This is a genomic window from Paenibacillus sp. FW126-R14, assembly GCF_058789495.1.
Window position 1 is genome coordinate 1 of the sequence record NZ_JBYTBS010000035.1, and the last position, 57,671, is coordinate 57,671.

Genomic DNA, 57,671 nt, shown 5'->3' on the forward strand with positions numbered 1-57,671 from the left:
AATTACAGATTCTCAATTAATTTTACCCGTTACCTTTTATTTAGATTTCACTATTTTATCTATTTTGCTTGTAATCCAAGTATCATCCCTTTTCTCGATTGTTTGTCTTATTTGAATTGTGCCTAAAAAAGTTTTCCTGCTAGTTAGTATTGCTTTCCCATCTGTTCTGAAAATTACATTTTCTAATTCAATCGCCATACCACCAAATTTGTTTTTCGCTAAATTGGTCTCTATATCCGAATTTCGTAGAATTATTATAGAAATTGGCTTCTTGTTCAAAAATTGTTTTGATAGCAATTATATATATCTAAATACTCACTAGTGTCAATTTTTTGTGGTTTAGCAATCTGGGAAAATATCTATGTAGTACCCACCTGAATTACCTGCTTTATCAGCTCTCTCTAAAAGTCCTTGTAGTGTCTCCTGTGATTCACCAAATCTCCTCTTAATAGCTTCTTTAAAATAATCCATATCACGACCTTCAAAAACGTAATCTAATGTACAGTAACTATCACCAATATAAATTGAAAAGTTGAAACCAAAGCAATCAGCAATCTCTTTGCAGATATTTCTAAGTTCTTGTTGTAAGTCAGAATTAACTAAAAAACTGTACCACCTATAACCCGGAGTAAATTCACATATATTTTTATTAAAAATGAAGTTAAAGCCTCCAGGACCATAGACTTCAATATATTCATCATCTCCAACTATGATTGGATCCATTGGACCGAAGTTCATTGACTCAATTATTCGTTCACGATTTATTGACCAGTCTCTTCTAAGGTGTGAGTTATGTTCATTCACTCGCTCAATACATTGAATTGTCTTAGGAAACCTGGCACCTTTAACGAGTTCTTCTTTAAATTGCTCAATAGATTTGAAGTCAAATGAATGTTGAAAAGTTGCTGTAAAATTTACCCCCATCTTTCCGCCCCCATATATTATGAAATTGTAAGGTATACATCTCAACCTATATGTATGTTCCTACTTATTATTCCAATCATCAACATAATAAGCGGACCTACAATTGTAATACCTATAATTACCGCAACAAATTTAAGAGGAGTTGATATTCCTCTTCGTTCTCCAATTGTATCTAATTTTAGATTTATTTTCTTAAGTTCATCAAGTATTTCCTGATTTAACTCTTCCGACATTTCCTTTAACCTCCTCCATCTCCGTTTCAAGAGCATTCAACTTATAGGGAAAACACTATTGCGAAACTTTTTGCCTGTAAGCCTATTCGCTAGCCTAATGTGGAATATCTTACCACAATTTACTTAATCATTAAATACATCAACAACCATGCTCTACTGCTAATTTGATGAACAGGCTACTAAGAAGTAAATCTAGATTCAAGAGTTATACCTATCTTACCGAACAGTAAAATTGCTTCAAATATGGGACTATTTCTAGAGGCATTCAGCAGTCACAAGGTTGGAACTCTCACCACATAGAGTCCTTTTCTGTTTGCATAAAATGCTTAATCTGTTTCTTTTCGGTTTTATAGCGTTATTGTCATCGAAATTGTACTTGATCAATACTAAGCTAACCTACCTGTCCTTGATCCCTAAGGCCTGCTAATTGGTTTTGAAAAGGACCTTATCACATCAAACATAATAGTCGCGATTTTCGCAAAGCTTAATGTGATAATCTACTTGTCACCGACTCTTGTTGACATCATATTAGTTCATTATGTAAAATTTACCCGCAGTGGCATTAAAGTCACTCATCTACTAATAATGCTTACGATGCGATTACTTAATATCCCTAAACGGCGAAAGGACGGTTGATTGATTTAATGAATACTCGTATTGAAAAACTAGTAGCATATATGGATCGGCAGGCGATCGATGCCGTACTGATTACGATGCCGAAGCATGTGTATTATTTGACCGGGTTTGCGAGCGACCCGCATGAGCGTTTTCTCGGTCTGCTGATTCCGCGTGGAGCCGAACCGCTGCTAATCGTACCGGCTCTGGATCTAGAAGCGGCGCAAGCCGCATCGTCCGTTAAGAATATCCATACCCATACGGATACCGATAACCCTTACGAAGTTCTCAGCAAGCTTATGCCGGCGGGCATCCAGACGCTTGGATTGGAGAAGGACTACATGACCGTTAGCCGCTTCGAGGCAATTAGCCAAGCGGTCGGTGCAACCGTCTATGCGGATATCGACGCGCCGCTGCGCGAGATGCGCGTCATTAAGACTCCGGACGAAGTGCTGCGCATGAAGCATGCGGTGCAGATCATCGAGGATGTGCTGCACGCAGGCATTGCGCAAGTGAAGCCTGGCGTTACCGAGATTGAGCTTGTGGCGGAACTGGAGTACCAGATGAAGAAGCTCGGTGCGAGCGGACCTTCCTTCTCGACGATGGTGCTGGCTGGCGAGAAATCTGCGCTGCCGCATGGCGTTCCGGGCTCACGGGCCGTTCGCGAAGGAGAGCTGCTCTTGTTCGACCTTGGAGTCTATGCAGACGGATATGCATCAGATATTACGCGAACGTTCGCGGTAGGCGATATTTCGGAAGAGCAGACGAAAATTTATGAGACGGTGCTGCAGGCGAACCTGCTGGCCATTGAAGCGACGCGCCCCGGCGCTACGCTGGCCAGCTTGGACTACGCGGCGCGCAAGCACATAACCGAAGCCGGCTACGGGACGTATTTCATGCACCGACTCGGACATGGCCTTGGCATGGATGTACACGAGTATCCGTCCGTGCATGGCAATAACCAAGAGCTGCTGCGCAGCGGGATGGTCTTCACGATCGAGCCGGGCATCTACGTACCGGGCATCGGCGGCGTGCGGATCGAGGACGATGTGCTCGTCACGGACAGCGGCGTCGAGGTGCTGACGTCGTTCCCGAAGGGACTTACCGTTATCGGATAACGCTTCTATTCAAAAGACAAAGGCCAGCATATGCTGGCCTTTGCCTTTTCGGAGCTGTCTTGCGGTTCGCCGTGGAATCGGGTTGACACCATCCTCCTTCGCGTTGAATTCCGATCGATAAAAAGATAGCCTGACTTAAATTGATGATAATGCGCAGTAAGCTCAAAACAACTCACAATTTTCTTCTAATAATTCTTAGTAACTTCTTAAATATGCTGGGTTTAAATGTGTTTTTCCCTTCTCGCATATCATCACTCACGATACTCTGCTTGGATTTGAAGTTTGAAAATATCTTAATTCCTAAATCATACACTTTTAGCATATTCTCTTCTTTTATATTTGTTCTTCTGCTATTAATTTCAATAATAATCTCGTCAATATCTATACCAGTTAACTCCGCTGCTAATGTGGAACAATAAGTATCGAAACTTAATGAAGCAGATTTTAATAAATCGTCTAAGTAAATAGTTCCTGTTTGTCTTACCAGGTTCTCAACCAGTAAATTATAATGACGATATATCCCCCATGCCTCTTTGGCATACTGTGATTCTGCTACTAATAGATCTCTAAGCAACTCAGCATGTATGTTCTTATAATTAATAGATTCTAAGTATTTAATAACCTCTCGCCTAAAGTGCAAATTGTCATCAATCATTTCATTCGCATGTTTACCATTCCACTTGAAAGAAATAAACTCCACGCTGTCAGTAGCGTATGCTACTATGAATTCACTCGCATTCATTATTTTAGTCCTTTGCTGTGAATTGGGTTATTTGTTTCTCGATTTGTATTGACTGTCCTTCGCTAAACCTTTAGAAAAGCTGAGAGGCAGCACGATAATTGGAAATAAATACTTGCAAACAGTAAATATCCAGCAACAACAGGAATACATAATCTCGTGTTTGCGCTATTTTTCTTATATCGTTTTTTTGTGAGTTGATAAAATATTATGCTATTTATTATTCGAGAACTTCGTAATATTTCCTTTTATTGATAATTTCATGAAACGAGAGGCATTACTCCCGTCCTTAATAAAACAACATGTCGCTAGCAATTCTCCAATTTCTTTCACTGAATCGATACTCCGTACATATTATTGGCCTCATTCAGCAATATTCTTGGCACTCATCAGTTACTTCTTGCGGCTTTTCCATTCCCTTTCTCATACGCATTTCGGTTGAAGGAGTCATATGGGTTCATCACTTATCGGACACAGCAGCCGTTGTATTCGCGAAAACCATCGTGTCTCTCTGCTGACGGACATCAGAGTCCTTATTTGCCAAATTCGGGGAGAAATCAGTCCCAAAGTGAGTACATAACAGCGCTTATGTCCGTTACATGTTCGAAGAGGTTCTTGTCTTTCGAATAAGAGCCTCTCAGTCCGTTAGCGAGGACAAACTGTGTTAACGCCATTACGTCTACTCGACCAACTGAGCAGACAGCCTTCCAAAGCTTTTCGTTAGCTAAGGTGTTCTGACGTTTTCGCTGACTTAGTAAGCTCTTCTCTTCCCTAAAAACATATAAAAAATCCCGGCAACTATTACACAGTCACCGGGATTTACATTAATGTGCATTTTCACATCCATTCTTGCGAAAAACCTTCAGAGCTCTCCAAACGTTCCTTGTTAAGTATAAATTTATTTACTAAGAAGCTTAATAGCATCATCAATCTGTGCACTAATCGACATCACATCATAAGAGAACCAAAGACCCTCGTCAAGGATATATACTTTGTTATTCTTCACAGCAGGAAGGTTGTTCCATAGCTTGCTATTGTCAACCTCTTTGACAAAGTCGGGGTCATTATTGAACTTGACCAGAAACAGCCGGTCTGCTGAGGCAAATTCAGGCAGCTGCTCGAGCGAGATACTATCCCCCACCTCCTTACCATTTCTCTCCAGCTCCTGCTTGACTTTCTCCGTCATAGGGAATTTCAACGCATTGAACAACGTATATCCGACGTTACTGCCACCGTAAATCCGCAGCTGCCCTTTCGCGTACCCTCCGACGACCACGACGCCGAACGTTTCCCCTTCCTTTACATAAGACGCGAGCTTTGTCCGTGCATCTTGGGCTTTTTGATCGAAGGCTCGAATCCATTCTTCCGCTTTCTCATTTTTACCCAGGACGTCGGCGACTGCTTTAAAATGCTGGAAGGCATCCTGACCTTCCCACTTCACCACAACGGTCGGAGCGATTTTACTCAGCGAATCCAGTTTGTCTTTGTTGTATTCGTTGGCGATGATAAGCTCGGGCTGGAGCGCAAGCACCTTTTCCAAGTTGAGCTCGCTGACGGATCCGATATCCTCGATTCCGCCGATCTGGTCTTTAATGGACGTGAAACTCGTTAGCAGATGCGTAACCGCACCGAGCGGCTTGACGCCAGCAGCCAACATTTCGGGCAAATATTGCGTCGTCACGACCCGCTGGGCATGCGCCGGAATGGTAACTTCCCGGCCCAGCGCATCTTTATATACTCTAGTTTTACTCTCAGCTGCTGCCGATTCCGTTTTTGCTGCCTGTGACGTCGCATTGGGCTCAGACTGAGCTGCTTTACCGCACGCGGAAAGCATAACGATAATTAATAGAAGTACAAATGATCGCATAAATCTGTTTTTTAAGTTAAACATGTTCATAATCTCTCCTCAAAATATGATATTTGTTCATTAATTCCATTGTTCAATAAGAACCGAATTGCATTTCATGCAGCTTGCTGTATACGCCTCCTGCAGCCACCAATTCCTGATGCTTCCCTTGCTCGGTGATGCCCTGCTCTGTGACGACGACGATACGGTCGGCGTTCTTGATCGTAGCAAGCCGGTGCGCAATGACCAGCGTCGTCCGGCCCTCCGATAGCTCGCTCAGCGATTGCAGTATGGCCTTCTCGGTTCCCGTATCGAGGGCGGATGTCGCTTCATCCAGGATGAGGATCGGCGGATTTTTGAGGAACATCCGGGCGATCGCAAGCCGCTGCTTCTGTCCGCCGGACAGCTTGACTCCGCGTTCGCCAATGACAGCCTCCAAACCATCTGGCTGCGATCGGATGAAATCGTCCAAACGCGCGCGCCTCACCGCGTCCCATATGTCCGCGTCCGAGGCATGCAAATGGCCGTATGCGATATTTTCGCGGATCGTGCCGGAGAACAGGAAAACATCCTGCTGAACGATCCCGATTTGCCCTCGCAGCGAAGCCAACTTCATTCGCGTTATATCAATGCCGTCGATGGCGATGGTTCCGGAATTCGCTTCATAAAAGCGCGGCAGCAAGCTGCACAGCGTCGTTTTGCCCGCACCCGAAGGACCGACGAAGGCAACGGTTTCTCCCGCAGGGATTCTAAGATCGATATCCTTCAGCACTTTGGCTTCATTTTCATAACCGAACGAAACCTTGCTGAACTGAATGTCGCCACGCAGATCATCCACATCCATAGCATCCGGTGCATCGGCGATATCGGGATCGGTTTCGAGCAGCTCCAGATAACTTTTGAAGCCTGCCATGCCTTTGGGGTAGCTTTCGATAACGGCGTTGATTTTGTTGATCGGTCCCAGGAACACGTTGGACAACAGCAGGAATCCCACGAATTCCCCGCTCGTCATTTCCCCTTGAATGACAAACCAGGTGCCGCAAACGAGCACGAATAAAATGATCAGTCGCATCAGGAAATAGCTGATGGACAGATTTTGGGCTTGAATTTTGTAAGAGATGAACTTGGTTTGGCGGTACCGCTCATTATTTTTGGCAAAACGCTCCGCTTCAAATTTCTCGTTAGTGAACGCCTGCACGACGCGGATGCCGCCAATGCTGTCCTCCACCCTCGCGTTGAATTCGCCGATGTCTTTGAACATTCGCTGAAAGGCACGAATCATTTTCCGGTTGAAATACAAGGATAGGTACACCAATCCCGGTATAATAACAACCGCAAGCAGCGCCAGCTTCCAGTTGATCATCAGCATGAGCACGAAGGCGCCGACCAGGGTCATCGCAGCGATGAACAGATCCTCAGGTCCATGATGCGCCATTTCGCCGATTTCCATCAGGTTGCTCGTCATACGGGCCATCAAATGTCCGGTTTTGTTATTATCGAAGAAACGGAACGACAGCTTTTGCACGTGATTGAAAAGTTTGCTCCTCATGTCTGTTTCGATGTTAATGCCGAGCTGATGCCCCCAATAGGTAACGACATACTGCAGCAGGCTGTTAAAGGCATACACCGCAAGCAGGCCCACGCAGGCCCAGAAAATGACCGACCAGTTCCCGCTCGGCAGCAGATTGTCGACGAATTTATTGACCACGAGCGGAAAGCCTAATTCCAGCAATCCTGAGAAAACGGCGCAGCAAAAATCAACCAGAAACAGCGTTTTGTAAGGCTTGTAATAAGAAAAAAACTTCCACAGCACGAAACTCCGCACTCCTTCCTTTTTAAACGGCGGCTTTTACCGCTATTACATATAGTCCAACTCAAGCCCGTGAACGGGCGAGCAAGTACAGAAAATACGGCGCGCCAATGATGGCAACGATAATCCCCGCCGGAATTTCCGACGGCTGCAGAATCAAACGGCCGAGCATGTCGGCGATGATAATCATCAGCGAGCCCGTCAGTGCGGAGGCAGGGAGCAGTACTTGATGCTTCGGTCCAACGAGCCTTCTTGCCACGTGAGGCCCGATCAAGCCAACGAATCCTATGCCTCCGCTCACCGCAACGCAGGACCCGGCAAGTCCGACCGCTGCCGCAAGCAGGACCAGCTGCTCCCTCGACACCTGTGCACCCAGACCTGTCGCTGTCGTTTCACCCAAATTCAGCACATTCATCGTTCTCGCTTTGTAGAAAACAAAGGGAAGAAGGATCACTAGGAACGGCAGCAAGGCCAAAACGAACTTCCAGTTCGTTCCCCAGATGCTGCCAGCCATCCATGTCGCAACGAATTGATATTTCTCCGGGCTGATCCGAAGCGTGATGACGATCGTTGCAGCACTAATGCCCGCGGCGACGGCGACGCCGGACAAAAGCAATCTTGTCGGAAGCAATCCGCGATGGCGTTTGTACGACAGCGAAAACACAATCGCAGCGGTCAACCCCGCTCCGATCCAAGCCAGCACGGGAAGTATAAATACCGGAGCGGCGCCCGGAGTCGGGTAAAAGGCAACAAACAGCAATACCATGAGTCCCGCACCGGCATTGATGCCAAGGATTCCCGGATCCGCCAACGCGTTTCGCGATATCCCTTGCAGAATGCATCCGGACACTGCAAGTCCCGCGCCGATCAGAATTGAAATGACGATCCGAGGCAGACGGAAATCGAACAGGATCAGATTTTCTTTGGCTGTTCCTCCGCCAAATAACGTCCGCAGCGTGTCCATCGGCGAAAGACGTATGAATCCGATGTTCATGCTCATCACGAAGGCGAAGATAATCATTACGGCGAGAACGAGAATTACGAGAATTTCTTTCCTCTGCTTTCTCTTGTCTTCGAGCATCATTACATTTCTCTCCCTTCCTTACGCGAAATGTACAGGAAGAAAGGGACACCGATGAGAGCGATCAATGCACCGAGCGGTGTTTCGTGAGGCGGATTCACCATCCGTGCCGCCAGATCGGCGTAAACGACGAGCAATGCGCCTAGCACCGCAGAACAAGGAATAATGTGACGATAATCGACTCCGACCAGCTTCCGCGTCAAATGCGGAATCAACAGTCCGACGAAACCTACGGCTCCGACGACCGAAACAGCAGCGCCGGCCAGGACTAAGACGATGACGGTACCCGCAAGCTTTACCCTGCCGTTTCTTAAGCCAAGACCTTTGGCGACTTCATCGCCCAAACTGAGCATCGTGATGGATCGCGACAGTATGATCGCGCCGATCACGGCGGCAAGCATCCAGGGGAACATGATTTTCAACTGGAGCCAGCTGGTGCCGGCGATTCCGCCGGCATACCAGAATGCGAGGTCCTGACCGATGCGAAAATAAAGGGCAATGCCTTCGCTAAGGGCAGTAAACAAACCGGACAAAGCCGCTCCCGCCAAAACCAATCGCAGCGGCGTCAGTCCCCCTCTGGCCATGGAACCGATCCCGTATACGAGTCCGGCACCCAAGCCTGCTCCTAAAAAGGCATACAGAATTAAGGACATAAACGGCAATCCCGGGAAAAACGCAAAGCACAGCGCCAAAGCAAATCCTGCGCCTGCATTCAATCCAAGCAAGCCCGAATCCGCGAGCGGATTGCGCGTCATCCCCTGCATAATCGCTCCGGCCACGGCGAGTGAAGTTCCGACCATGGCGCCGCCAAGCACACGAGGCAGCCGAAGCTCCTGGATGATCTGATGCTGCGTCAAGTCCGAGTTATAATGAAAAATGGCTTGCCAAACGGTCATAAAGTGAATATCCGCTGCCCCAAACGATACAGAGACTCCGAGGCTCAAAATAAGAGCAACTATTCCGCCGACAAGAATGACCGCTGCCACCCAGGGTCGTGAACTCAGCGGAATATTCGTTTCTTCCTGCTGATGGAGGTTTATTTCGATCTTGCTTAAACGCATAGGAAGCCACCTTTATTCAAAATGAACATCAATTGAAAAGGGCCGCTTCAACTTAAGCGGCCCTGGGTATGCATAGGTGGTTGCAGGTCATCGTTAATGCTTACCGGTAACTGCGCTCACCACATCGTCAACCTCTCTGCTTTCCGCAATCGGACCCGAAGACATCCAGTGTCTGGACGTGACTTTAAAAACCTGATTCTTTCTCACAGCAGGAATGGACTTCCAGAGCTGTAGATTTTCGATCTGAATGGATGCCTGAATCGCTTTTTGGAATGCGTCTTCCGTATCCAACGATCCTCCATAAATGGCGAATATATAGTCGGCGGTGATCGAAGGCAGATCTTCCAGTGACAAATTGATTCCCCAATCATCCTTTGCCGTCTTCTGGAATGCCGCAACGCTTGTATCAGGCTTCAAACCAAGAGTGGTATAAACCAGATTGAAGCTTGGAAAGAAAAGCTGCAAGCCTTTATCCGAAGGGCGGATGAAGGCGACGGTTTTATCCGCTCCTACCGCTTGAATGATTTTTTCTTTAGCCTGCTTCAGCATGGCCTCGTGACTTTGAATGACGGCTTTGGCTTTATCTTCAATCCTCAAAGCTTTGCCGATTTCAACGATGGAGGATTTCCAATCATCCGGCGCAAAGGCTAGCGTTGGAGCGATTTTGCTTAATTCGTCATATACTTTTTGATCGATGGAATACTGCTGAACGATAATCAAATCCGGTGCCGCCGCCAAAATGGCTTCCAAGCTTGGCTTGAAACTAGCGCTCTCTGATACCGGGATGTTCAATTTGCGTATTTGACTGTCCAAATAATAGCCTTTGAAATCATAGGCATACACCATTGGGACATCCAGCGACAGCATGAGATCTTCCAGACCGAACACCGCAATCCGCTTCGGATGCGCCGGAACGACCGTTTCGCCGAAGCCATGCTTGATCTTAATCGGCTGCTGCCCTTCGCTGCCGGGCTTGGATGTCTCGGCTGCAGCTTGCTGAGCGTTAGACTTCACTTCTGCCTTTCCGCTCGTTTCTTCGGAAGCTCCTTTATTACCACATGCGCTGAACAATGCGGCAATCAGCAGCACCGCCAGCAACATGGTATAACCTCTAAGTTTGCCTCGCCCTTTTATCGCGCGGGATGCTGCGAATTGGGGTCTATCTGTATGAATCATTACTTCCCCTCCATAATTGATAGTGATTTTCATTATCGCTAGTAAGAATTATATATCGCTATCACATCGATAGGAATATGAAAAGATGCTGAATTTTTCGAACTACAGAGCACGAAATACCTGCTGCAGTTCATCAAGCAAATGATCATGCCTGTATGCGGTGTACTCCATAATTGGCTCGGCTACCCAAGCCGGGCTTGAAGTCAGATAAACATGGCCGTTTCGGACGGCTTTGAGACTTTGCCAAGCAGCTGACAACTGCGTTGTTCTCCATAACTCTGCCGACACCTGGTCCTTCATCACATGTATGAGCAACAAGTCAGCCTCGAATGCCTCCAACTGGTCGGCTGATACGAATTCGGTAAACCGGATCTGCTCCACGCCTTTCGCACAGGCAATTTCCAAATCATCATAGAGGACAGTTCCCGCTCTTCTTCCCCAAACTTTGATTCCTTTGGAGCTAAAATTGACTATCAGCAGCGAGCCTCGCTTAAATGCGGCTGGAATGGATATTCGGGCGGCTGCCGCCTTCTCGTGATAACGGGACAGCCACTTGTTCCCTTCCTTCTCCCGATCGAGAAATTGTGCGGTCATCTGCAGATGAACTTTCCATGTTTCTTGCTGCCAAGGCAAGAACAAGACAGGAGCTATCTCGCGCAGCTTCGCTTTCTCCTCGTCCGTAATCATTTCTTCCAAAGCGACAATCTTATCCGGACGTGCACGCCATAGCGCTTCACGGTTAAAATCATAATCGTGGCTTAAAGGGACTTTCACATCAAAATGATATTTTTTGCGGTATTCATCTGTCCAGGAGTGATCGATCGGAGCTGCGTAAGGAATGATCTGCAGCGCCAGCAAATGTCCGATGTTAGGCCAGCTGTAGGCGGCGATTTTGTTGCTGCGATTAGCCGAATAAATGCTCGGGGACACTCCGACATGCTTAGTGAATTGGCTGCTGAGGTACTGTGAGTCCTTATAGCCCACCTTTTCCGCAATTTCGCGCAGCAGCCCCCCTTCCTCCATATACTGCTTTGCACGGTTGATTCGAATTTCGGTGAGATACTCCATGGCGCTTTGACCAAACCGATCTTTAAAAGATCTCATGAAATAATAACGGCTCATGCCCGCTAATCTCGCCAAGTCTTCGACCGTAATGACCTCCTGATAATATTGCTCCATATATTGGCGAACCTGATTCAACGCATTTTCGTGTTGTTCAGGCTTTTTCAACAGCATATGAAGCAAATCTTGAAATCCGCCCTGGCTGGCGAAGCGGTCAGCAAGATCATCCGTGTGCCAGTGATCGATTATTCTCTCGCAAAGCGCCAGCAGTCGATCGGAGGAAGGTACGTTGCCAGACATCAGTTCAAGGCGCGAATGATCCAGTTCGGCGTTCGCATGGCTTGGCATCCACATATCGAACTGAAACAGGAACAGGGACTGCTCTTCATCGGAAGGATAGTAGATTTCTACCCTTGGTCCGGGCGGAATGACATAGACTTTCTCCGGCGACAAAGCATGTACGATTCCATCAATGACGAGATGTCCATGCCGGTTCATCACAGCAATGAGCATATGTAACGGACATTCGCTGAATAACAAGCGATAACCATGTCCATGATCGAATCTCTTAACCGCACAGGTCAAGCTGAAGCGGGCTTGCAGGAGCAAGTTTTTACTTATAGATTCATTAGAAAACGAATGGGGATCCATCATGAGGCCGTCCTCCTTCTTTTATTTGTAAATAAAGTTATTGTTGGGTTAGAAATGAATATTTCGATAATGAGAATCATTATCAATTTAGCATGGATTAATCATATAATCAATTCAAATAAATACTGTCCTACAGTCATCTCTTGACCGCAGGACAGTATGGATGTTTTTTACTTCAGTTTTTTCAGCATACCTAGAATAAATATCGTAGCTTCCGCTCTTGTTGCTTCATCGTTAGGTGCAAACACATGATTGTCTCTGCCTTGAATAAGACCAGCTGCATAAGCGGTTGCAACGTAAGGACGCGCCCATTGAGGCACCTGCTCGGAATCACTGAAGGATAGTCCATCGTCCGAGATAAGCTTAAGTCCAAGAGCTCGAACCATCATAACAGTAATTTCAACGCGGGTGACAGGCTGTTCCGGTCGGAAGGTACCATCCTCATAGCCGTTGATAATCCTTTTCTTCACAGCCTGATTCACGGCATCCTTGGCCCAAGCGGGTATGTTCCCCTGATCAGAGAAATCTACTTGATCTGACTTGTCGTCAAGCTTCAGAGCACGGCTCAGCATTGTCACTAGCTCAGCCCTGTTCACCTTATTCTCTGGCCGGAACGTATTGTCTTCATATCCATTGATAAACCCGAGATGAATAGCCTCTTGAACCGCCGATGATGACCAATGGTCCGCCAGATCATTGAGTTCCAATTTCGGCGGAGTTTTGACGACGGGTTCTTCCTGCGGAGGAGTTGTCACGCTTTCTTTCGGTTTATCTACTGTACGAATATTTCCTGAACTATTATTTCCACTTGTAGGTTCATTGCCGCTGGACGAGTTACCGTCGCCGCCGCTGCTTTTTCGCGTAAATGCTGCAGTAATTGTATGATTGCTCGTCACATCTTCAAATACGTAGGAAGAGACTGCGCCAACGGATTGCCCGTCTACAAGAACATCTGCGATCCGATAGTCGGACTGGCTGCGGATTTCAAAAGTTTGGCTGCCTCCACTTATCACACTGACGCTGCCTTCAGGATTGATGCTGCCACCGCTTCCAGCCGTCGCTGCAATCGTATAAGTAACAGGAATTGTCGGCTTCTCCCGGAACATAGCCACAATGGTATGCGGAGTTGTTACATGCTCAAACGTATATACATTATTCATCACAGTTGTTGGCACACCGTCAATTTGTACCTCGCGAATCTCATAATTTTCATCAGGAATGATCAGAAAATCCTGATTCGCTCCTTCATTTACCAGCACTTCTCCGCTAGGACTAATTGTACCGCCATCTCCGAAGGTTGCTAAGATCGCATGCTGCACGTTTGAAATCTCTTTCGTTTTGAACACAACCGATGCAACAACATTTGTTTTAACGCCAGACAACGTATATTGATTTCGCTCGTCCAATTGAACCAGCTTACTGTTGACCCACACGCCCAGGATATCATGCTGTTCATCTGGCGTTACTGCGAATGTTACACTTCCGCCTTTTTCAACATGAAGATGATCTGCTTGTATGGTTCCGCCGCTTCCTGCGAAAGTTGTGACCACAAAAATCTTCGGTTTAAAGGTCGCATGAATTTTCATAGGATCGCTGTTGACCATCAAATCATAAACGAGTCCATTAAAATTCGTAACCTCTTGATCATTCACATACAGTTTATCCAATTGATATCCCGGTAAAGCTTCGATGATGAAAGGCTGCGGCACATCTTTAAAAACAGTTAGCGTTCCATTTGGTGTTATGGTGCCGCCTTCACCGGCCGATGCCGCGACGCTGCTATAGGTAGAATTGGCGTCTTCACTTAACGTGATGGCTTGAAACATCATATTGCCCCATGTAGTATCGAACAGCTCCTTATTATAGATTTTGACCTTCATTTTCTGTCCCGGATGGTCCAGTTGATAATCCAGCTTCACAACATAACTCTCAGCACCGCTAGTTGTGGCCTTTTTTCCAAATTCGACACGATCATACAATTCATCCCCTTTACCTTCTTCCGAAATATAAAACTCTGCTGAAATCGTCGATGCCCAAGAGCCTGCATAAAGGTTAACATGTTGTTTGACAGGAGAATACGGTAGCGAAAATTGAAAACCACCGCCTACGTGTTTTGCCACCACGCCTTTGCTATTCCCGCTAGCACTCGTATAATTGCTGCCTTTGGCATCGGAATAGGTGTAATTTGTTGAAGCATCGGTGGCAACTTTCTCAATCTCCGTGCCCGGGAGCATGATAAAATCGGTCATGTAACTAGTTGGACTATTTTTTCTCTCGTAAGCATCTGGAATTGGATTATTGAAATGAGCCCAATCCATGGAACCTTCTTGCGTAAGATCAACCTGAGGAGCAGGAGCCATCACCTTAGCATTATTCCCGCTCTCCGCAGTTGCAGTACCTAGGGTGATTGCCTGAATAAAAGCCTTCTGTCCGTCAACGACAGAGATCGTTATTTTAAGCTTATCATTTTCCGGAAGCTGATATTTAATTGCGATCTCCTTGGCTAATACACCTGCAGAGCTGTCTTTCCCAAACGTATTGGAATAGTAGACTTTGCTAGGATTATTGAATGAAGCGACCTCAACTTGCACCGTACTGTTCCATGAGCCTGCATAAATCTTGGCCTCTTTCAGTTCATTTCCGCCGGGCAGCGTGAATGTAAGCTTTTTGCCTTGACCCGAAATACCTGTAAAGTACATGGACTGATTGGAACTTTCCGTAATGAAAGGAACATCGCCATTGCTTGTCTGGCCGTCACTATAGGATACTTTTCTAGGATAATCGCGCGGGTTCTCGTCCGGTAAACCTGAACTGAATGAAATATTGGCTATTTGATTCGCATTCTTCTTTCTCGGAAAATCGGAAGCTGCAATTCGATCGAAATGTACCCAATCCTGCGTCCCCTGCTCGGTTAAATTTATATTCGCGGTATGATTGTTCATTTCAGCGGCCACATAAGGCTCTACTACAGGATCAACAGATTTGACTGTAGCTATGAAATTCCTTGTGACCGTGTAATCTCCCAATGTAACATTCACCTCGAGGATTGCCGTTTTATCGGCATTCGCCCCGATAGATCTCCTTACATTGCCCCGTGAATCTATGACATCCGAAGTAAGCGAGTTGACCTTCGCCTTACTGCCATATAATTGTCCTTCAAGAGCATCCAATTTTAGATTTTCAGTAATATTGCCCAAGTCGGAATTTCCATTTAAGATTTGCGGCAGAATTGTACTTAAATCCTTCGTCACTTTCTCTTCGCGTGTCCCATCCACGCCGCCATCGATTGGAACTCCCGTTACGAGCTCGCTGAGGTCACCCGCTACGGAATGTTTAACCCCCTGTACAGCTACATAATATCTTGTATTGTTATCAAGTCCATTAATCGTGAAAGGCAAGCTTGTCGTACTGTACTCATCAATTTTTTCAAATGGCGTTACGCCCAGTTGAATCTTGTAACCGTCGAGATCAGCTTGACTGGTTACTTCGGCATTTACAGTCAAGCTATTATCTCCAGGAATAACCGTCACGTTTGTAGGAGCATCTGGTAATTTAAATGCTTGACCTCCGTCATTCAGCGTAATCGCCTTCAAAGTGATTTCCCCTTCTTTTCCAGGGGCATTTTCCGCCGTCACGTATTTAACGAGAATATTCTTGTCTTTGGAACCAGCTCGATAAGGAATGTCGATGATATATTCAACTTCCTGATCTCCGCCACGAAGCTGCTTGGTGATACCGGGCTGTGAACTATCGCTTATCGTTGCGTTAAGTGTCGCTGTCGCATTTTTGACGCCTAACCGCAGTCGTAAAGTTTGCATATGGTTATCTGCCGGCGCCATCACCATAAATCCTTCATTGACACCGGATTTAGCCATGTCATTAAGGCGCACACCTTCTATGCTCCCTATCTGACCGGAGGCTGCATGCAGCGTCGCATTTCGGTTGCCGATCGTATTTACGTTGTAGATCAGCCGGTCGGCTTTTGATTTGCCGTAGCGGTTTTTTAATCCATCTGTCACCGAAGGATCTACTTGATCGCTGAACAAAACAAAGTCTTTACTTGCGGTGATGCTATCAATAGAATCCTTTTGGTTGTCAAAGCCTTGGATCGCCGCACTTAAAAACGGCGCATTGCCATCTATGCCATCAACGGTATAGGTATGAGTGCCAGCCTCTACTTCAAATTTCGATACGGCGTCATTCAAATGAACTTGCAGTGTAAACGGCCTTTGGGCAGTTACCGATACCGCCGTGCCGGATGTCCCGCTTTTTCTCGCTGCAGCACGCAAAGATACTACGTTATCGGATTGGTTAGCTGCATTGCCGAAAACAAGATTGTCCATACCATGCTCTTCCAGAAGTCGAAGGGTCCAGTTGATCGTATTCTTCGGCGCATTGACTTCGATGCCGAGAACATCCTCAATGAGTGCTGCGATCGGAATCGTTCCAGTCCATCCTACAAAATCCTTTCGAGCAGGCTCATTGTCACCATACTCCGTCGAGCCAGGCCGAATATATTCAGAGGAGTAGTTCTCCCAAAGCGTATGCAGAAAGTTCCCATCGCGATCATAGGCGCCTTGTCTGTACACGTCACCCATAGCGTTAATATGCTGAATGGCCAATTGGAAAGCCAAATCTCCATAACCGTATTTCTTCAATCCGTCTAACGCTTGATAGGAAGTTGGCGCCCAAACCGCGCCGTTCCAATAGCCGCCGGTAGGTTTAAATGAAGAATAATTATAAGCCACCGACGACAGACCGTAAGGACGGAACATCATTTCAGAGTTTAACATGGTTTGAACAAGTCTTTCGGCCTGATTCGTTGACGCAACTCCCGCCGTCATGGCCCAAAGCCCTGTTGGCGTCTTTATTTTCGTGAACGCCCCTTTGCTTCTGTCATAATTGTAGTAAAAACCATCCGTTTCATCCCAGAGAGTCGAATTGATCAGTCCCTTAATTCGATCACGCTCGTCAGCATATTTCTGGGCATTCGCCGTGTCACCGATTTCAGCCGCAATTTTCGAGATATAATCCGCATATTGCACCATCTGTATGCTGATATCGTTATAAACTTCCCTTCTCGCACCCCAATCCTGATTAGGGGTATTATCTAAACCGTTGGCTTGTCCGTCAGTGAAAAATAAATCCTTGCCTACTCCATCTGCATACGTACGATTTCTTTTAATAAATTCGAAATAATCGATCATGCGCTGCAAAACCGTTTTTGATGCAGGGCTTACAACGTTGCCCGGTACGTTTGGAATGGATGATGTCATATAGGAGGTCAATGGCTGCGTGAATCGACCTTTGTCATTATGCAGCAAATACTGCTCCCACTCCGCCCAGCCAAACAAAGGCGGATTAATAGCATCGGTATTATCATACTTATACTGAGGGCTCCCATCCGTTTCGCTTAATATCCTTGAAATAAATCCATTCTGTTTATTTCCTTCCGTAGTACCGTTGGAATCGAATTGTCCACGATAAAAATTATTCATGGAAGGCAATGTAGGGAACTGCTTGTAACCATACTTATCAAACAACATCATAAACAACGTGTCCCACTGAAAAAGTCTATTGTCAAACGCCTCATCTACCCAATAATCGCTGATTCCTGCCGTATTCGATGCGTTATTCTTTATGTTGTGTTTATGTAACTGCCATGCTGCATTATATAATTGTTCCCAATCTTTATGTTCGCCTAAATAAACTTTTGGAATGAGATCCATATCAATCGAGTAACCGCTTTCAGGCAGCGTTTCATTAGCTCCCAAAACAGCAGGCAGTAAGAACGTCGAACTGATTATGAAAATACTTAGCAGAATGATTATAAGTTTTTTTATCATTTGAATAACCTCCTCTGTTTGAATACGATTTCAAAAATTGAAATCATTTGCAGACACAAACATTGCACGAAATGACTCCTCACTTGTAAGATAGAAATTTATTGGGTTGGATACATTCTCCTTCCTAATGTGACGTTATTCTCTCTTTAATGGAAATTCTTAGATTATTATAACAATAAAATATTTGTCGAAAAATACAATAATCTCATCTATTATATCGAAATCATACTCTATACGACGTTTCGAATTCGGTTTCTCATCTAAATTGCACAATAAAAAGAGGAAGGCTTCAAAGCCTCCCTCCCAACTCAGCAGCTATTCCATTTCAAGAATTTTACTTGCAATAATCGCTAAGTCGACAATGTCAATCTTGCCGTCCCCATTGAGATCCGCAAATTTGTAAAGATCCCAATCCGGATCGGTGGACGATCTGCCGTAGTTGCTTGCGATAACAGCCAAGTCCCCAATGCTCACTTTACCGTCCCCGTTCATATCTCCAGGGGTTGGTTTAATGACCAAAGCATTGAATGCTGCCAGCGCCGCTCTTAAATCATTTGTTGCCTGATCGACTTGAGCCTGAGTAGCCCCTGCATTATTGTAAACGGTTCTTGCGCTGCCAATTGCCGTTAACAGATTTGCTTTCGATCCTGCCGGATATTGACCGGCTTTGGTGCCTTCAACTGCGGAGTCGTGCGAGCTCTGAGCCGTGTTAATGATAGCTAAGAGCGATTCTTTATCAAGAATAACGATTTGAGCTTTGAACGCTGCCAATGCCGAGCTTAAATCGGTTACTGCTTGAGCGATTTGATTTTGGGTGGCTGCCCCATTGTTCAGCACAGCTTCCGCGCTCGTAATAGCGGCTAACAGGACAGCTTTCGATCCTGCCGGATACTGGCCGTAATCCACGCCTTCAACTGCCTGATTGTATGTGGATTTAGCCTCGCTAATTTTGAAGGAAAGTACGGTTCTGTCCGCCGGGTTCACAATAACGACGTGGGAAGCTTCCGATTCTAGTGCCGGTGTTGTTTCATCCCCAACATTGTCACCAAGAACAACTTTAGACAGTTCCAAGGTGACAGGACCGGAAGCATTCTGCTTGGCCTTCCAGTTCAGCTTGATGACCTCGCCACCGTTTATTACCATATTATCGCTTCCCAAACTAGCCCCAATAATTCGGACTTTACCTAACTCCGTATTATTTTTGAAATCCACTACTGTAAATTTATCCTTCAGCAACGATTCCGCTTTGACAAATTCAACTTGAGCTGGATTATAAGATATCGTCACATCTTGGGCATAAATCCCATTCTTCACGTTTGACAATCCATAGATCAAGCTAAACTCATCGCCAGCATTTGCCGTGCCGGTTCCTCCCAAAAACGGAGTAAGGCGATCACTCGATTGGTCATATACTTCAAACTCGGCAATATTGAAACTGGTTGATGCAGCTGTAGCGCCTAATCCAGTAACCCCCTGGCCGGTGCCTCCTGAACCTATTTGAGGACCTGCCGGACGTTTCCCGGACATCGTCAGCCTGATATACCGTTTGGTAACAGGTGCAAACTGCAGATCGCTCATAGCGGAACCGTTGCTGTTCTTCCCTGTGTATACAGTCTGCCAGTTGGTGTTGTCGTCAGATACTTCAATCGTCATGTTCTGCGCATAGTTCGCATAATCCCATCTGACGATCGCTCTGCTGAATTTAGTCGGTGTTCCGAAATCAACTTTGAACCATTGCGGATCAGCACCGGTGCCGGTATTCGTAGAGCTCTGCCATTTGGTATATACCGTGTTGTCTAAAGCATTGCTTGCATTGTTTGAACCTTGTGTCGTTGATGCTGTTGCCGACTTTCCACGTGCAAGATTAGCCGATGTAGGTGTCGGATTTTGCTTCGTAGTTAAGTTATTATAACTGTTGATTTCAACGTAAGGGTTCGCATTACCCAAATCGGAAAGATAGTATTTGGCGGTAAGGGTTCTCTCTTCTCCCGGAAGCAATAGGAAATAGTTATCTTCCATTCTAACCGGAGCGATCAGGTCACCATAGACGCCTTTTCTGATCTTAGCGAATACGGCATAGGCAATGGAGGTCCCATTGTTTTTAACCGTATAGGTAAGCGTCTGCTCTTGTCCTTGATTTACCGCCTTCGGAGTACCGACAATTTGCAGGTCAACCGGCTTCAGCTTCTGCAGTTGTGTAAAGTCTGCATATTGATTTTGCGGCGTATAGTTCCAGCTATGGTTCGCGTAGCGGACCAAATCTTTTTTCGTAGTTTGCGCATAAGAATTGACACTTACAAGCTTGTTATTCGCGTCTCTTAATTCCAATCTAAGGAAATAAGTCGGCGTGACAGCGATTGACCCTTCATCGATGCCGTCAACCACTGTGATCCCGTAAGCATTGTTAATTTTTCCTTGGAAATTAATCGTTTGATAACCGATTTGCTTAGGTACGCCACCCACAGCTGCGCTTGCTCCATCCGGAGTCACGGCCAGGTTATTGAACTCTTTTTCATACACTTTGCTGCTGTCAGTATTATAAATCTGTATCTTCGCTTTTAAACTGTTGTAATCATTTTGCGTGCTGTTAATGATCTTGACCTGCTTGGACGCATAGTCATACATGATGTGAAGCGGTTCGTTGGCGATCTTCGCACCGAAATAGGAGCCGTTCGGGTTCATATAGTAATCGAAAAGGTTCCAATAAAAACTAGGCCAAGCATTGTTGAGCATCCACTGAACCCAACCCGACGCTTTGGTATATTTGTTAGCATTCACCGCTTCATACTGTGCACGCTGTGCATCATATTGTTGAACTTGGGCCTTGATATTGTACTCTTCAAGACTGTTCGATTGACCGTAATGGTTATCCATAGCCCGATTGAAATTCGAGAGATCCCTGAAGTTGCTTCTGGCATTGTGATAATTCCATTGTTGGAAATTATCTCCGCCCACATTGTAAGGCCACAAAACATTAGCCGGCAAAATTTTCTTCATCGTTTCGATGACCGGTATGCTCGGACCAGGCCCCGCTTCGGAAGTGAAACCGAATGCACCGCCATCGTTCATATCTTCAAAATACATCGCCGGAGGAGCATAGTCATACGTAGCGTCCATATGCATGCCGCCAACCGTTCCCGTCAACGTCGCTACCTTCGCTGAACCGCTGGAGATGATGGCTCCATACTCATCCCAGTGCATCTGGTGCTCGATATCCAGATACTTCTGCTCAACTTCTTTACCACGACCTGTGCTGCTTAAAGACGCCGGATCGTCACTGCCGTTCATCCACGCGATCATACTCGGATGTACTCTTGCGATGCGAAGCTGTGAATTTAAAGACGCACTAGCAATGGCAATATCTGCATCGGTATATTGAGCCGGTTGCTGCCACTTGCTGCAGCAGACCCATCCGGTCATGTACATAATCCCGTTTGCGTCCAGAAGATCCAACAAGCTGTCGTCGAAGAACATGCCCTCATCCCGGATGGCGTTCATGCCCATATCTTGCAGGTACTGAACAACTGCACGATTTGTATCCGAATTTCGGCGAAGGAACAGGTCGGTCGGAGAATAGCCTCCCGCCTTGATAAGGACAGGTTTGTGATTCACGTAGAACTGCACCATATCCTTAAGAGGCGGATTCGTCCTTACGGAAGGAGATACATTCATCTCCGTGTTGATTTCACGAATACCAAATCTTTGAGTAATGGAGTCGCTAACTTTATTATTTGCTGTAAATTTGAATTCAATGGTGTACATAGGCTGTCCGCCCATATCCTTTGGCCACCATAACTGAGGTTTACTAATATTGAGTTCGTTAAATTTATTCGATGTAAACGCGACTTCCTGATCTTTTGCTCCCGCGTTAACGGTTAGAGGCTGAGATAACACGGCTACTACGGTATTGGATGGATCTTTAATGGATGCTTGCATGACTCCAGAAACGGAAGCACCACTATTATTGCTTACTTCCACATAAGCATTGAGATGTGCGGCTGAAAGATCGTTTTCCACCTTGGACGTCACGAACGGGTTGCGTGTCTTTACAGCATCGCTAGTCGTAATGAATACGTCGCGCCATATCCCCATGTTGTTATCCGGTGGTCTTGGAACCCAATCCACCCAATAGAGTGAAAAGTCTTTTCCATAATCCGACCTGGATACACTGACAGCAATCGTATTTTTGGTGACGCCGTCAGAGATGATATAATCCGTAATATCCAATTCGTAAGTCCGGAAAGAACCAACAATATCAGACGTTTTAGCAATTTGACGTCCGTTAACCCAAATATCGCCTGTGTAAGCGATTCCTTGGAAATTTACCAATATTCTTTTCCCCTGCTCAGAGGCAGGCAAAGTAAACTCCGTACGATACCACCAAGGAACTGTAAATCTGCTTTCATCGATTTTGGCTATGCCGTCGCCGATATACGGATCGGGAATATTGCCCGCTTGAATCAAGGCTCCCAAAACCGTATTGGGAACAGTTGTTTTAAACCAACCGGCCGTGTTATAGCTGCTGGATGAAACTGCTGATCCATCTTGCGTTGCAATGGCCGACGACTGAATCTTCCAATTGCTGCTCAATGCGTACACATTATTCAGAGAAATCGCTTTACCCACTGTATTCGTATCGCTGGAATTCGTCGATTCTGCATACGCCGGTGTGCTGTTCGTAAAAGCTAAGCTTGTGATCGACATCAACAAAGCCATCATTAGACACAGATTTTTTGTGAATGATCTGCTGACAGGCATCCCCTTATCCCTCCCATTTAATTGAAAAATTCCTTAATTACCAAAAACCAATTCGATACATTTTGTATCCAACGAGACGCAGATAAACTAACTTTCAAGAGCATTACATGCAGTCTTGGAAATTGCGAGTGGTTAATGTACAAAGGAAGCATTCTAGGCTGGTTGACAACGTGGATGAACTTTCTTTATCACCTTCTTTCCTGCGGAAAACGACTTATTCCTTTACCCCGCCTGATGTCATTCCGGTAACGAGATATTTCTGGAATACGATTGTGATTAGGAGTGGCGGCAAACACGCAAGCACACCGCCAGTTGCGACCATACCAAAATCGACTGCGTTTTTTCCGCTGAATTCTGCGATCGCGACGGGGACTGTTTTGGAGTTAAGACTGGAAGTGAATAATAATGAGAAGAAAAATTCATCCCAGGCAAGAAGAAAGGCGAAGATTCCCGTTGCCATCACGCCTGGGCGCACGATGGGCAGAATAATAAGCCTCAGCGTTTGAAATCGGCTGCAGCCATCCATATAAGCAGCTTCATAATAATCGGAAGACAAAAACTTAAAATAACTTTGCATAATCCAAATCACATATGGGATGATAAAAGTTAAATCCAGGAAAATCAATGACCATCTCGAGTCTATCATTCCTGCCTTCTGGAGCATGGTAAACAGCGGAATGACGATGACGACCGATGGAATCATATAAGTGAACAAAAACATATACAGCATCTTTTCTTTGAATTTAAAAGTATACCTCGCAAAAGCGTGAGCGGCCAAACCGCCAATTAACAAAGCGATGATCATCGTGCACAGGGCGACAATAAGGCTGTTGTACATGGAAATGCGGAATGCGTACGCCATGTTGTTCCCTTCATTGGCAAAGATATCTATATATCTTTGAAACGTGATATCTTTCGCAACCCATTTTAACGGCACGGCTGTCAAATCTTTTTGAAAGGATATGCTGGAAATCAGCAGCCAGACGAAGGGGGCAAGCGTACAGAAAGCTACCAAAACGCCGAACACGTACTGAATAACTCTGAATGTTTTGCTGCTTTTCATGCCGATTCTCCCTCTGCCTTTAATGTTTTGACATAAACAAGGGTCATCAATCCTATCATGATGGCGATCAGGAATGAAATCGTAGCCCCCTGCGAGAATTGCAGGTTGTTGAAAGCTTTCACGTAGGCTTGATAGGTAAGTACCTTTGTTCCATCAGACGGTCCTCCCATCGTCAGTGCATAGACAAGGTCAAACACTTTGAAAGTTTCCATCGTTCTCATGACGATAATTACCAAAATCATCGGCTTCAAATGAGGAAGCGTCAGTGTGAAAAATCTCCGCATCATGCTTGCCCCGTCAACACTAGCCGCTTCGTACACCGATTTATTGGTCATCTGCAGCGAGGCCAACAGGAAGATGACGACAAGCGGAGTCATCTTCCATACGTCGGACACAATCACCATGTTCATCGCAAGCCACGGCTTGCTGAGCCATGATTGGTAATGCGGGATAATGTGCAATTGGGTCAAGAAAGCGTTCAAGGCTCCGTACTCCGGGTGATAAATCCATTTCCACATGGCGCCGTTCACGATCGTCGGCACTGCCCACGGCAGAATGATGATTGTGCGTAAAATAGCCATGCCTTTGATCTTCTCGTTTACTAACAAAGCAATCATCAAACCGAGAACGATTTCTATTGAAATCGATACGAAGGAGAAGTAGGCCGTTCTTCCAGTGGAAGCCCAGAACGTCGAGTCCGTTAGCGCATTTATATAATTTTGCAGCCCTACAAAATCCCCCATCGATTCTACGGTGAGCGACATGCTATATAAGCTTAATATAAACGTATAGATCAATGGAAAAAGGACGATTCCGAATACCACCAAGATAGCCGGAGTGATGTTAAACCAGGCATAGGCGCTATCACTCATTCTTCGCATGAGGCTTCCCTTCCCTTACTCTTCCTTATTTGCTTTCGGAAATTTTTATCGCTTTTTGCTGTAAGCCATCCAACGCCGCTTGCACAGTAACGGAACCGTTCAACGCTTTGCTTATCGCGACCTGCAATTCGTTGGAAAACTCGCCGTACCACGGAACAACTGCGCGGTTAACCAAATAGTCGTACTGTGTTTTCGACAGCTTCACGAGGTCTGGATTCGTTGCGATTACGGCTTGATCGTCAAAGAGCGACTTCCAAATCGGGAGAGCATCTTTCGCATATTTCTTCTGGAAATCCTTTGCCGCCAAGAACTGTATATATTTCCATGCTGCATCGGCATTCTTGCTTCCTTTCGGAATCGCGAGTCCCATTCCACCGTTCACTGTTGCGCTTGCTACTTTGGATGTGCCCGGGCTTAGCGCAATCCCTACTTTTCCTACAACTTGGGATTCCTTCGAATCATTATTTGCCATGTCATACATATACGTCCAGTTTAGCGCAAACGCCGCTTTACCGCTGGAAAAAGCACCTCTCACGTCTTCTTCCAAAAATTCAAGCGAACTTGGATTGGAAAGCCCTGATTTGATCGATTGAACCATGAAATTAATTGCTTCCACATTGGCAGGACTATTAACGGTAGGCTTGCCGTCCGTGACCAAATGACCCCCGAAGGACTCCGTGATCGACGTCACATCGCATACCAGCGCCTCGGCCTGCTTCCACGACCAAGCAACCGGGAATTCTACAATCTTCTTCTCCTTCAAAATCTTCGCGTCGGCAATCAGTTCGTCCCACGTTTTCGGCGGAGCGGCAATACCTGCTTGCTGCAGCATTTCTTTGTTATAAAAGAGATATTTCGTATCGTTCAGCCACGGCATGCCATACAATTTGTTGTTGTAAGATACCGCATCGAGTGCTCCCTGAAAAATATCCTTTCGGTCGCTGTCCGGCAGCTTATTTGTAACGTCCATAATAATGCCGGCTTTGGCGAATTTTGCAGTCCAAGGCGCATCAATCAGTACAACGTCATAACTGCCCCCGCCTGTAATAATTTTCTGTTCCAACGCTTCATAAGGTACAAAGATCGGCTCTACCTTAATCGTTGGATTTGCTTTCATGAACTCGTCGGTAGCCTGCTGCGTCGTTTCTTCACTGTACCCCGCCTGTTTCATAAAAATGGCTTTCAATGTTACATTTTTGTTGTCTGTTTGACTCCCCTTGCTTGAACAAGCTGCTAACGATCCGATACTCAATGTAGTGGCCAACACTAGAACGACACATTTGTTCATATGCCTTGCCTCCCTCACTCATTTTTCATGTATTTGATGAAAAATGTAAGTAATCAGCCGATGGCGTCGGCATTCCGCCGAGCAGAGCAGGTTCTATCATGGTTAGGATCGGTTATAATTCCTTACTTTTTTCGAAATACCGCGAATTGTTACCGCTTTCATAACTCTATTCCTAACTACCCGTCATTCATTTTCCTGTATCTGTTCAAAAGCGTATGTAATGGCACCGATGGCTCCGGCATTTCCTCCTAGCAGAGCTAGCTCTATCTTCGTTTCAATGGGAGTAGAATTGGCAACTTTCTTCTTAATAAGATCTAAGAAAGGTTCGAGCAATTCGGAAATTTCTCCTCCGATAATCACTTTCTCGGGATTCATGAGGCTAACAATATTGGAGATGGCCGTTGACAAATGAATGATAAATTCATCTACAATGGCACTGGCTCGCTGATCGCCGGATAACGATAGTTGAAACAATTCTTCAGGCGAGTAACCGCTTTGGGCAAGCGCCGTGCCGGAAATTTTATTTTCCAACATGCCGAATTTTTCAGCATCATTAACGAGATTGTTTCTTACTTCATCCGGGGTGACAAAATATCCGATTTCACCGGCGGCATAGCGATGCCCGGTAATTAATTCACCGTTGGCGATAATTGCGCTGCCTAATCCGGTACCGATGGCGATAAATACGATGTGGCTTGCATTGCCTCCGGACCCTAGCCATTTCTCCCCAAGCGCTGTGCAATTCACATCGTTGTTGAAAAACAACGGAAATGTAAAATGGGGCTGAAGCTCCTGTCTCAAATTTACATTTTTATACCCCAGAGCGGGTGCATCGTTCATTAGGATACCATTCTCTATGTCAATTGTACCTGGAAGACTCACGCCCATACCGATAATTTCGCTAGACTCTAAAGGTGATCTTTCGATACAGGATTTGATAAGTTCAATCAAGACCGAAAATTGTTTGGGAATCGGATGGTTCTCTTTGAAAACTACATTTCCGTCTAAATCCGAAATCAGAATGAGCGTTTTGGTGCCGCCAATATCAACGCCGATCCCATAGGCCGACTTGGTGTTAAACCCAAGCTTCATCCCCCGGCGCCCGCCTTCGCTTGTCGAACTGCTTAAGCCTAATTCTTTCACAAATTTTTTATGAATCAATTCATCCACGATCAAGGAAACTGTCGAACGGCTGAGATGCAATTTTTGAGCAATTTGAGCACGTGTGATAGGTTCATCTTCGCGAATGAGTCTGAGAACAAGAGAGCGGTTTACCTTCTTGATCATCTCCAAGTTACCCGTTTTGGTCATGACAACCTCCTTGCAGTGTTTTGTTTGTCCGACGTAAAAACTAACTAAACTCAGTATATAGTCGGCTCCTAATTTATGTCAATACAATCATAGATGACGTTACTACTATGTAAAAATTAGGGAAAAGTTCCCTTTAAATGGACTTCGGAGGCTTCTTATATCCATTTAATAGGAAAAACCCCCACTATTTTCGCCGATTTCATGAGAATTCTCTGAATCCGGTCAAATGAATGGGAGTTTCGTTTAATAATCCTTGAGAGGTCCTCTTTCGTGACATTTAGAGGGAGATTTTATTTTCCAGTTATTTTACTGCAATAAAAATCTGTATCTGCGTCTCAGCGGGATCCCAATTTCTGGTGTCATACAGCTCGTAATCCCCCGTGTATGTCCTTACTTCCTCTGATTCCTTAAAATAAGCCCAAATAGTTCCCCATGCCTGCGCGACCACTTCATAAACAGGGCCCTTTTCAGTCGTAAATACTAAGTATTTGCCCGCCGGCACATGAACGGTATGAAACTTCTCCTGATCTTGCGATTTATCGCCGGCTGCTTCGTGCCCGATCAGCGTGGTGTAAGCGCCTGAAGCGTCACTTTCATAATCCGTATAGAGCGCATAGATCAGATGGGCATTGATAGTCAGGGTTTGCGACGCGATTTGGCATTGAAAATACGTTTCCCACAACTGCGGCAGCCGCCGATTCGGACCCGCTTCGTCCGCGTTTGTTGTTCGCACGTGAACGCCTGTTAGTGTTATTGCTGGTTGCTCCATGATAAATGTATGCATCGATTCGTCCTCATCTCCTTGTATTTATCATCAGTATACAGGGAGAACGTGGACACCTATCTGTCCAGTTTCTGATAACGCTCCATAATTTTTCGTGCCCGATTCACCATTTCATCGGCTACGTGGGACGGTTCTTCGACTCTAACATGTTCGCCGTAACTCAGCAGCATGCCGTACAGCCATTCATCTTCGGTGAAGGGTCCTTTTACCTGCAAAGAACCATCCTCTTGTCTTGTCACTAGCTTTGGATCGAAGGTATCCCCCACGCGGTGCCGAACTTTCGAATCAAACAGAAATGTCATCTCTTGCAAATTCGTATTCGACCAATCCGACTCCCAGGCGTAGCCCTCTAGCGAAGGGGCTTGTTTTCTTATAAAAGATTGCTCCAGCACCCGCAGCTCCTGTATACGAGATAACCGGAACACCCGGAATTCACTTCGAAGCGTGCAATAAGCCTGCAAATACCAGAGGTATCCTTTTAAAATTAAAGCTGCAGGCTCAATGACTCTCTCACTCTCCGTACCGTTCATGTTCAAGTACTTGAAGCTAACTTTGCTTGTACGCTCAATCGCCTGTCTCAGGCAGTTCACTTTCTCCCGCGCAGCAGGTCCTTGCCCCCACGGATTGAAATCGAAAACAATTCCCGCTCCCTGCTGCTCCAATTGAAGGCGGTCGACCCTGCTGAGCAGCGCCTTTACCTTATCCAGCAGAGTGCCAATCATGCGATCATCCACGGCTGTATGTATCCCTTTTACTGCCGCGACGATCGCTTCTATTTCACCGAGCGTTAAAAATTGCCGAGCCATGGCATAAGGTGCCATGATTTCAAATCCGCCGGAGATGCCCTGGTGGGCTACAATCGGAATGCCCGATTGATTCAAGGTCTCCATATCCCGATAAATTGTCTTCGTCGAAACTTCAAAACGATCAGCCAATTCTTTGGCACTGACACGCTCACGATTCAACAGCAGCACCGTCATTGCCAGCAAACGGTCAATTTTCATACCTAAACCGACAATATCCACTGTGCTATATCTTCTACAACAGTGCTGTTCACGGTTTGCGGGATCTTATATTCCTCCCAAATGTCTTTCAACGTACCATACACAGCTGTCATAAACATATGATTCAAACCGGGATAGAGCTTGAATGCAGCATCAGGATGGTCTTTTAACATTTCACGGAATCGGTCAAAATCTTTTTCTATGGAAACCTGTACATCTTTATCACCCTGTATGACGAAAATCGGCTTTTTGCTTTGCAATAAATAATCTTGGATTGGATGCTGCTTCATTTCTTTCAGGTACCAAGCATAAACAGAACCGAACAAAATCGTCTGTTGCGCCATCTCATCCGTCATTTCGGTTATCGCATCGAACTTGTCTTGCAGTTCTTTTATCTGCTTGATGGCTATCTCTTGCTGAGATTTTTCAAGATGCTTGATGGCATCTTCATTTTGGTTGATAATGACTTCTTCAAGCGTTCGGGAAGTGCCGGCTAGGATGAATAAACCTGCCATGTCGCCGCCTTCGGCATCGATTCTGGGGGCAAGCATTCCGCCTTGACTGTGTCCAATCAAGAATACGCGGTTTGCATCCACGCGAGGGTCTTTTTTTAGCATTTGGACAGCCCTAATCGCATCCTGAATAATCTCTTCTTTTACTGTGAGCTTGCCGCCGAGTTCTTCTATTAGCTCCTTGCCATAGGTATAAGTGCGTTTATCGTACCGGAGCGATGCGATGCCTTCTTTGGAAAGGCCGTCCGCAAGGTCTCGAAACAGCTTATTTGCGCCAATTGTTTCATCTTTATCCAAGGGACCGGAGCCATGTACAAATACAACGGCCGGGACTTTATCTGTATGAGAATCCGGCAGCGTCAACAGTCCTTCCAACGGGTAAGCCGCGTTTGCCACAACCGTAACTTGTTCGATCATTTTATAACCTCCTGTATGGATTTATTAGGTAATTCCATGCAATTACTGCAGTATCCTGCACGTTATAGGATAGTCAAAATAAGGAACAATAAAAACCAAAAAGATTGGTAAACATAAACGGTGAGCTGTAGCTGGAAAACAACTTACGATTTTGTGACTGGAGCTGCCCGATGATGAAAATACTGCTGCTGGCTTTCTTAATGTTTGTATTAACCACATCTTATGCAATGGCCATTGACCTGTTTTCGGGGATAAGTCTGCACTATTCAATCCGAGGCATGCTAAGCACGCTGAAAATGATGACCCCTGCAGAGATCGTTATTTTGATAGTCATCGGTCTTATGTTATTGGCACCGCCTCTACTGTCTCGATATCTCAACAAATCAGAGAGCTAAGGGCTGTTTTTCGTACGGACCCAGTATTGTCGAAGCCATGAGATCAGGAGCAGCAGGATCGGAATAACCGTTTGGAAAGGAAACAGCAGTTTAAACGGAACGAATTTAATGCCTTCCTTCATGTGTTCCGTGAAAGAGCTGGCAATCGTCATGGAACTGAACAGGATGACGATACCAATCGGCAAAACGAGTTTCTTCTGTTCTTTAATCTGAAATAAATCTGCGATGGCCAAAACTGACGCATAATAAAACATAGCGATCTTAAAGAAATCGCATATAATAAAGGTTAAAATCGCGATCGCGTCGAAGCGCTGGAGGAAGTCTGCAATTTTAACAATACTGATCGTTAACAACAAAGGGAACGCATTGCGGCTTACCATGTTGTAACCAAGTACGGAGATTTCAAGCGTGATCGTATAGCTTAATACGAGCCCGCCCAGTACCATGGCAAACAGACCGGTTTTCATGGCATGCTGAGATTTTTGCAGGTATGGGAACAACATTGTAAAGCAAATCATTTCCCCGAAGGGAAAAGCCAGCGTCTGCGGAAAAGCTTCTGTCCAAATAGGCTTCCAACCGTTTTCGAGTACCGGCAATAAATTTTTAATATCTACGAGACCCGACAACCATACAAGCCCGTTGCCCATGATGCCCAAAAAAACCAAGATCAAAAAGAAAATTTCCCCTGTTCTTACCAGCACTTGCACCCCTTTATACAACACATACGCAATCACAATAAACATGATGAAGTTAACAACAAAGAGCGGCGTTTGATCATAAAGAGCCGTTACCAGCAAGTCTCCGGCATCTCTCAAATCTCTTGCGGCACCGTAAATGAACAGAAGAAGATACAATAATCCTACAAACCACCCGAGATACTTTCCAAGTATCTCTCTCAAATATCCGGTTAACGGCAGACCCCTATGCCTATGAAATAAAGTGACATAAACACTGTACAGGATCAATCCCCCAATGAGACCAAGCAAAATGGCAATCCATGCATCCTTCTTGGCAGCTACCCCAAGACTCACAACAATCGCAGTTCCGAATTCAAACAGAAGGATGAGCACAAAGTATTGCCATGCGTTGATTTTCGTTTTTTCCATCAGCATCAAACACCTTCCCGCGACTGCACGAACTTATTTTTTGTAGAAATAAGGCTTTGTCACTAAACCGGTCCTGCGTATATAGGCTGTCACCTCAACATTTACAGGAATTTCGGCAAATGTCGTGTTCCAGTCACCCTTGAGCTTTTTCCATGCCTTGGGGTTTTCTATGTTCACATATTCCCCAAAACCAAAAATATCGGTTTTTGCTTTTTGTGCTTTCTTAACGGCTGCGAGCACCATTCGTTTCGTCTTGTCAGCCAACTCATTCTCAATTTTCATTATTTCTTCAGGATCGCTCAGATCCAGACCGCATCTTGTTTCGGCGATATCGCCTTCTTCTTTGATCTCGATATTCATCGAAGGTTTCCCCGCAGTAACTTTTGCGTGTACTTTTGTCTTTGACCGGAGAACAACGATATCGAGCGAATCTTCTTTTTCATGACAAGCGAGCGTGACAACCGTATTCTTCATTTTATTTAATGTCCATTCGGTACCGTATACCTCGTCGCCATCTAACCATGTTGTTAATTTCATATCTTTGAAAACCGCAATTCCGCTGATAGCAAGCATGGTTTTGGGTTCGGTTGTCCGAAGATTTGTTTGTTTGCCTCCAGATTTTGGGTTTCCAAATATTTGAATGCCGCTAATGCTAAGTTCTTTCCCCTCACTGACTATCATTTTGATAACGTCTACCACTTCGCTGCTCATATTCGACGACAATTCGTTTGACGCTAATTTTAATTGATCCACAACGGAGGTACCCGGTACTTTCTCAATGGGAGATAGGATATCGATGACGGATTTCGCGTCTCCATTTCTGGCGATAAGTACATTGATGTTCAGCCTGGCCTCGTAAAATCTTTCGATAAAATCAAAGAGCTCCTTAATGCCATCTTGAGCTAAAGCCTCCCCAATGACCATTAGACGTACATGAGAGAAAAATATCCGCCGCGGCAGCTGCTTCGAAACATTAAGCGTAGCCTCGCGAATCGTCTTCCCCGCCCCATAATACACGCTTACAGGCAGTGAATATCCGCCGCCACCGCCGGAAGACTTGCCTGCTACTTCCGAAGGATTAATAATTTGAAAAGAGACGCGGTACTCATCATCTTGCAGCTTATCCACGCCTATGGCAGAAACAATGGAAAGATCCGATAGCTCTCTCCGATTCCAACATCCTGTAATCATCAGCGTTCCCAAAAGGATTAAGATCAATAAAAACCGTTTGACGTTAATGGTCTTCATCTTCATTCCTTTCTCCATGATGACTGAAAAGGGATGAATTCCCTTTTGAAACCTGGGTAATTTTCATAAATTTGAATAGTTTAGACTTCACGATGACCGACCAGTGAGGCAATCGAACCACAGTATCTTTTTGATCGAACAAATTAAATGGCGCGAAAGGCGACAAATAAGGTGTCCCGAACGAGTGCAGGCTGGTCATATGAGCTATAAAAAAAATCGTCCCCATCGTAATGCCGAAAGCACCGAAGCTTGCAGCCAAAATCATCAGGACGAAGCGCAGCATTCTTGCGGTTATGGCAATATTGAACGCTGGCGAAGCGAAACTGGCAATTCCGGTAATGGCGACAACAATAACCATAGCCGGGGAAACAATTCCCGCTTGTACCGCTGCTTGACCTAGGACGAGCGCTCCTACGATGGAAACGGCCTGGCCGACAGAACGGGGCATACGAACGCCCGCTTCCCGCAAAATTTCAAAGCTCAGTTCCATCATCAATGCTTCAACTAATGCGGGGAATGGAACCCCTTCTCTGGAAGAAACAAGACTGAACAGGAGCTGAGACGGAATCATTTCCTGATGAAATGTGATCAATGCGATGTAGATGGCAGGTCCCATGATCGATATAAAAAAACTGATATAACGCAGCAGCCGCACAAATGTTGCAAAATCGAACCGATGGTTATAATCATCCGGCGACTGGAAAAATTGAGAGAAAATCGTTGGTACGATGAGTACGAAGGGTGTTCCGTCCACGAATATGGCTACTCTTCCTTCAAGAATATTAGCCGAGATAATATCGGGACGGTCCGTATTATACATGGTCGGAAACGGCGTGAATGTCTGATCTTCAATCAGTTCTTCAATAGTACCGGTCTCCTTAATGGAGTCGATGTCGATTTCATGAAATCTCTTCTTAATTTCTTTTATAAGATCCTCTTTGACTGTTCCGTTGAGATACAAAATAGATACATCTGTTGGCGTGATTTTTCCGATCCTCATATTTTCCAGCCATAAATTCGGATTTCTAATGCGGCGGCGGACAAGTGCGATGTTGGTGCCAATCAATTCGGTAAATGCATCTTTAGAACCGCGGATAACGACTTGGGTCGTAGATTCCGAGATGGGTCTTTGCTCTCCTCCTTTGGTATTGGCGCTAATGGCTATATCGGAACCGTCAATCAAGATAACCGTATTGCCTGACAAACAAGACATCATCATATCGCTCCAAGTATCCATCGTGTGAAGTTCATGGATCTCAAGAGCATGATTTCTTAGAAATTGCAATAAGCTCTCGTGCGGACTTACGTTTGTCAACGACGGATCCAGGTTATCGCTGCCCAGAATATGTTCCACGAAATGCGTGATGGCATCTTTGTTGACCAATCCGTCCATATAAATGACAGCTGCTTGAAGCACGGACCCGGTGCCTAGGTGGAATACACGGATAATAATGTCAGGGCTATAACCGAATTCCTTCTTCATTTGATCGATATTCGTTTGCAAGTCGGTGGACAGACTCCGCGTTCCGGAATTGGTTTCGAACTCTTTTTTCGGATTCTGGGATTTTCTGCTCCATTGTTTGCGAAATTGTTTCCAGAATGACATATTCAAACTCCGATCGAAGATTTAGGCATATTCTTTCCTGCCGCGATTCTCCTTATACATAAAATGGTAATGGGGATTAGACGAAAAGAGGAACCCCGTTAATATGGAGTTCCTCTAATGGCATACGGCTCTATTTCATTGTCATGCAACATGCGTCCTCTTATACAAAACAGATATCGCGGCTGCGATAAGGATCATACCCATAAAAGCGGGAGCGGCATGACCAAATGATACATAAATTTGACCACCAATAATAGGCCCAATCATTCTTGCTAATGCTTGAATAGACTGGCTGCCCCCTTGAATCCTCCCTTGTTCGCTTGCATCGACAGACTTGGAGAGCATTCCATTGAATGATGGCCCAAAAATCGAATCGCCAAAACCAAATATGAACATGCCAGCGATTAAAAGAGGATAAAATGAGAACAAAGAAGATAGCGCAATAAGACTATAGCCGATCATTTCCGAAACCATTCCAAGAATGGCTATTTGTTTATCTTTTAATTTCTTCAATAGCTTTGGCATGATGAAACCTTGTGAAATGATGTCCTGGACGCCCATAATTGAAAACATGAGTCCGATTAGCGCAGGCTTCCAACTGAAAGTATCCATCGTAAATTGTGAGAAAACGGCTTGTAATGATCCATTAGGTATCCAAAGCAAGAATGCAGAGACAAGCAGTCTATTTAAGTTCTTCATAGTAAGCAGGTTGGCAAGCTGTGTAAATGGATTCAGTCTGGCAAAGGTAATCTCCTTCCGTCTATGATTGTTGGCGAGGCTCTCAGGCATAAAGAAGTATCCATAAACAACATTCAACAAAGTGATTGCCGCTCCAAAATACATCGGTACCGAATAACCAAACTTAGCAAGCAATCCGCCTAGCGTTGGACCAATGACGGTCCCTACGCCTACAACAGCGCTCACCCATCCAAAGTATTTCGTTCTCTGATCTGGAGGAATGATGTCTGCAAAATAGGCGAAAATCGTGCTTATGCTCCCGCCTGTTATACCTTCTATTATGCGACCAGCAAATAGGATCCATAAAGCTCCTCCTATGCCAAAAACAAAGTACCCGATGGCTGAACCCAATAGGCATACTAAAAGCAATGGACGACGGCCATATTTATCGCTCAAAGCGCCAAGCACAGGGGCCGCGAAAAACACGCAGACAGCATAAACAGAGGTCAGTAGCGTAACAACGATAGCCTGTTCTCCCGGATTGTTCATATAAGGCTGAACTAAGAATGGGACGACAGGTGCTATGATACTGAAGCCTATTCCGCAAAGAAACACAGAGATAAGTCCGAATAGTAAAGCATGTTTATTTACGGTGTGATCTGTGTCCTGTTTATGGAGTGATTTAGATTTGAACATTACGTTCTCCTTTCAAAAGTTGCAATATTGATTCCTAGGAAACAAAATCATATTCTCATATTTTTGTTTCCTTGTCAACAAAATGACAGCCCAATTCGATTGAAAGAGTCAAACCACGCTTCGGACACAACGGTCGTTATCTATGCGAAAAGCATCATGTCTCTCTGCTGACGGACACCAGCGTCCTTATTTGCCAATTTCGGGAAGTAAATAGTCCCCAAGGGAGTAAATAACAGCGCTGGTGTCCGCTACATGTTTGAAAAGGGGCTTCTCAATCGAATAAGAGCCACTCAGTCCGGTAACGAGGACAAAACTGTGCTAACGTAATTACGCCTGCCCAACCAGCTGAACGAACCCTCTTCACGTGACAACTGCAAAACTGCATTCCGCACTAAAATTCTGATCAAAAAAAACAACCATACACTATAGTGCCGGCTGCTTGTGTTTTCATTTTCATTATTCAAATTTATTCCGACTTCATATCTATACCCTGTTTCTTAATTTCTGCCTCCAAATGCTGACTATACTTTTCCAAGAAGCGAAGCATACTATCAAATTGTTCCTCGGTTACCTGCTCAAACACAGCTTTATCCCGCTCTTGAAACTCTTTGTGCAGGTCATCATGAATTTTATAAATGACTTTCCCTTTTTCAGTAAGCCTAAAATAGATTTCTTTCTTGTTATCCGATTTCTGGTAGCTTTCGATAAGGCCTTTTTCCATAAGCTTCTTCGTCATTTTACTCATAGCGCCGCGAGTCATATAAAAGGATTCCGCAAGTTTTGTCACGTTGGAATCTGCATTTTTTCCAATGTATTCGACGCAGTGTACCTCGGAAGATTTATACCCCTTAAGACTCTCTTCCATCTTATCCTTATTAAGCCAAACGATCTTGTTATATACGTCCCTGAATCCCATCATCACCTGGTCTTCTTTGTTCATGGCCTATCCTCCCTCCCGTTCATGCTATGGACATAGCCGGTGAGTTTTATACAAAAATAAGAGGCTATCCCCTTGTCATTACTATGACTTGTGGGACAGCCTTCCCAGCAGTTATGCTTCTATAGTCACAAGGATAAACGACTTCGTCGTCCTTTCAGGACGGGCGCTTGTCAAACAGCGGAATGCATTGATTTATCGGTATTATACACCAATTCTCTGGAAAGTCATAACTGGATAAGCATTCGTTTCGCTAAACCGACTTCGCGCCTAACAATTCAAACCGTTTTGCTTTCTCTTTAATATATTCCGCAGTTCGCAGCGCAAGCGACATCACCGTATTCGTTGGATTCCCGGCGCCAGAAGTTACAAATATACTCGCATCGCATATAAATAGGTTCGGAATGTCATGAGTTTGTCCATAAGAATTGACAACGGAAGATTTCGGATCGTTCCCCATCCGGCAGCCTCCCATCATATGCGCGGTGTCAGGCACGACATATTCGACTTTCCCACCCGCCGCCTTGAGTATTGCACTCATATTTCCGACAGCATGCTCAATGAGTTTCTGATCGTTATCCCCATAACTGAAGGTTACTTTTGCGCGCGGCAAACCGTGCTCATCTTTTTCGTCTACCAGCGTGACTCGGTTCGATGGGCTTGGAAGTACTTCGCCAACTAATGTAACTCTCCCGTAATAGTTATAGTTCAATAGCGTCTCCCTGAGGCGCTCCCCCCAGATGGGTCCGCCTTCCGCTTGCGAAATCGCTTTGGAAAACTCGACCGGCCTCGAACCATGAGAATGAAGTGTATAACCGCGAGTAAAGTTGTTCTTAGGATCGGTTCGGTAAAACTCTTGCGTTGTTGCTAAAACCGGCGTACCTTTATACAGTCTAATTTCATCCTCAAATCTGGCATAGACGTCTTGGGAGCTGTGAACCATGATCGCTTTCCCAACCCATCCGCTGCTATTGGCTAGACCATCCGGAAACTGCGCATTGGCAGAGTTAAGAAGCAAACGCGGAGTTTCTACAACAAAAGCAGACAGAATCACAATTTTAGCTTTCTGCTCATAGGTTTTTCCCTTATGTACAAAAGTGACTCCTTTCGCCAGCCCGTCTTTCCCCATTACTACCTGCGTCACCATGCAATCGGCCAACACTTCTGCTCCAGCTTTAATAGCTTTAGGAATATGAACGATGAGTGTGCTGAATTTAGCGTCAGGCATGCATCCTTGATTACAGAAACCGCGATTGATACATGGGGGCCGGCCTTCAAACGGCGCAGAAAGTATCGCAAGCGGAGCCACAGATGAGCGTATCCCCAGTTTCTCGCAACCGTTCCTGAACATATAAGCATTCGGACTTAGAGGCTCCCTTTCGGGATAAGGATAAGGGCCATGATAATTCCCCCATGGAAAATGTTTAGGCCCGGATACGGCAATTTCCTTTTCGGTTCTGGCATAGTAAGGCTCCAGATCCTCATAGCTTATCGGCCAGTCATCGGCAACGCCGTCCATGGTTCTAGCTTTAAAATCCACATCATGAAATCGTAGAAATACAGCCGTAAAGTGTACCGTCCCTCCGCCGATCCCCCAGCCGGAATTGTTATGCCCCATCGTTAAGGGGTTGTTTCCATCCACAATCCGGGTATCCTGCCATCCTAAGCTTTGCATCGTTAGCTCGTCACTTGCTAAGTCTTTTTGCGTATCTCGAAAAGGTCCCGCATCCAAGACGACCACGCTCATTCCGGCTTCGCTCAATTCTTTGGCAAGCACACCCCCGGCTGCCCCTGCCCCAACAATCACGACATCGACTTCTTCATTCCTATAGTTTTGCGTTTGCATGGAATCAACTCACCTCCCAATACATGGCAATCAACCCGAGAACACTCATAGCGGAGAACAATAACGGAAGCATAATTGGCGGGCCTTTGAGAAAATTGCTTAATGACCACCCATCAACTCGAATACCCACTCCCCGAAAATGGAAAAAGAAACCCACCAGGCCAAATAAAACGCCCAGCCACATTAGAACCGAAAACAAACTATGCAGCCAACCGACGTTGCACCAGGTCAAAATCATGCCCGAGATAAAAAAAATGGGCGCTGAAATGACGGGTACCCACATCGATTTATTGTGAAAATTTTGCCGGTAATGAAACATTGTCACTTGAATACCGAGAGCTAAAAATGCCACACTTACGAAAAGAATAAGAATCCGGTCAATGGACCATGCGTGCCAAATCATGCTGTTACCTCTTTTCATGAATACTCTATTCGTTTCTAATCATTTCCTGCATCACAAGAAATTATTACATATATTAGCAATGGCTTCATAATTGCCCTCTGTAAAAGACATACTACTATTAACAAGGCTGAGCATGAGAAATACGAATTTGGTGACGAAATTTTGGGAGGTATAACTCCTTGCTGATACGAAAAGTTGAAACATTTCCACTCTTTTATCCTCTGCCTAAGCGATATGGGGACGCTAACGGTATCAAAGCGTACCGTACTTGTTATCTGATTCGGATAACGACTGATGCAGGTGTCGAAGGTTGGGGAGAATGCGTTGATTGGCTGCCAACGTTGCATAAAGGCTTTCAAGAACGCATCATTCCCTTTTTGATTGGGAAGTCAGTCGCTGACAGAGTGACATTGGTGCGGACATTGAAGAAATGGCATGCCCGTTCGTCTGCGGCTGTAAGTATGGCATTAACTGAAATTATGGCCAAAACATGCTATATATCCGTGTGCGACCTTTGGGGAGGCAAGTTTCGAGCGAAAGTACCCGTGTATGCGTCGTTTCAGACCTATTCAGAAGAGGCGAATTGGCAAAAACATTCTCTGAACGTTATTGAACAAGCAATCGATCAAGGATTTGATAAGATTAAGGTGAAAATAGGCGGAAAATCTATCTCCGAGGACAAACAGCATATCGAGTCCGTTCAGACCTTGCTGCAAGGAAAGATCGGTTTAGCATTGGACGCTAATCAAAGCTATGACGCCACTGCTGCTATATGTTGGCAGTCTCAGCTCGATGCTTTGCCTAATCTAATATGGTTGGAAGAGCCCTTGCAGATCAGCCGCATCGCTGACTACGTATGGCTAAGAACTCGCTTGTCCACTCCGCTGGCTGGCGGCGAGAATATCGAAAAAGCAGCCGATTTTATCCCGCTTCTTCACCAACAAGCTCTCGATTATATCACTCCGGATCCCCTCCATGTGTCCGGCATTGACTGTTACAGGGAGACTTTAAGCCTCGCTAGAAGTTTTGGCGTTCGTGTAACACCACATGCGTATGATGGTGCATTATCGCGCCTATATGCCATTTTCGCTCATTCTTGTTTGGAGCCTTGGGGCAAGACGGAAAAAGACGCAATCGAACCTTTGGAATGGGATGTTATGGATAATCCTTTTACAAAATTAATTCCAATTCAGCCTTCGAAAAGTGAAATCTCAATACCATGCGGCAGTGGCATTGGCGTCGATCTTGACATTGAGATGCTTGCATTCTATCGATGGGACGGGAATAGCTACGGATAAACGCCAAAAGAGAACTTTACCTAATGCCTGAATAGACATAGGAAAGTTCTCTTACTAGCATGTTCCCCATCCTTAAGTAAACTTCCACTTTTTCCGAATCGCATGTCCGGCAAGGAGCAGTACCGGTACTAGGACACTGAACGTCATATCCAAATAAGGCCAGTATTTGGACACAATATTATTGTAATAGGTAATGTTCGGGGATATCGTCAGGGAGAACGGTATAATAATCATACCAAGCGGCAATGCCATCATTCGATAATCCTTTAGTTTGAATATCTGGGCCAGACCCCGATTTATGGCGTAGAAGTATAAGGTGACTTTAAAAAAGATCGTAATAATCCACACGAGAGCCATAGTAGCTTCAATCCTCTCGAAGAAGCCCCCTACACTGATTCTTTTGGCCAAGTCGTAACTTGGATACATGTTCCTCGCGGACGGTTCAGCACCGATAACTAGAATAGTTAGAGCAATTGTGACGATTAAGATGACCCCTCCGATAAAAGCACCTGTTAATAGTCCCTTCCTTATTTGACTAGCCTCATTTACATTTGGAAATATCATCATAAGTACAACCAACTCCATAAATGGAAAAGCTACGCAAGTAAATGAGCCACGGATAATCGGTTTGATCCCCTGGTCGAACATCGGCAATATTTTGTGGGAATCGATTGACGGGGCAAGCGAAACGAAGAGAACAAGTAAAAGCAATAATAAAAAGGGGAAAAGGATTTCTGCCACTCGCGAAAACGTCTCAAGCCCTAGTCGTACCGCCATGATAATAAGAAGCAGCAGCAGGATTTGAAGTGCTTCTATAGGGGTATCCGGCATGATTTGAGAAATGATAAAATCCCCAATCTCCCTCAGGTGCGCAGTAATAGAAAGGAGTATGTACCCTAGAAACAACAAAGAAACTGTTGTCCCCACCCATTTTCCGAAAATATGTTTATTTATTTCAACCAAGGTAAACTTAGGATTAATCTTTCCTGCCAATTCGAATAGACAGATAACGAGCATGCCTGCAGCTAAACCGATCATTGCGGAAATCCATGCATCCTTTTTGGCCTCAAGTGCCGGAATTGCCGGTAAAACGAGGATGGAATCACCCAAAGTAATAAGCGTTGACAGAATAAACAATTGGCGCGTGCTGATTTTGACGGTCTCGGACATCCATTTCCCCCCTTTACTTTAATACCCCCCTAACAACATCGTCGATAGGTTTATATATATACGTCAGCCATTCCAATGGGGTCGGCAGACTCACATGCAAAACCCTCAGAACACACAAAACGATTCCGATGGATAACAAAACGAAAAAGAACCACATTTCCTTGATATATTGGTTTCTCCAAAGAACGGGCACGTCAATGGCAGTAATCACAGCGGCAACCGCAATTATCCCTAGAATAGGGAGCATAGGTATCTACTCCTCCGGTCCCTTCTGGACAGGGTTGCCAGTAGTACCTAAATTCCGTATTTTAAAGTCCGTCACTATCTTTACGGGAACAGATGGAAATAACTCTTCCCAATCTTCCCGCAGCTTTCTCCAAACACGGGGATCTGCTCTATGAATGGCCTCTCCGAACCCGAAGGTATCCGTCTTGTAGTCATGTTGTATCTTATTGAGAGCCGTTTTAATTACACCCTGCAAAGTTTCATCTCCTATACGCTGCAAATCTTGAACCGTTTGAGGGTCCGTAAGGTCGATGTCACACTCTACATCGGCTATATTGCCTTCCATCCCCACAACCACCTCAATCGCTGGCTTTCCTTTCTCGATATGTCCGATGATATCCGTTCTCGTACGGATGATGTCGATCGCCAACGTGCCACCATGGGGACAGGCCAAGTGATCCGCTGTTTTCTTCACGTGATTTGTAATGTAATTAAATCCCTTGCTTTCCGCTTCGTTTAACCATCCAACCAATTTGTCCTTATGAAATACGGCGGTTCCATTAAACTTCATATAGGTGGAAGGACTTACAGATGCAACAACATTTTTCGTTTTCCCCTTCTCCTTGTCGCCAATGATTTCGATCCCTGGGATAGCAGTCTGCCTATCAGGTGTAATTAGATCATAATAAACCTCCCCCAACTTGACAGCCGTCGTAGGAGCCCAATATTTGTCCATTGTTTTCATACTTCCATACATTTTCAAGGCAGGTATTTTCTCCAAACGGGTTAATATGTTAAGCGTATCCTCTGCTCTTGCCCCTTTAGAAATAATCGTAAAAGTGTCTTCCTCACGCACCTCATGATCTCTAACCAAGAAATCAAGCATTGGAGCAATGCCCTCCCGTGCTAACTCCTCGCCAATCACGACCACACGCAGTTGAGACAAATATACTTTTCGCGGCGTCACTGTCGTCATTTTCCGGATTGCTTCAGACACTGTTTTAGCCTTAGCCGTGTACACGGTCACAGGAGTTTCATACCCGCCCCCTCCGCCTTTCGACGAAGCAACCTCACTGGGCACCACAATTTGGACAGAAACCTTGTACTGATGATCTTCTTTATCAATGCCAATTGCCGAAGCAATGGCAAGGTCGTTTAACTCCCTTCGGCTCCAACAGCCCGTAACGAGCAAAGGGATAATGATTAAAACGGCTGTCAGCAGCATCTTTCTCTTCATCATGAATCCTATCTCTCTGATTTTGGCGGTTCTGGTTGTCGTGCCCGGTTCCGAATGACATTTTTCTGGCTAAAAAATCGAGGACGCGTAGACATGGCCCATTGGGGGACACGAATTAACGTATCCTTCAAATCACTTGGAATAAGTGGTGCAAAAGGGCTCATATAAGGGATACCGAACGAGCGCAGGCTGCATAAATGAAGTAGTAAAGCAATGAAGCCTACAATGATGCCGATCAATCCAAAGGTCGCCGCCAGAGCCATTAACGGAAACCGGAGAATGCGAATGGGGATGGCCATGTTGATAGAAGGGAATACGAAATTCGAGATGGCTGTGATCGATACCACAATAACCATGGCTGCCGATACCATCCCGGCATCAACCGCAGCTGTCCCGATGACCAACGTCCCTACGATAGAGACTGCTTGGCCAATAGCGCGCGGCATTCGAATCCCAGCTTCCCTCAAAATTTCGAAACTTGCTTCCATTGCAACGGCTTCTATAAAAGCCGGAAACGGCACGCTCTCCCTTTGCGATACCAAACTGATCAGCAAATCGGTAGGAATCATTTCTTGGTGAAACGTTGTAATGGCGATATAAAGAGAAGGGCCCGCTAATGCGATAAAAAAACAAATAAAACGCAGGATACGAAGCAGCGTGGCAAAATCCAATCTGTGATAATAATCCTCTGAAGCCTGAAAAAACTGAATAAACACGACCGGAACCGTCAAGACAAACGGTGTGCCATCAACTACAATGGCAATCTTCCCCTCCATTAAATCGGCGGAAACGACATCAGGTCGTTCCGTGTTATAAACGGTTGGAAATGGAGTGTATATGGAATCCTGGATCATTTGCTCGATATATCCGCTCTCGAGAATGCCATCGGTATCGATGCGATCCAAGCGCTTGCGCACTTCCCCCAACACTTTGTCGTTTACGATTCCTTTGATGTACATCAGGGAAACAAGCGTTTTGGTAACCTTGCCGATTTGTCTGCTTTCGATCCATAGATGCGGATCTTTAATTCGTCTCCGGATCATTGCCGTATTGGTGCGAATGTTTTCGTTGAAGCCTTCCTTGGATCCGCGAATGACCGTTTCATTTGAGGCTTCGGTCACTCCCCGGTGCTCCCAGCCTTTCATTGAGATGATAAGCCCCTGTGTATACCCGTCCAATAAGAGAACAACATCACCGGATAGAAGGGCGTCCAATAACTCTTCGAATTCAGTGAATTCTTTGATTTCCCCGACAGTAAGAACTTTACTTTTTAGAAAAGGCAGTAGATTCTGCTCTTGGAAGCCCTCTTCGGGAAAATCCAACATCAGCGATTCCATAATAAAATCATTGATTGATTTGGCATCAGCCAGCCCGTCCGTGTAAAAAACTCCCACATCGACCCCGGCTCCGATTTGAATTTCACGAATGACGATATCGTCGCTGTTGCCTAGTGTTTCACGAACATGTCCGATGTTTGTTTGGAGACTCTCATCCAAAGCCTCTCTGATGAGCGAGCCTGCCGTGTCCTGGACATGACGATCAGGGGAGGGTTGTTTGTGTTTGTTTAAAAGTCGATCCATAAAACCCAACGCGATCTCCTCCAACAATTCCTTTATTAATCTAATTATCCCCATGAATGGGGTTTTTAGACGACAGAAAAAAATCCCCTCGGCGCCGGCTCATTGCCGCTCGGCTCAAGGGGATTTTCCGTCAATAACATTTAACACATCGTCATTTAACTTTAGTGCGGGTGTATAACAGATAGGAATAAATCACAGGAATAATAGATGCAATTACGATCACGACGATAAATACGAATATGGCTGCCGACCCGCTTAAGAACGAAGAAATTACGGCAATGATCCCACCGATCATCATGAGAGGGCCTGCCAGCCTGTGGGTTTTCCTCCAAACTTCTTTATTCGCCAGTGTCCACGGGGTCCGAACGCCGAACATATAATTATGCCTAACTTGAGTCAAGTAATTACCCATAGTCGCTAAAAGCAACCCCGTAACGGACAAGACCACCTTCGTCATGTCGACATGATATCCCAGGTTGTAAGCAATGATCATCCAGCCAACTACAGCTATCAGAACAGCGATACCGGCCCGAGATACTTCAAATGCTTTAGAAAATTGTTCGTAATTCGTTCTCTTGGGATCGACGAAACGTAAGACACGGAATATAACCGGTATAAGACCAAGCAAAATAAGCATGATAATCAGCATTCCTCTGCTCATGGTACCGTTCACTTCATTATTTACACTAAAGTGTGTAGCCATCGTTGCTGGAAGTTGGTTGTAAAGAATTAATGCCCCGACAGCAGGCGAAATGCTAAGCAAAATAAGGAAAATTTCTCTCATTACTTTCATCATTTTTCACCCTCGCTTTTGTTAATAATATTGAACATCCATCCTATAACATCTTCTACAACTGTCGTATGAAGTGTATAAATAATGTTCTGCCCTTGCCGTTCATCTAAGACTAAGCCTGCCTGCTTGAGCAAGTTTAGGTGATGAGATATGCTCGGCTTGCTAATCTGGAAATGCTCCGATATCTCCCCTGGACTCATGCTTTTGTCCCGTAACAACTGCAGGATTTGCCGACGAGTCGGATCCGATAATGCTTTAAAAGCTTCATTCATAACTTATCACCGCCATAATTTGATATTTAGATAAATATCTAAATGTCTAATTGTATAGTACACATTTATGGAGCGAACGTCAATATGCATATGCATATGTCAAAAAAGCAGCAACAAATGAAGACCCTCTGCCCTATTATTGGCGAGGGTCTTTCCCGTTATGATTCGCGCACAACGAATGTTAAAATCAACTGCTCCAAAATCTGCTCCGGCGAATAGCCGCGCACATCTCTTTGATAGAAATAGGAGTCGCTGCTTAAAGCCGTCAACAGCATATCGGCCCGGAAGACACTGCTCGGAGGGTTCTGCTCGGCTGCATGCATTTCATCGAATAGCTCGACAATCGGTTGATGCAATTCATGATAGAGAGGCCCGCGCTTGAGGGATCTGACCGGATTAGTTGAAGCGGAATCCTCCACCCCTTTAAGGAATTGCGCTTTCCGTTCCCTGAATCGAATAAACAAACCGAGGATGCCCTTCAATCGATGTGAGGGCGGCTCAGCGCGGTTCATTTGCAAGTAATTTTCAATATCCTCGAAAAGGTTGACAACGTTGTCTTTCATTAAATCCAGACATAGTTCCCCTTTGTTGCTATAACGGCGATAGAGCGTCCCCGGACCGATCTGTGCTTCCGTCGCAATTTGATTCATACTTACCTGTTCAACACCATTCTGCTCAAATAATCGAAGTGCCGCATCCAATATTCGTTGGCGATTCTCGGCGGCATCACGGCGTTCAGATCTCGGTTGGATTCCCTCAGTTTCATTCACGGTATCATCACTTCCTAGTTTGAATTACGGCCTGGCTTGACAAACGGAGAGGTCTCCGTTTAATATCAAGTGGAGAGTTCTCCGCTTAATAGTAACATATCAAGAAGGAGATTACTAACCAAATAAAGGAGTGTATCCCCTATGCAAAATCAACACGCAACTACCGCACTATTGCTCATGGATATGCAGAACGGCATTGTTTCCCGTTTCTCAGATAACGAGGAGGCGCTTGTTCCTTTTCAAAAAGCTATGCAAACCGCACGTCAACATAACATCCAGGTTATTTATGTGCGGGTCGCTTTCCGCGAAGGGTATCCGGAGGTCAGTCCTCGCAACAAATCTTTTTCGCGTATTGCAGAATTTGGCGGCATGACCATAGATGACACAGCTACACAAATTCATGAGTCCGTGCAGCCTCAGCCAGGTGAGCCGATTGTGACCAAACGCCGCGTGAGTGCATTCGCCGGCAGCGACCTTGAGGTTATCCTCCGGGCCCGCCAAATTGATACGTTAATACTCAGCGGCATTGCGACAAGCGGGGTTGTTCTATCCACATTGCGCGAGGCTGCGGATAAAGATTTTGCCATTAGCGTGCTTTCAGATGCTTGTCTGGATGCTGATCCGGAGGTTCACCGTGTACTTACTGAGAAAGTGTTTCCACGACAAGCCGAAGTTCTGACCGTTGACAGGTGGATTGATACTTTAGTATAGATAGAAGGCCATTGTCATGCCCATTTGGAAAAGAAACTTATTCGTTTGCTGGTTTGGGTTATTCGTCTCAAGTATAGGCATGAGCCAAATTGCTCCTGTCCTGCCGCTTTACATCCAACATCTAGGCGTTCAAAATCCAGCTGCAATTGCTCAATTCTCAGGTCTTGCGTTTGGGATCACGTATATCATCTCCGCTATTTTCTCCCCTGTCTGGGGAAAAGCCGCAGATAAATACGGACGAAAGCCCATGCTGTTGCGGGCAAGTCTGGGTATGGCCATTGTTATTTTTAGTATGGGTTTTGCGTCGAACGTGTATGTACTGTTGGGGCTTCGCTTATTGCAAGGCATTATCACCGGCTACGGAACCGCCTGTACCGCGCTGATTGCGACTCAAACGGATAAACAACACGCAGGTTGGGCGTTAGGCACGCTCTCTACGGCAAGTATCTCGGGCTCTTTGCTGGGACCTACGATCGGCGGATTCATCGGTGAGAATGTTGGATTGCCGGATGTTTTTTATATCACAGGCGCCCTGTTGTTGGTTTCGTTTCTGACAACTGCGTTGTTCGTGAAGGAATCCTTCACCCGTCAAGACAAAAAGGTACTCAGCTTCAAAGAGATCTGGCCTGCCATCCCTGAGAAAAGCTTAACGATTGTAATGCTTGTGACCTTTTTTGTATTATCCCTGGCCTTATATTCCATAGAACCGATCATGACGGTATATGTGTCGCAAATTTCACAGCATTCCAATCATATTGCCTTGATCGCAGGTATCACGTTCTCCGTATCAGGTCTTGCCAATATTATAGCTGCTCCCCGATTGGGAAAGCTGTCCGATAAAATCGGTGCGCAGAAGGTTATCTTAGCCGCGCTTATCGTGGCCGGGGTCATTTTCATTCCTCAGGCGTTTGTCACCCATCCTTGGCAGCTCATCGGGCTCCGCTTTCTATTTGGCTTAGCAGCGGCAGGCTTGATGCCTTCTGTCAATGTTTTGATCAAGAAAGTGACACCTGATGCGCTTACTGGCAGAGTTTTTGGCTTTTCCATGTCTGCCGGGTATTTAGGCGTATTCGGGGGTGCTGTGTTAGGCGGGCAAGTAGCCGCGCATCTAGGCACGCGGTATGTATTTTTTTGCACTAGCGCCCTGCTGCTGATGAACGCCATTTGGGTTTATTTTACTGTGTATAAAAAGCTGGGCCGGTCTGAGGGCAAACTCCCTAGCTAAACGCCCCTTATTTTTATAACGAACATGTTGCCGTTTGCGCTATTCCGACCCTCAATTTGGGGCATACGTCCAATCAAACCTGATGTAACGAACATACTTTATACCGTAATGACAATTCACCAGAGGGGAATGAGAAAACATGGGTGCAGTTGGTTATGGTGCAAGTTGTGCAGGTTACGGTTCTAGTGCAGCAGCTATTTTAGTTCTTTTTATTCTTTTGGTTATCATCACTTCCGCTTTTGTATGGTAATTCCTTAATTCATGAACAAGTAGAAAAAACGGCCGCGCAATTCGGGTCGTGTTTTTTCTTTTTGTTCCACACTCCATAACTCAATTTGGGGCAAACGTCCAATCAAACCCGATATAACGAACATACTTTATACCGTAGTAACAAATCACCAGAGGGGAATGAGAAAACATGGGCGCAGTTGGTTATGGTGCAAGTTGTGCAGGTTATGGTAACAGTGCAGCAGCAATTTTGGTTCTTTTTATTCTTTTGGTTATCATCACATCGGCTTTCGTATGGTAATTTCTTAATCCATGAACAAAGGGAAAAAACGGCCGTGCAATTCGGGTCGTTTTTTTTCTTGTTTCTTCGTATACAAAAAGCCAACCAGCGGCAATTTATGTGCATACGTCCAAGCAATCGTTATGTAACGAACATACTTTATACCGTAGTGACAAATCACCTGAGGGGAATGAGAAAACATGGGTGCAGTTGGTTATGGTGCAGGTTGTGCAGGTTATGGTAACAGTGCAGCAGCAATATTGGTTCTTTTTATTCTTTTAGTTATCATCACTTCCGCTTTCGTATGGTAATTCCTTAGTCCATGAAGAACGAGAAAAAACGGCCGCGTAATTCGGGTCGTTTTTTCTCGTTGTAAACACTTAGTATCATGATATCTGGTACAAACGTCCAAGCAAATTTTGTTAAACGAACATATTTTATACCGTAGTGACAAATCACCAGAGGGGAATGAGTACACATGGGTGCAAGTTGTGCAGGTTACGGTACCGGAGCAGCAGCTGTTTTGGTTCTTTTTATTCTTTTGGTTATTATCACAATGACGTTTGCATGGTAATTCCATAAACCAACACAAAGAGAAAAAACGGCCCTTTCGCAGATATATATTCCAATACGGGCTGTTTTTTCTTCGTTTCAATGCTGGCTGACAATATCAATAAATTATGACCTCGCGTAATAACCCCTCATCGTCACCGGGACTTCCCTTCGCAGTAACTCCCAAATACTCCTGCCAGATCCAAGCCTATTGTGAGCAATGTACGTTCTACAATCGGGCAGCAAACCATATAGCAATCATAGGGGCTGCCGATAGGCAGTTCCTTATCTTTCGCCTCGGCAAGATTAACGAAGAAACCCGCCAAAAGATCGGGGCACATTGCTGCGAGATGAGGTGATCCGTGTGAATGCTATCATATCAGTTGTCGGAGAAGGTTTATTGGCCGACTTCGTATGCGGAAAGCTATTGGAAAATTATCATGTCGTTCGACAGGCAGATTTCACTTTAGACATACCTAATGAGGCGAAATTGGTTCTGGTGCTGCACGATGACTGGCCTTCCTCCGGATACTTCGAGGTTGAAGAAGTGCTGCAGCAGGTCGGCATCCCGTGGCTGCGGGGCTGTATTTCAACGGATGAGGGCATCATCGGGCCTTTGGTTCGACCAGATGCGCCGGGATGCTCCCAGTGTGCGGATAACCGGCGTTTCATGGCGTCACCTGGAAATAGACAAAGCGAAAAATCTTCGCCTTCAGGTATATGGCATACCGCCCACTTGCTGATTGCCGAGACGCAGCGAGTGCTGCTCGGCAGCCGAGCCCACACGGAAGAGCATATGTATATCGTTAACCTGAACACTCTGGACAGCTCGCTCCATTTCATTCTCGCTGACCCGCTCTGTGAGGTGTGCGGCCGCTTGCCTGATGATTCACCGGCAGGAGCAAACATTTTGCTCAAACCTAGACCGAAAATAAGCGCAGACAGTTACCGCTGCCGTTCGATAGACGACTTGAAACACGATTTGGCCAAAGACTATTTGGATTCACGGACGGGCGTTTTTAATGCCAAGATGCTTGACATCGAGTCCCCTTTTGCCGGGGTGGGGGTCAATTTGCCGTCGTTTCTGCTGGGAGATGAGGTAACGGGAGGCCGCAGCTTCTCTTATGCGGAAAGCGAATTGACCGCGATCTTGGAAGGTTTGGAGCGGCACTGCGGTATAACCCCCCGTGGCAAACGGACCGTAATTTATGACAGTTTCAACAACGTTGCGGATCAGGCGCTTGAACCCTCCAAGGTTGGATTATATTCAAAGGAACAGTACGCGCTGCCAGATTTCCCGTTCGAACCGTTTGATCCCGATCTTCCGATCGATTGGATATGGGGCTATTCGCTAGTGCAGAAGCGCGCGATCCTTGTTCCGGAGAGCCTCGCTTATTACAGCTCGGGATTCGGCAGCGGCTTTGTCCAGGAAGGCTCCAACGGGTGTGCGTTAGGCGGGAGCTTGGAGGAAGCCGTCCTGCACGGGATTTTGGAAGTGGCGGAGCGCGACTCTTTCCTTATGACTTGGTATGCGCAGCTGCCTATCCCGCGCTTAGACCCTTTTTCCGCTCATGATAAGGAACTGAAGCTCATGGTAGAAAGGCTTCGCGCAGTGGCCGGATATGATATCCATTTGTTTAACATGACCATGGAGAATGGGATACCGAGCATTTGGGCGCTTGCGAAAAGCGTCAGCCCGGGGAAGTTGAATGTGATCTGTGCGGCGGGAGCTCATTTGGACCCGGTGCGGGCCGCGAAAAGCGCCATTCACGAATTGGCCGGCAGGTACATCTTCCTGCAAGGGAAATTTGAAGCGGACCTGGAACATTGTAAGCAAATGCTCGACGATCCGTTTCTCGTTATGCAAATGGAGGATCATGCGATGCTGTACGGTTTGCCGCAAGCAGAGGAACGGCTGAAGTTTTTGCTGGACGGACAGCGTCCGCTCAGAACGTTTGACGAGGAGTTCAAGCGTAAGGCAAAACATGCCGATCTGACCGATGATCTGAAGGACATCATCGAGGTGTTTCGCAGCTTGAACCTCGATGTGATCGCGGTGGACCAGTCGTCGCCGGAAACGCTGCGAAACGGGCTGCACTGTGTGAAAGTTCTGATTCCGGGAATGCTGCCGATGACGTTCGGGCATCATTTGCAGCGTTTGACGGGGCTGAATAGAGTGTTTCGGGTGCCTGTGGCGCTTGGATATGCAAAAGTGCCGTTGGCTGCCGGGCAACTCAATCCGCATCCGCATCCGTTTCTATAAACGTGAAGAGATTAATATTGCCAGCAAATTAACGTTATCTTCACTCCAATGTGGAATTCCCTTCCAGCAGCTATGCTTCTACGGTCAAAGTAAAGGAGAAATTTCCCTCTAAATGGACTGCAGATGCTTGTCACATCCATTTAGCTGGAATACCTCCCTCTGTTTGCACCGATTTCGTCATAATCTACGAAATCCGTTCAAATTAACGGGAGGTTTTCCTTCTAAACTCGGTGCAAGATCATCAATCGATCCATTTAGAGGGATATTTTCCAGTTCATTCACCATCAGCGGCAATCAGGACGCTGGCCTTGTAATCTAATTTATACAAATAAACCGGACTCCTGTACGACTAGGAATACGGTTTATTTATCTCGCTATCTTTTACCATTCAACCTGCTTACTTATCCGTTCTTGGGTAATAGGCAAACCCCGAATTGCTTACTATAAATTGTTTATGTTTTTTCAATGCATGGATAAATTCTGGTCCTACATGTAAGTTCTGTTGTACTACTTGATGAGGTGTAAGCGCCAACCACTGATTTAGTGAAACATCTTCAAAGCGGTCACTCTTAAACATCTCCAAAGCCCACACGGTTTCATTGCCTGTGTTTTGAATATAGTGTCCAAAAGCACGCGGTACATATCCAACATCTCCAGCACGATAATCGAAAGTACGAGCCGTACCATTGGGCGCCAGAACCGTCATTCGCGCCGTGCCTGAGATATAATACTGCCATTCGTCATTGTTTGGATGCCAGTGCATTTCTCTCATAGCGCCCGGCTTGATCTCCAGTAACGATGCGGCAATTTGAGTCGAAATTGGAAAGTTGGTTGAATCCACTATACGTACTGTACTCCCGCCAGGAGTAACAATCGGCTCTTGGGCAAATAGTCGATGTGTAAAAGTTAATGGCACCATACCTTGAGGGTCTGCTATCTGTTGGGTTTCAATCGGACCGGGAACGTTTGCTTGAAAAATGTACAACTGATGGTTCGGTATATGGTCAAAAGTACTTGTTGGAACACCAAAATTCGCTGATAATACGTCTTTTGGCGTATGAGCGAACCAATCGGTGAGAGATAGCGTATTCAGGTCAGAGAAATTACCGTCCGGGAAGACAAGCAAAAACTCACAACCTTCCTCAAGTCCTTGAATCGAATGCGGAATTCCGGGAGGAAAGTACCAAAGGTCGCCTTTGCCCACGTCGGCAATGAAATTCCTCCCGTTCTGGTCAACGGATGTAATGCGTGCTCGCCCGACAAGCATAAGTGCCCATTCCGCTTGCTGATGCCAATGCAGCTCTCGCACGCCCCCCGGAGTCAGGGCCATGTTCACCCCCGCAATTGTGGTTGCTATCGGCAGCTCTTTAACCGTCACTTCCCGCGACCAGCCGCCATGATTTAACTGCATATGAGTGTCAGAGAATGAGAATTTCAAATTAGGCAGCGACCCGGCATCGGTGACAGGCGGAACAAACATGTCAGGGTTCTCCAAGTCTCGCATTACGTCCCGAGGCCCTAAATCCCACCAACCGGCACCATCGCTCCTATACGGCTGCGGTACAGGTACATATCCGCTGCGTGATTCTTTATCCATCATTATTTACACCTCATGTTCCATAAACTTCGTCCTTGTCACGAGTTAAATGCCTATATTAAGTTATGATTAGCATGAGATTTTTAGAAATTTGTCCCTTTATTGCAACCAAGACATCGACAGCTCCCTCCCCCTTATGTAAATCTAAATGCTCGAATGTAGTGTCTTGGTCATTATAAAATCTATTTGCTCCTCATCACCCATATAGAAAGAGTGGGCTCCTGTTTGAGCAAAGCCCATTTTTTTATAAAAGTTCATTGCATTTTCATTTTTTTCCCAAACCCCCAGCCAGATCTTCGCTTTATTCCGCTCTCTCGCTATTTCAATCGCTTGATTCATTAAATATTTGCCAAGCCCCTGTTTATGACATTTTTTCCTTATATAAATCCTCTCGATTTCAAGTGAATCATTGCCCATTCTTTCCGTTTGAGCCTCATTCGTGTTTAGCTTTAAATACCCGGCAATTTCCTCATTCGAATAAATAAAATAAAATTCCGAGGAGGGATTTAACAATTCTTTTTCTAATTGGTTTAAGTTAAAAGCTTTCTCCAAGTAGGCGTTCATATTTTCAGGCGAATTGTCAGTTTTAAATGTATCATTATAGGTTTCATATCCAATTTCTTGTAGTAATGCGGCATCTTCGATTGTGCACTTTTTTATCGTTATAGTCACTTTATTCCCTCTCCTTTTACTAAATCAATATTTTCTCTTATTTCCCTTTTTCACAAACTCCCAGTCTTTTTCCACATTTTTTCTGACTCGTTGCAGCAGGATATGAATCGTTTCGACTTCACTTTCAGAGAATCCAGATAGCGCGAGCAGCTGTTGTCCGGTCTACTTTTATCATCTCAGCTAACTTTTCTTGGATTATTCCTGGATTTTCACATATTTTTTAAATTCAATATTGCTTATAGAATCCAAAGCCCTGGCAATCATTCTTATTCTTGTTGTATTTACAACATAATAACTCCCGTTCGTTATCCGAATCTATACGTCAAACTCTTATTGGTCTATAGTAGAAATATGAGATTATCGAAAAAAAGGAATAGACCCATCATGAACCTTTTAAAAGAACTATACGCAGAGCGGAGAACATACGCACCTGTAACCGAGTCGCATACGCATAACTATGCGCAATTAATCGTCCCCATGGACGGGGAGATGTCGATGCAGACTCAATCGCAGCAGCTGCGGCTTACAGCAGATACATTATTTCTCGTGCCGCCGAATTGCGAGCACATCTTTTGCTCGAACGGTCATCCGAACTCTTTCATCGTGCTAGACATTCCTTCTGAAATGCTCCCAACGACAGGGATTGCCGCTCTTAACGAAGGTACGGTATATTCGGTGACAAACGAATGGCGGGGTATCCGGAATCTGCTGCACAGCGAGCTCGAGTATGCACCTGACAGTAAAGAAGGTGTTCGATCGCTCTTCCCTTACATCTCACGGCAACTAACGAAGAATCCCAGCCTGCCTGTTTCTATCCAATACATTCACGAGCACTTTGCCGAGTCCATCACCGTCGAGCTCCTTGCCGCTATCGAGCACTATAACAGGACGCACTACAGCGAATGGTTTCGTAAAATGACCGGAAGCTCCCCGTCGATGTATATTCAACAAGTGCGCCTTAAGAAAGCGAAGGAATTGCTTCTTCACACGGATTGGCCGCTTCTTCATATTGCTATACAGGTCGGCTTGGAGCATCAAGCTTCCCTAACACGGCTTTTTCGTCGATTAGAAGGGACAACTCCTAGACAATATCGTGAGGGCATTCGATCAATCGAACAGCCGTCATTGGGTTAAACAGTTACAGTTATTCAGACAAAAGCCTTCGGCAATCCTTTCGTACAATTGAAAATATGCGAACGCATTCGATCAATCACAATTGTATGAGAAGGAGAGCAAGACACATGATAACTATTGAGGATTTCGACAGGGTGGACATGCGAATCGGCACGGTCATTGAGGCAGAGCCATTCCCTGAGGCGCGCAAGCCAGCGATTAAGCTGCGTATCGATTTCGGCGATCTGGGCATTAAACAATCGTCCGCTCAAATAACACGCCGCTACACACCTGAGCTGCTTATCGGCAGACAAGTTGTTGCCGTTGTCAATTTCCCGTCCAGGCGTATTGCCGTATTTAAGTCCGAGGTACTCGTCTTAGGCGGCATCCCCAGCGAAGGGGATGTCGTGCTTCTGAAGCCCGATCATCAAGTACCGAATGGATCGCCGATACATTGAGACTATTAAAAGAAAAGATCGTTTCATCCCTAATAAGGTTGAAACGATCTTAATATATTCGCCTATCTCACCGTAATTGTCCCATAGTACATATACATCCCACAGTGAAATTTATAGGTTCCGGGTTTTAAATCTTTCAATGTAACGAAATTATCCCCTTTTTCCAAATAGACATCTATCCCTAAATCAGGAGAGGCTACACTTTTAATACAAGTAAGGCCGGTTTTCTTTTTGAAATTCAGCTTAGTTGGCACACCTGCCTGAACCTCGATATTGGCAGGATAAAAGCCGTCATCCTTCACATTGATCGTAGCAACTTGAAACCCTTCTTGTTGAGTTACCGCGGGTTCTTCGGCTGATGACTCCGGCTGCTGAAAATAAAATAAAGCAAAGATAGAAAGACAAATCACTAGGACTCCCGAGACAAGACCTATCCTTGAGAACTTGGTCATACGATTCTTCATGCCAGTTCCCCCTTTCACTTCATTATTTTGCATAAATAAGGGGTAAGCTTCGCTCACCCCAAAAACATATAAATTCTTATATGTTAAAAAAAATCAACCTAGCCAATAAGCGGCAAGGTTGATTATACACCTTTTCATGAAATTAGAATGTCTCTTTTGGGCCAATAGTATGAATGATTAATGAAAATTCAGTTTCAATCTGATGAACTTTTGTGTTGATTTCCAATCTTTTAAAAAAATACTCGTTCCCCTAACCAAATTGCCCCCAAGACAAACGCCACTATCGATCCTGCATAAACGGCTTGCTTTGAATATTTCCAACGGTGCAACAGCAATAACACTGGGAATAGAACCCCAACAATTGTAATCTGAACCGTTTCGATACCAAGGTTAAAGCTGATAAGAGCCGTAGCGAGCTGCGCTTTCGGAAGGTTCATTTCTACCAATAAATCGGCAAAACCCATACCATGAATTAAACCAAACAAAAAAGTAATGACCCAACGATAGTTAACCTGTTTACGTACAACGTTATCGATGGCTACAAAACAGATGCTAAGCGCAATCATAGGCTCGACAAACCACGCTGGCACATGAATAATTCCTAATACAGTCAATGTTAATGTAATACTATGAGCAATCGTAAATGCGGTAATCATGGAAGCATACTGCTTAAACTTCTGACTAGCGATGATTAGCGAAAACAAGAATAAAAGATGATCATATCCACCTAAAATATGCTCCATACCTAGATTAAAAAATGAATACCAGCCTGACATTTTATTTCCTCCTTGTTCTGATTGCTTAAAACCGTGGAAGTAAGCAAATATGTTTTCATTCTATAAGACTAGTATTAAAAGAAACTATCTTTTTTGTTAACCGGCTGTTAAACCTTAATTTGACATTTGTTTATTTCCCGCTAAACGCCAAGCATTTTTTATTGACACCAATAGTGCTAACTGATATATTTCAATAAACCATACTATTCCTATATGAATAATACATCGGAGGTGTTTCATTCTTATGAAACTATTAAAATCTCGTAAACCGTTGCAAGCAGCTCTTTTAACAGCTGTCCTCCTATCCTCAGTAAGCACATTAAGCAGTGCGGCTGCATCAAGTGATTCAGCAGTCTCTTATAAGCAGTTTTTGAATGATCAATATACCATTGCCTTGTCAGATTCCTTATCAAAAGGCGATTTCATTATCGCCGTGAACCGCATCTTGAAAGCGGAAGCGAAAGATCAGACCAATGTTTTTACAGATATACAAAAAGACAGTCCTTATTACAAAGCAGCGCTTGCTTTACACCAAAAAGGGATTCTATCCGAAGGCAAGCTGCAGGGTGATCAACCGCTTACCCAGTTGCAGGCTGCTTTCATAGCTTTAAAAGCCTCCGGCTTGAAAGAACTCGCCTATACCTATCCCAAGGATAAAATCAAGGCCGCTCTGGCCAAAGTACATATCGATTACGATCAAAACAATCAATTAACGCTGCAAGCTGCCCAAGAGCTGGCCGCGGCCATTGATACAGGACTTGTCTCTTCGGATTTCAAAGCGGATGCTGCGGCTAGCCAAGGCTTTGCAAACGAACTTCTTGGTAAGATTCTGACTTTCAACGGTCAATACAAGCATTATATTGGAACGACTTCCGATGACGATATTTTCCGC

Annotated in this window: 49 protein-coding genes and 1 pseudogene (1 of these 50 running past the window's edge); 13 read left to right on the forward strand and 37 right to left on the reverse strand. The window is 45.3% G+C overall.

The window, feature by feature from the left end; translation table 11 throughout:
• Positions 1-36: 36 nt before the first annotated feature.
• The 3 genes from AC3WRW_RS20495 to AC3WRW_RS20505 all read right to left on the reverse strand — a co-directional run bounded on the left by AC3WRW_RS20495 (position 37) and on the right by AC3WRW_RS20505 (position 1,157).
• Entirely contained in the window at positions 37-198 is a 162-nt protein-coding gene (locus AC3WRW_RS20495; RefSeq protein ID WP_492548154.1) for a hypothetical protein, read from the reverse strand.
• Between the two features lie 141 nt (positions 199-339).
• Complete coding sequence (locus tag AC3WRW_RS20500; RefSeq protein WP_492548155.1) at positions 340-924, reverse strand: hypothetical protein; 585 nt, start codon at positions 922-924, stop codon at positions 340-342.
• 41 nt (positions 925-965) lie between these two features.
• The gene (locus AC3WRW_RS20505) at positions 966-1,157 is read right to left on the reverse strand and encodes a hypothetical protein (RefSeq protein ID WP_492548156.1); all 192 of its coding nucleotides are present in this window, start codon (positions 1,155-1,157) and stop codon (positions 966-968) included.
• Between the two features lie 644 nt (positions 1,158-1,801).
• Here AC3WRW_RS20505 and AC3WRW_RS20510 point away from each other — a divergent pair.
• Positions 1,802-2,890, forward strand: a complete 1,089-nt coding sequence (locus tag AC3WRW_RS20510) for a M24 family metallopeptidase (RefSeq protein WP_492548157.1) — start codon at positions 1,802-1,804, stop codon at positions 2,888-2,890.
• A 172-nt stretch (positions 2,891-3,062) separates the two neighbouring features.
• Here AC3WRW_RS20510 and AC3WRW_RS20515 read toward each other — a convergent pair whose 3' ends face one another.
• From AC3WRW_RS20515 to AC3WRW_RS20590, 16 genes are all read right to left on the reverse strand, one after another.
• The gene (locus AC3WRW_RS20515; RefSeq protein WP_492548158.1) at positions 3,063-3,632 is read right to left on the reverse strand and encodes a hypothetical protein; all 570 of its coding nucleotides are present in this window, start codon (positions 3,630-3,632) and stop codon (positions 3,063-3,065) included.
• An 895-nt stretch (positions 3,633-4,527) separates the two neighbouring features.
• Positions 4,528-5,520 (reverse strand): ABC transporter substrate-binding protein, encoded by a 993-nt coding sequence (locus tag AC3WRW_RS20520; RefSeq protein WP_492548159.1) that lies wholly within the window; start codon positions 5,518-5,520, stop codon positions 4,528-4,530.
• A gap of 49 nt (positions 5,521-5,569) precedes the next feature.
• Positions 5,570-7,288, reverse strand: a complete 1,719-nt coding sequence (locus AC3WRW_RS20525; RefSeq protein WP_492548160.1) for an ABC transporter ATP-binding protein — start codon at positions 7,286-7,288, stop codon at positions 5,570-5,572.
• A gap of 61 nt (positions 7,289-7,349) precedes the next feature.
• A complete protein-coding gene (locus tag AC3WRW_RS20530; protein ID WP_492548161.1) occupies positions 7,350-8,369 on the reverse strand; it encodes a FecCD family ABC transporter permease in 1,020 nt (339 codons plus the stop codon).
• Complete coding sequence (locus tag AC3WRW_RS20535; RefSeq protein ID WP_492548162.1) at positions 8,369-9,427, reverse strand: FecCD family ABC transporter permease; 1,059 nt, start codon at positions 9,425-9,427, stop codon at positions 8,369-8,371. Before AC3WRW_RS20535 ends, AC3WRW_RS20530 begins: the two co-directional genes overlap by 1 nt.
• Before the next feature lie 93 nt (positions 9,428-9,520).
• A complete protein-coding gene (locus tag AC3WRW_RS20540; RefSeq protein ID WP_492548163.1) occupies positions 9,521-10,603 on the reverse strand; it encodes an ABC transporter substrate-binding protein in 1,083 nt (360 codons plus the stop codon).
• Between the two features lie 102 nt (positions 10,604-10,705).
• On the reverse strand, positions 10,706-12,319 hold the full coding sequence (locus AC3WRW_RS20545; protein WP_492548164.1) for an ABC transporter substrate-binding protein: 1,614 nt from the start codon (positions 12,317-12,319) through the stop codon (positions 10,706-10,708).
• A gap of 167 nt (positions 12,320-12,486) precedes the next feature.
• A complete protein-coding gene (locus AC3WRW_RS20550; protein ID WP_492548165.1) occupies positions 12,487-18,162 on the reverse strand; it encodes an S-layer homology domain-containing protein in 5,676 nt (1,891 codons plus the stop codon).
• 315 nt (positions 18,163-18,477) lie between these two features.
• Positions 18,478-22,881, reverse strand: coding sequence for a glycosyl hydrolase 2 galactose-binding domain-containing protein (locus tag AC3WRW_RS20555; RefSeq protein ID WP_492548166.1), 4,404 nt, complete (start codon positions 22,879-22,881; stop codon positions 18,478-18,480).
• Positions 22,882-23,134: 253 nt separating this feature from the next.
• Positions 23,135-23,983 (reverse strand): carbohydrate ABC transporter permease, encoded by an 849-nt coding sequence (locus AC3WRW_RS20560; RefSeq protein WP_492548167.1) that lies wholly within the window; start codon positions 23,981-23,983, stop codon positions 23,135-23,137.
• Complete coding sequence (locus tag AC3WRW_RS20565) at positions 23,980-24,864, reverse strand: carbohydrate ABC transporter permease (protein ID WP_492548168.1); 885 nt, start codon at positions 24,862-24,864, stop codon at positions 23,980-23,982. Before AC3WRW_RS20565 ends, AC3WRW_RS20560 begins: the two co-directional genes overlap by 4 nt.
• A gap of 25 nt (positions 24,865-24,889) precedes the next feature.
• Positions 24,890-26,152 carry an ABC transporter substrate-binding protein gene (locus AC3WRW_RS20570; protein ID WP_492548169.1) on the reverse strand — a complete coding sequence of 421 codons (1,263 nt, stop codon included), beginning with the start codon at positions 26,150-26,152 and terminating at the stop codon, positions 24,890-24,892.
• A gap of 183 nt (positions 26,153-26,335) precedes the next feature.
• The gene (locus tag AC3WRW_RS20575) at positions 26,336-27,463 is read right to left on the reverse strand and encodes an ROK family transcriptional regulator (protein ID WP_492548170.1); all 1,128 of its coding nucleotides are present in this window, start codon (positions 27,461-27,463) and stop codon (positions 26,336-26,338) included.
• Between the two features lie 301 nt (positions 27,464-27,764).
• Positions 27,765-28,247 carry a GyrI-like domain-containing protein gene (locus AC3WRW_RS20580; protein WP_492548171.1) on the reverse strand — a complete coding sequence of 161 codons (483 nt, stop codon included), beginning with the start codon at positions 28,245-28,247 and terminating at the stop codon, positions 27,765-27,767.
• A 56-nt stretch (positions 28,248-28,303) separates the two neighbouring features.
• Positions 28,304-29,272, reverse strand: a complete 969-nt coding sequence (locus AC3WRW_RS20585; protein WP_492548172.1) for a helix-turn-helix transcriptional regulator — start codon at positions 29,270-29,272, stop codon at positions 28,304-28,306.
• Positions 29,254-30,180, reverse strand: a complete 927-nt coding sequence (locus AC3WRW_RS20590; RefSeq protein ID WP_492548173.1) for an alpha/beta hydrolase family protein — start codon at positions 30,178-30,180, stop codon at positions 29,254-29,256. The genes AC3WRW_RS20585 and AC3WRW_RS20590 overlap by 19 nt, the downstream gene beginning before the upstream one ends.
• A gap of 170 nt (positions 30,181-30,350) precedes the next feature.
• Here AC3WRW_RS20590 and AC3WRW_RS20595 point away from each other — a divergent pair, with 170 nt between their 5' ends.
• Entirely contained in the window at positions 30,351-30,575 is a 225-nt protein-coding gene (locus AC3WRW_RS20595; protein WP_492548174.1) for a YczF family membrane protein, read from the forward strand.
• Here AC3WRW_RS20595 and AC3WRW_RS20600 read toward each other — a convergent pair.
• The 7 genes from AC3WRW_RS20600 to AC3WRW_RS20630 form a co-directional block, all read right to left on the reverse strand.
• On the reverse strand, positions 30,572-31,681 hold the full coding sequence (locus AC3WRW_RS20600) for a GerAB/ArcD/ProY family transporter (RefSeq protein ID WP_492548175.1): 1,110 nt from the start codon (positions 31,679-31,681) through the stop codon (positions 30,572-30,574). The two genes, AC3WRW_RS20595 and AC3WRW_RS20600, sit on opposite strands and share 4 nt — an antisense overlap.
• A gap of 33 nt (positions 31,682-31,714) precedes the next feature.
• On the reverse strand, positions 31,715-32,929 hold the full coding sequence (locus AC3WRW_RS20605; protein ID WP_492548176.1) for a Ger(x)C family spore germination protein: 1,215 nt from the start codon (positions 32,927-32,929) through the stop codon (positions 31,715-31,717).
• The gene (locus AC3WRW_RS20610) at positions 32,916-34,535 is read right to left on the reverse strand and encodes a spore germination protein (protein WP_492548177.1); all 1,620 of its coding nucleotides are present in this window, start codon (positions 34,533-34,535) and stop codon (positions 32,916-32,918) included. Before AC3WRW_RS20610 ends, AC3WRW_RS20605 begins: the two co-directional genes overlap by 14 nt.
• A gap of 141 nt (positions 34,536-34,676) precedes the next feature.
• Complete coding sequence (locus AC3WRW_RS20615; RefSeq protein WP_492548178.1) at positions 34,677-35,909, reverse strand: MFS transporter; 1,233 nt, start codon at positions 35,907-35,909, stop codon at positions 34,677-34,679.
• A gap of 466 nt (positions 35,910-36,375) precedes the next feature.
• Entirely contained in the window at positions 36,376-36,849 is a 474-nt protein-coding gene (locus tag AC3WRW_RS20620; protein ID WP_492548179.1) for a MarR family winged helix-turn-helix transcriptional regulator, read from the reverse strand.
• 250 nt (positions 36,850-37,099) lie between these two features.
• Positions 37,100-38,692 (reverse strand): GMC family oxidoreductase, encoded by a 1,593-nt coding sequence (locus tag AC3WRW_RS20625; RefSeq protein WP_492548180.1) that lies wholly within the window; start codon positions 38,690-38,692, stop codon positions 37,100-37,102.
• 4 nt (positions 38,693-38,696) lie between these two features.
• Positions 38,697-39,113 carry a hypothetical protein gene (locus tag AC3WRW_RS20630; RefSeq protein WP_492548181.1) on the reverse strand — a complete coding sequence of 139 codons (417 nt, stop codon included), beginning with the start codon at positions 39,111-39,113 and terminating at the stop codon, positions 38,697-38,699.
• A gap of 161 nt (positions 39,114-39,274) precedes the next feature.
• On the opposite strand from AC3WRW_RS20630, the gene AC3WRW_RS20635 reads away from it, so the two are divergent.
• Positions 39,275-40,393, forward strand: a complete 1,119-nt coding sequence (locus tag AC3WRW_RS20635) for a mandelate racemase/muconate lactonizing enzyme family protein (RefSeq protein ID WP_492548182.1) — start codon at positions 39,275-39,277, stop codon at positions 40,391-40,393.
• Between the two features lie 72 nt (positions 40,394-40,465).
• On the opposite strand, the gene AC3WRW_RS20640 is transcribed toward AC3WRW_RS20635, so the two are convergent.
• The 6 genes from AC3WRW_RS20640 to AC3WRW_RS20665 form a co-directional block, all read right to left on the reverse strand.
• The gene (locus AC3WRW_RS20640) at positions 40,466-41,563 is read right to left on the reverse strand and encodes a GerAB/ArcD/ProY family transporter (protein WP_492548183.1); all 1,098 of its coding nucleotides are present in this window, start codon (positions 41,561-41,563) and stop codon (positions 40,466-40,468) included.
• Positions 41,564-41,816: 253 nt separating this feature from the next.
• Entirely contained in the window at positions 41,817-43,028 is a 1,212-nt protein-coding gene (locus AC3WRW_RS20645; RefSeq protein ID WP_492548184.1) for a Ger(x)C family spore germination protein, read from the reverse strand.
• A 5-nt stretch (positions 43,029-43,033) separates the two neighbouring features.
• Entirely contained in the window at positions 43,034-44,605 is a 1,572-nt protein-coding gene (locus AC3WRW_RS20650) for a spore germination protein (RefSeq protein ID WP_492548185.1), read from the reverse strand.
• Between the two features lie 151 nt (positions 44,606-44,756).
• The gene (locus AC3WRW_RS20655; protein WP_492548186.1) at positions 44,757-45,398 is read right to left on the reverse strand and encodes an SdpI family protein; all 642 of its coding nucleotides are present in this window, start codon (positions 45,396-45,398) and stop codon (positions 44,757-44,759) included.
• Positions 45,398-45,670 (reverse strand): autorepressor SdpR family transcription factor, encoded by a 273-nt coding sequence (locus tag AC3WRW_RS20660; RefSeq protein ID WP_171681593.1) that lies wholly within the window; start codon positions 45,668-45,670, stop codon positions 45,398-45,400. The genes AC3WRW_RS20655 and AC3WRW_RS20660 overlap by 1 nt, the downstream gene beginning before the upstream one ends.
• Before the next feature lie 158 nt (positions 45,671-45,828).
• Positions 45,829-46,440 (reverse strand): TetR/AcrR family transcriptional regulator, encoded by a 612-nt coding sequence (locus tag AC3WRW_RS20665; RefSeq protein WP_492548187.1) that lies wholly within the window; start codon positions 46,438-46,440, stop codon positions 45,829-45,831.
• A gap of 141 nt (positions 46,441-46,581) precedes the next feature.
• Between AC3WRW_RS20665 and AC3WRW_RS20670 the strand changes: the two genes are divergently transcribed.
• The 7 genes from AC3WRW_RS20670 to AC3WRW_RS20700 all read left to right on the forward strand — a co-directional run bounded on the left by AC3WRW_RS20670 (position 46,582) and on the right by AC3WRW_RS20700 (position 51,699).
• A complete protein-coding gene (locus AC3WRW_RS20670; protein ID WP_492548188.1) occupies positions 46,582-47,151 on the forward strand; it encodes a cysteine hydrolase family protein in 570 nt (189 codons plus the stop codon).
• Between the two features lie 16 nt (positions 47,152-47,167).
• Positions 47,168-48,376 carry a multidrug efflux MFS transporter gene (locus AC3WRW_RS20675; RefSeq protein ID WP_492548189.1) on the forward strand — a complete coding sequence of 403 codons (1,209 nt, stop codon included), beginning with the start codon at positions 47,168-47,170 and terminating at the stop codon, positions 48,374-48,376.
• A gap of 139 nt (positions 48,377-48,515) precedes the next feature.
• Positions 48,516-48,626: a YjcZ family sporulation protein gene (locus AC3WRW_RS20680; RefSeq protein WP_163954161.1), complete on the forward strand. Its 111-nt coding sequence runs from the start codon at positions 48,516-48,518 to the stop codon at positions 48,624-48,626.
• 168 nt (positions 48,627-48,794) lie between these two features.
• Positions 48,795-48,905, forward strand: coding sequence for a YjcZ family sporulation protein (locus AC3WRW_RS20685; protein ID WP_492548190.1), 111 nt, complete (start codon positions 48,795-48,797; stop codon positions 48,903-48,905).
• A gap of 179 nt (positions 48,906-49,084) precedes the next feature.
• Positions 49,085-49,195 (forward strand): YjcZ family sporulation protein, encoded by a 111-nt coding sequence (locus tag AC3WRW_RS20690; RefSeq protein WP_492548191.1) that lies wholly within the window; start codon positions 49,085-49,087, stop codon positions 49,193-49,195.
• 167 nt (positions 49,196-49,362) lie between these two features.
• On the forward strand, positions 49,363-49,458 hold the full coding sequence (locus tag AC3WRW_RS20695; RefSeq protein ID WP_492548192.1) for a YjcZ family sporulation protein: 96 nt from the start codon (positions 49,363-49,365) through the stop codon (positions 49,456-49,458).
• 342 nt (positions 49,459-49,800) lie between these two features.
• A complete protein-coding gene (locus tag AC3WRW_RS20700) occupies positions 49,801-51,699 on the forward strand; it encodes a TOMM precursor leader peptide-binding protein (protein WP_492548193.1) in 1,899 nt (632 codons plus the stop codon).
• A gap of 397 nt (positions 51,700-52,096) precedes the next feature.
• On the opposite strand, the gene AC3WRW_RS20705 is transcribed toward AC3WRW_RS20700, so the two are convergent.
• The 3 genes and pseudogenes from AC3WRW_RS20705 to AC3WRW_RS20715 form a co-directional block, all read right to left on the reverse strand.
• Entirely contained in the window at positions 52,097-53,296 is a 1,200-nt protein-coding gene (locus tag AC3WRW_RS20705; protein ID WP_492548213.1) for an oxalate decarboxylase family bicupin, read from the reverse strand.
• 144 nt (positions 53,297-53,440) lie between these two features.
• Positions 53,441-53,968 carry a spermidine/spermine N(1)-acetyltransferase gene (gene paiA / locus AC3WRW_RS20710; protein ID WP_492548194.1) on the reverse strand — a complete coding sequence of 176 codons (528 nt, stop codon included), beginning with the start codon at positions 53,966-53,968 and terminating at the stop codon, positions 53,441-53,443.
• A 24-nt stretch (positions 53,969-53,992) separates the two neighbouring features.
• A pseudogene (locus AC3WRW_RS20715) lies at positions 53,993-54,232 on the reverse strand (hypothetical protein).
• Positions 54,233-54,352: 120 nt separating this feature from the next.
• Here AC3WRW_RS20715 and AC3WRW_RS20720 point away from each other — a divergent pair.
• The gene (locus AC3WRW_RS20720) at positions 54,353-55,102 is read left to right on the forward strand and encodes an AraC family transcriptional regulator (RefSeq protein WP_492548195.1); all 750 of its coding nucleotides are present in this window, start codon (positions 54,353-54,355) and stop codon (positions 55,100-55,102) included.
• 107 nt (positions 55,103-55,209) lie between these two features.
• Entirely contained in the window at positions 55,210-55,539 is a 330-nt protein-coding gene (gene csaA, locus AC3WRW_RS20725; protein WP_492548196.1) for a chaperone CsaA, read from the forward strand.
• Between the two features lie 62 nt (positions 55,540-55,601).
• Here csaA and AC3WRW_RS20730 read toward each other — a convergent pair whose 3' ends face one another.
• Both AC3WRW_RS20730 and AC3WRW_RS20735 read right to left on the reverse strand, forming a co-directional pair.
• Positions 55,602-56,003: a cupredoxin domain-containing protein gene (locus AC3WRW_RS20730; RefSeq protein ID WP_492548197.1), complete on the reverse strand. Its 402-nt coding sequence runs from the start codon at positions 56,001-56,003 to the stop codon at positions 55,602-55,604.
• Positions 56,004-56,233: 230 nt separating this feature from the next.
• Positions 56,234-56,779 carry a HupE/UreJ family protein gene (locus AC3WRW_RS20735; RefSeq protein WP_492548198.1) on the reverse strand — a complete coding sequence of 182 codons (546 nt, stop codon included), beginning with the start codon at positions 56,777-56,779 and terminating at the stop codon, positions 56,234-56,236.
• 244 nt (positions 56,780-57,023) lie between these two features.
• Here AC3WRW_RS20735 and AC3WRW_RS20740 point away from each other — a divergent pair, with 244 nt between their 5' ends.
• A protein-coding gene (locus AC3WRW_RS20740; RefSeq protein WP_492548199.1) for an S-layer homology domain-containing protein crosses the window boundary here: on the forward strand, positions 57,024-57,671 show its start. It continues 690 nt past the right edge of the window; the window shows 648 of its 1,338 coding nt (coding positions 1-648); the start codon lies at positions 57,024-57,026; the stop codon falls past the right edge of the window.

Excerpts from the sequence above, each read along its gene's own strand:
- AC3WRW_RS20495 (WP_492548154.1), bottom strand. The coding sequence starts at position 198 with ATGGCGATTGAATTAGAAAATGTAATTTTCAGAACAGATGGGAAAGCA.
- AC3WRW_RS20500 (WP_492548155.1), bottom strand. The coding sequence starts at position 924 with ATGGGGGTAAATTTTACAGCAACTTTTCAACATTCATTTGACTTCAAA.
- AC3WRW_RS20505 (WP_492548156.1), bottom strand. The coding sequence starts at position 1,157 with ATGTCGGAAGAGTTAAATCAGGAAATACTTGATGAACTTAAGAAAATA.
- AC3WRW_RS20510 (WP_492548157.1), top strand. The coding sequence starts at position 1,802 with ATGAATACTCGTATTGAAAAACTAGTAGCATATATGGATCGGCAGGCG.
- AC3WRW_RS20515 (WP_492548158.1), bottom strand. The coding sequence starts at position 3,632 with ATGAATGCGAGTGAATTCATAGTAGCATACGCTACTGACAGCGTGGAG.
- AC3WRW_RS20520 (WP_492548159.1), bottom strand. The coding sequence starts at position 5,520 with ATGTTTAACTTAAAAAACAGATTTATGCGATCATTTGTACTTCTATTA.
- AC3WRW_RS20530 (WP_492548161.1), bottom strand. The coding sequence starts at position 8,369 with ATGATGCTCGAAGACAAGAGAAAGCAGAGGAAAGAAATTCTCGTAATT.
- AC3WRW_RS20535 (WP_492548162.1), bottom strand. The coding sequence starts at position 9,427 with ATGCGTTTAAGCAAGATCGAAATAAACCTCCATCAGCAGGAAGAAACG.
- AC3WRW_RS20540 (WP_492548163.1), bottom strand. The coding sequence starts at position 10,603 with ATGATTCATACAGATAGACCCCAATTCGCAGCATCCCGCGCGATAAAA.
- AC3WRW_RS20545 (WP_492548164.1), bottom strand. The coding sequence starts at position 12,319 with ATGATGGATCCCCATTCGTTTTCTAATGAATCTATAAGTAAAAACTTG.
- AC3WRW_RS20550 (WP_492548165.1), bottom strand. The coding sequence starts at position 18,162 with ATGATAAAAAAACTTATAATCATTCTGCTAAGTATTTTCATAATCAGT.
- AC3WRW_RS20555 (WP_492548166.1), bottom strand. The coding sequence starts at position 22,881 with ATGATGGCTTTGTTGATGTCGATCACAAGCTTAGCTTTTACGAACAGC.
- AC3WRW_RS20560 (WP_492548167.1), bottom strand. The coding sequence starts at position 23,983 with ATGAAAAGCAGCAAAACATTCAGAGTTATTCAGTACGTGTTCGGCGTT.
- AC3WRW_RS20565 (WP_492548168.1), bottom strand. The coding sequence starts at position 24,864 with ATGCGAAGAATGAGTGATAGCGCCTATGCCTGGTTTAACATCACTCCG.
- AC3WRW_RS20570 (WP_492548169.1), bottom strand. The coding sequence starts at position 26,152 with ATGAACAAATGTGTCGTTCTAGTGTTGGCCACTACATTGAGTATCGGA.
- AC3WRW_RS20575 (WP_492548170.1), bottom strand. The coding sequence starts at position 27,463 with ATGACCAAAACGGGTAACTTGGAGATGATCAAGAAGGTAAACCGCTCT.
- AC3WRW_RS20580 (WP_492548171.1), bottom strand. The coding sequence starts at position 28,247 with ATGCATACATTTATCATGGAGCAACCAGCAATAACACTAACAGGCGTT.
- AC3WRW_RS20590 (WP_492548173.1), bottom strand. The coding sequence starts at position 30,180 with ATGATCGAACAAGTTACGGTTGTGGCAAACGCGGCTTACCCGTTGGAA.
- AC3WRW_RS20595 (WP_492548174.1), top strand. The coding sequence starts at position 30,351 with ATGATGAAAATACTGCTGCTGGCTTTCTTAATGTTTGTATTAACCACA.
- AC3WRW_RS20600 (WP_492548175.1), bottom strand. The coding sequence starts at position 31,681 with ATGGAAAAAACGAAAATCAACGCATGGCAATACTTTGTGCTCATCCTT.
- AC3WRW_RS20605 (WP_492548176.1), bottom strand. The coding sequence starts at position 32,929 with ATGAAGACCATTAACGTCAAACGGTTTTTATTGATCTTAATCCTTTTG.
- AC3WRW_RS20610 (WP_492548177.1), bottom strand. The coding sequence starts at position 34,535 with ATGTCATTCTGGAAACAATTTCGCAAACAATGGAGCAGAAAATCCCAG.
- AC3WRW_RS20615 (WP_492548178.1), bottom strand. The coding sequence starts at position 35,909 with ATGTTCAAATCTAAATCACTCCATAAACAGGACACAGATCACACCGTA.
- AC3WRW_RS20620 (WP_492548179.1), bottom strand. The coding sequence starts at position 36,849 with ATGAACAAAGAAGACCAGGTGATGATGGGATTCAGGGACGTATATAAC.
- AC3WRW_RS20625 (WP_492548180.1), bottom strand. The coding sequence starts at position 38,692 with ATGCAAACGCAAAACTATAGGAATGAAGAAGTCGATGTCGTGATTGTT.
- AC3WRW_RS20630 (WP_492548181.1), bottom strand. The coding sequence starts at position 39,113 with ATGAAAAGAGGTAACAGCATGATTTGGCACGCATGGTCCATTGACCGG.
- AC3WRW_RS20640 (WP_492548183.1), bottom strand. The coding sequence starts at position 41,563 with ATGTCCGAGACCGTCAAAATCAGCACGCGCCAATTGTTTATTCTGTCA.
- AC3WRW_RS20645 (WP_492548184.1), bottom strand. The coding sequence starts at position 43,028 with ATGATGAAGAGAAAGATGCTGCTGACAGCCGTTTTAATCATTATCCCT.
- AC3WRW_RS20650 (WP_492548185.1), bottom strand. The coding sequence starts at position 44,605 with ATGGATCGACTTTTAAACAAACACAAACAACCCTCCCCTGATCGTCAT.
- AC3WRW_RS20655 (WP_492548186.1), bottom strand. The coding sequence starts at position 45,398 with ATGAAAGTAATGAGAGAAATTTTCCTTATTTTGCTTAGCATTTCGCCT.
- AC3WRW_RS20660 (WP_171681593.1), bottom strand. The coding sequence starts at position 45,670 with ATGAATGAAGCTTTTAAAGCATTATCGGATCCGACTCGTCGGCAAATC.
- AC3WRW_RS20670 (WP_492548188.1), top strand. The coding sequence starts at position 46,582 with ATGCAAAATCAACACGCAACTACCGCACTATTGCTCATGGATATGCAG.
- AC3WRW_RS20675 (WP_492548189.1), top strand. The coding sequence starts at position 47,168 with ATGCCCATTTGGAAAAGAAACTTATTCGTTTGCTGGTTTGGGTTATTC.
- AC3WRW_RS20680 (WP_163954161.1), top strand. The coding sequence starts at position 48,516 with ATGGGTGCAGTTGGTTATGGTGCAAGTTGTGCAGGTTACGGTTCTAGT.
- AC3WRW_RS20685 (WP_492548190.1), top strand. The coding sequence starts at position 48,795 with ATGGGCGCAGTTGGTTATGGTGCAAGTTGTGCAGGTTATGGTAACAGT.
- AC3WRW_RS20690 (WP_492548191.1), top strand. The coding sequence starts at position 49,085 with ATGGGTGCAGTTGGTTATGGTGCAGGTTGTGCAGGTTATGGTAACAGT.
- AC3WRW_RS20695 (WP_492548192.1), top strand. The coding sequence starts at position 49,363 with ATGGGTGCAAGTTGTGCAGGTTACGGTACCGGAGCAGCAGCTGTTTTG.
- AC3WRW_RS20705 (WP_492548213.1), bottom strand. The coding sequence starts at position 53,296 with ATGGATAAAGAATCACGCAGCGGATATGTACCTGTACCGCAGCCGTAT.
- AC3WRW_RS20720 (WP_492548195.1), top strand. The coding sequence starts at position 54,353 with ATGAACCTTTTAAAAGAACTATACGCAGAGCGGAGAACATACGCACCT.
- csaA (WP_492548196.1), top strand. The coding sequence starts at position 55,210 with ATGATAACTATTGAGGATTTCGACAGGGTGGACATGCGAATCGGCACG.
- AC3WRW_RS20730 (WP_492548197.1), bottom strand. The coding sequence starts at position 56,003 with ATGAAGAATCGTATGACCAAGTTCTCAAGGATAGGTCTTGTCTCGGGA.
- AC3WRW_RS20735 (WP_492548198.1), bottom strand. The coding sequence starts at position 56,779 with ATGTCAGGCTGGTATTCATTTTTTAATCTAGGTATGGAGCATATTTTA.